The organism is Dolichospermum sp. UHCC 0259, assembly GCF_009711935.1.
In the GTDB taxonomy this organism is placed as follows: Bacteria; Cyanobacteriota; Cyanobacteriia; order Cyanobacteriales; family Nostocaceae; genus Dolichospermum.
On sequence record NZ_VIKX01000223.1, the window covers coordinates 1 to 44,560 of the forward strand.

Sequence of the window (44,560 nt, forward strand, 5' to 3'; positions counted from 1 at the left end):
CCTACTTCTACCTACCCTATAAACTCTCGAAAGTGGGGGGAGAGTGAAAAACTACCATGGGGAGTTAGATGAGAATGAACAACTTCACCATCACGAAACCAAACAATCCGTTTAGTTTGTCGCGCAACTTCTGATTCATGGGTGACGATAACAACAGTAATACCACTGCTATTAAGTTCACTAAACAAGTCTAATACTTCTTGGGTGGTATGAGAATCAAGTGCGCCGGTGGGTTCGTCTGCGAGGAGAACAACGGGATTGTTGACAATAGCACGAGCGATCGCTACTCTTTGTTGTTGTCCCCCTGATAATTGGGTAGGTTTGTTATTGAGGCGTTTTTCTAAGCCAACTTTGATTAATGCGGATGTCGCCCGATCTTTTCTTTCCCCAGGTTTAACACCAGCATACACCATTGGCAGCATGACATTTTCTAAAGCTGTTAATTGATTTAATAAATGGAATTGTTGAAAGACAAAACCGAGTTTTTTATTGCGAATATGCGCCAATTCGGTATCATTCATTTGCGCGACATTCAAATTATCTAAATAATAATTTCCGCTACTGGGACGATCTAAACAACCGATAATATTCATGGCTGTAGATTTACCCGAACCTGAAGGTCCCATAATTGAACAATATTCACCCTGTTTAATCACCAAATTCACATTATTCAGTGCCTTAACTTCTATTTCCCCAATTCCATAAACTTTGAAAATATCCTCTAATCGAATAATTGCTAATTCTGGTGCAGCATCGGGAATATTCGCATCATTAAAAGTTAAAGTATTAGCCATAAAAATTTATCCTGTTGTGTGATTAAGATCCCCGACTTCTTATTGTATCTTAGAGGTTGTTTGAAAAGTTTTAAATTGTGATTTTAGGCACTTACAGATCCCCCCTAACCCCCCTTAACAAGGGGGGAACTAGAGTCAAAGTCCCCTTTCTCAAGGGGGATTTAGGGGGATCTAAATGGAAATTACCAATTATGCCGTTCTCAGCGCTACCATTGGATCAAGTTGAGCCGCACGACGGGCAGGAACGACACCAAAAAATAAACCAATCCCACCAGAAACACTAGCAGCTAAGATGACTGCACTTGGTGAAATTGCCGCTTCTAAAGGGGTAAGGATACTTACTAAAATGATGCTACCACCACCTAAAGCAATGCCGATTAAACCGCCGACTACAGATAAAATCACGGCCTCAATAATGAATTGTAAAAGGATGTCTTGTTGAGTTGCACCAATAGCTTTACGCAGTCCAATTTCTTGGGTACGTTCGCTGACAGAAACTAGCATTATATTCATAATACCAATACCACCCACAAATAAGGAAATACTAGCGATCGCAGCTAACATTAGTGTCAATCCGCTGGTAATTGTATTGATAATTTCCAAGATATTTTTTTGGCTTTGAATAGTAAAATCATCTTCACGGACAATTTTGTGCCGACGACGGAGTAAGTTTGTTATTTGAAATTCTGCGGCGGAGATGCTATTTTCATCTTGAGCCGATACAGAAATTAAAGAAACATTAATACCAAAGGGGGATGTTCTGCCCACCAACCGACTAAACATGGTATTAATAGGAATAAAAACCGCATCATCACTGTTACTTCCAAAGGAAGAACCTTTAGCTACTGTTAAACCAATCACCTCAAAAGTAGTATTTTGAATGCGGATTTTTTGACCAATAGGATTTTGATTATCAAAGAGTTTGTTGGCTAAATCTGGAGCTAATACTGCTACTCTTTTATTCCGTTTAAGATCAAAGTCATTAAAAAACCTACCTTCTTTAATTTCAAAACTACGAACTGTTGTATAATTAGCAGTAGTACCTATTACTGTACTAGTTGTACTTTTACTTCTATAGGTGATTGTGCTTCTGTTATTAATTTCTGGGGCAACTTCTTTAACGGCACGGACTTGTTTAGCGATCGCATTCGCATCTTGTAAAACTAAAGTTCTGGGCATTGTTGTCACCCTTCCCCGACTTCCTGGACTCCCAGGCACAATAAATAGAGTATTTGGGCCTAATGATGCAAATTGATTATTCGCCAATGTTTGTGCGCCTTCACCAATCCCAATCATGGCAATTACTGAAGCATTACCAATAATAATTCCTAACATGGTTAAACTACTTCGCAACTTATTAGCTAATAAGGTAGTAGTTGCCATTTTCACACTTTCTAGAATGTCCATATTTTGTGTTTATTTGTGATTTTATTCTTCCGGTTCTTTATTTCCTTTACCCTTGGTTTTAGGTAGATCAATAAATATGCGATCGCCTGCTTTAAGCCCTTCTAAAACCTGAACTTGGTTATCAATATTTGCGCCAATTGTGACTAACTTAAACTGGGGTTTATTTTTATCACCCAATAACCACACACCAGTTTTTCCCTTTTGAGTAACTATTAACTCTTGGGGTATTAACAGCGCATTTTGGATATTATTACCAATAAATGTAACTTCACTGACATTCATTCCCGAACGCAGTTTATCTGCTCCCGTATCAATAGCCACCCGCACTTGAAAAGATGTCACATTTTGATCAACTACCGCTTCAGGTGCAATCAATCTAACTCGTCCCTGAAAAACTTCATCAGGATAGGCATCAATGGCAATTTCCACTTTTTGTCCCTGTTTAATTTGGGGAATATCCACTTCAGGAACTTTAGCCAGCACTTCTAAACCTCTAGCTACAGCAACTATAGAAGTAGATGTCGCCGAAGCATCACTAGAAGCAGAAATGGCCGGACTCACATAAGCTCCTACTGTCGCATATCTTTGAGTCACAATTCCCGAAAAAGGAGCGCGAATAATGGTATCTTCTTGTTGAACTTGTTGTTGTTTTAATTGAGCCTCAGCACTAGCGACTGCTGCTTTTAATCTGGCAATTTCTTGGGGACGATCACCATTTTCTAATTTTCGTAATCCTTCTTTTTCCTGATTAACTATTGCTTCTTGCTTTTGAATATCTTGGTTGCGATTGCCCACTTTTAGTAAAGATAATCGGCGTTGTGCTTCTTCTAAATTAGCCTTAGCTTTACTATTTTCACTGATATATTGTTCTAAACTATCTTGGGAAATAGCCCCATCTTTAGCTAAATTTTGATAACGTTTGACTCTCGATTGGGTAAGTACCACAGAAGCTTTTGCCGAGTCCACTTGAGCCTGTGCTTGTTGAATTTCCTGTAAACGATTCCCATCTCTAATAATTGCTAATTGAGCCTGTGCTTGCTCTACACGGGCTTTGGCTTGGGCAATTTCTTCGGGACGACTTCCAGCTTGGCTTTCTGCTAATTGTGCTTTTACTTGTTCTAAATTAGCTTTGTATTGGAGAATCCGCATTTTAATTTCCGAATTATCCATACGAGCAATTATTTGTCCTTGTTTGACAGTATCTCCCTGTTCAACATTTAAAGCTGCCAACAATCCTGGACTTTTAGGACTAATATTCACACTTTGAATCGGTTGAACTTTGCCACTAGCTGCAATGCGGACAGTTACGCTTTTTGCTTCTACAGGAACAGTTAATTTACTAACATCTGGTGGTTTATTTCTTTGCTGGATGGTTTTGATTGTAGCTGTTGTTCCCACAATTAAGACACCACTAGCGATTAAACCTATTAACCACCGCAATGGATATTTAACTTTTTTGCCGATTAAGGGAAGTTCTATGTAAAAAATCATGATGAAAAAAGGTTAGGAATAGGAGTAAGTTACAAAAAATCTTGTATAGTTGAAAATCTATGATAATTATTTAATTTATTTAATTCATCATCTGATTAGGTGAATTTTCAATTTGTGTAATTTTCTATCTCCTGCCTAGCTATACTAACATATTCCTCTTTGATTCGTGATCATGACTTATTTCCTATTTTTGAATTTAGATCCCCGATTTCTCAAAGAAGTCGGGGATCTGGTATTTTATGATTAACGTTTTTTTAATTCATTAAGTTTATAAACTAATAAACTTTGTTGTTTACTATCTTCCAATTTCTGGGCTATGGAAATAGCTTGTGTATATAAATCCTTAGCTTTGGTAAAGTTACCCATTTTTTCATAAATCTCCCCAGAGACCAGTAAATATTTTAGATCTTCTGCGGGATTGTTGATAGAATTGGTTAATGTCACCCGGTTTTCTAATAGTTTCAAAGCTAAATCATAACGACCTAATGCCGCATTGGCTGTGACTAAACCATCAATGGCTCGTAATTGATTGGGACGCTCAAAACTTTTTTTAGCTAACCGCATTGCTAAACCGTAATTACCAATAGTTTTTTGATAATCGCCCATAGCTAAATAAGCATCACCAAGATTATTTAGGGTATTAACTTCACCAATAGTATCACCAATTCGGCGGCGGAAAGTTAAGGCATATTCGCCAATTTTGACGGCTTTATTATAATCACCTGTGCGGATAGCAACTAAACTCAAATTACTTAAAGATAGCCCTTGTCCTTCCAGGTTAATTACATTACGAGCCACTACTAAAGCATCTTCCAGAGTTTCTTGGGCGGCGATATTTTCGCCTTTTTGTAAAAATAAAGTAGCTAAATTATTTAGAGCAAAAATTTGATTCTGAAAATCTTGATTATCGCGGGAAATTGCTAACTGTCGGCGAATAGCATCTTCAGCATTATTGAGATCATTTAATTGCAAATAGGCCTTAGCTAATAAATCATAAGTTAAACCTTGGGCTTTTAAATCACCTAATGAGTGATAAATTTCCAAAGCTGCTAGGGATAATTTTAGAGTTTTTTGGGGAAATCCTTGAAATAATTGCTGTCTACCTTGTCTGAGTAATTTATCAGCTACATTTCGTGATGATTTATTTGCAGGATTATTTAAAGGACGGTGAATTTGTTGGGTAATATCAATTGCTTTTACACCTGTGGTAGTTAATAAACAGGTGATTAGTACCATATAAAAAGTCAAAGATGGCAACTTTGCGAAATTGCTGATATTAATCGGATTTCCTGATAGTAAATGCCGCTGTTTCATAATATCTAACCGGGAAATTCCGGCTGTAAATAAATGGTATAAGACAAGTTTTATTTGAGCAAGCAAAGAACTAAGGAGAGGGATTTTTGCTGTGGTTCTGTGCAGTAAATGGGCGACTGTGATTATTATAGCTAAAGTTAGGACGAAATCCCATCTTCACCTAAGTAAATAGCCCGAATATCAGCCGGTAATTTATCTTCAAGCATCTGATAACCTTCTTGGAGAGAAATTGCGACTTCAGCCGGGGAAATTTGTTCTCCTTCAGCTTGCAAATAGGCAGCAATTCTGGTTTCACTCCAGTGGAAGGTTTGCGCCATTAAGACGATTAATCGTAATATTGCTGGTAGTTGATCTAATGCCTGTTCTACATAACACCATAACGGTGGGGATGTATCCTTGAGTGAATAATGAATAGCTTCTGTGGGTGGAAGCTTAATCTCGTTAATATGGAATGCGGTGATGTTAATTAACCAATTTTGTAAGGTTAAGGATTCCGTTTCTGTAGCTGCTTGATTTAAGTCCAGTCCCCCTAATTCATAATAGATATTTCGCCAGATGAGAGCAAATAAATAATCAGCTTGCACAGGCGATCGCGCCGAATGCCGAATTAAGGTGTAAACTATGGGACTATAACGGCAAAAAATCACCGTAAAATACTTGCCATAATCTGGATATCGCTGAAATAAACTCAGTAGTTCTTGATCACTGTGATGAAATAGCGACTTCACCAATGGGTGATTAGCTTCGGGAAAGTGGGGAATTTGCACAATCTCTGAACTAGATAACTGTTAAAATATACTAGGGAATGGTGATGCGATCGCTAATAATATCGGAAAGTTAGTAAGTTTGTAAAGTCAGACCATAAGACTCTTGATAAACTAGAAACAATGTTAGTCTTAATTGACAATACTCAAAGCGTCTCCTTTATTGTGATTCTGTTTGTTCATGGTTATAGAAGCTAGTTTCATAATGTTCCTGCTGAGTCCACTCACTTTCGGCTCTTTCTTACCTTCCCTGCCCTTGGATAGCCTGTTCTCCACCCAAGGGATTATGATTATGCTATTGGCAGCTTACGCTGGTGCTATGTGGATGTTCCTCAGCAGCGCACCTAAAGTTTATACTGTCATGGTATCGGATTTAGAAGTTGCCCGACAGTTATATGCAGGATTGCTAGATTTGCCAGTAGCGGAAGTCCCTTTGCACTATTATTACAACTACGAGCAAACCATTGGTGCAACAGGTATTGACCCGCTGTATATGTCCGCTAGTCCGAGTTGGTCTAATAACACCATGAATAATGGTAGTGACGGGCTGTGGTATCAACTCAAGAAAAATACTCAATTACATATTATCACTGGTGCAAGTTTAGGCAAAAAAGATCAGCATCGTCATGTTTGCTTTGATCATGATTGTCTAGAATTAATTTTAATGCGAGTAGAAGTCAGAGGCTTAAAGTTCAAAATTCGCAACCAAAAGCCTTTGAATTTTTTAGTTAAGGATTATGAAGGGCGTGTCATTGAAATGGCTGAAGTTGCTAATTAGTCATTATGGGTGTGTTGGGTTTTCCTAATGCACCCTAAATATTTTTTATTTATAAATCCTGTTTGATGTGAGTTTGATAATTACTGAATGTAAACGAACACATTAAAACTACTAAATATTACTCAGAAGATGATATTTTCTCAGAAAAAAGTCAGCGATCGCTCACAGTTGTGCAAGAGTAGAGAACAGTAATATGCTAAAAACACTGATTTAACTCAATATCTAATAATTATGCTAGGTGCGATCGCTGGTGATATCATTGGCTCTATCTACAAGTTTAACAATATCAAAACTAAGGATTTTCCTCTGTTTGATGAAAAATGTACTTTCACAGACGACACAGTGCTAACAATCGCTGTCGCCGAATTCATTCTTAATGCTGACACATTTCCCGATAATACTAAGTATATTGACCAATTTCAATATATTAGAAACTTCAAACTATACTACTCTGAATATCCAGAAGTAGGTTATGGCAATAAATTTCGAGCCTGGGCAAAATCCAACAGCACTGAACCATACAACAGTTGGGGAAACGGTTCAGCCATGCGAGTTAGTCCCATAGCATCTACATTTGATGACTTAAACACCGTATTGCAAGAAGCTCAAAGTTGTGCAGGAGTTACTCACAATCATCCCGAAGGAATTAAGGGCGCAGAAGCAACCGCAGCAGCCATATTTTTGGCGCGTACAGGCTCTAACAAAGGTAGCATTAAGTCCTATATCCAAAACTCCTTTGGTTATGATTTAAAACCCACCTTGTCCGAAATCAGACCGACTTACGAATTTAACGATTCCTGTCCAGGGTCTGTTCCCCAAGCCATTATCGCTTTTTTAGAATCTACGGATTTTGAAGATGCAATTCGCAATGCCATTTCCATTGGTGGTGATAGTGATACCATAGCTTGCATTACAGGTAGTATTGCTGAAGCCTTTTATGGTGGTGTCCCCCAAGAAATCGCCGAATGGGCATTATCAAAGTTAGATGAGCAACTTTGGCGTGTAACTGATAAGTTTATGTCACTGTATTATTCTTAAAAGGGAATAGGTAATAGGTAATAGGTAATGGGTAATAAATTTATTTTCTTGCTCCTGAGTTCTGCTGTAACTGCGCTCTTGTGACAAATCTATGGTAAAAATAAATATGCAATATAATAGTGTCATCGTCACCATAGCCACAGTTAATTTTGATAATATAGTCAGCTTCTATACTCAATTACTAGAACAAAAACCACAGAAACTCATTCCTAATGTCTATGCTGAGTTTCACATTATTGGGTTAAAGTTAGGTATTTTTAAACCCAAATCAGTAAACGAGCCAGAATTTGCTGTTAATTCCCAAAGTCCGCTCAGTTTATGTTTGGAAGTAAATAATTTAGAAACTGCCATATCTCACCTAATATCTTTAGGCTGTACCTCACAAAAAGAAATTTCTACAGCTTCTCACGGACAAGAAATTTATGCCTACGACCCCGACGGCAACCGTTTAATTTTACATCAATCTTATTAAGAGGGAACAGGTGACAGGTGACAGGTGACAGGGAACAGGGAACAGGGAACAGACAAGAGAGAGAATTAATGACCAATGACCAATGACAACTGACCAATGACAACTGACAACTGACAACTAACAAACAATAAATGTCAATCACACAAAATTACAAATTAAATCTGATTCAATGGTATCCCGGACACATTGCCAAAGCTGAGAAGAATCTCAAAGAGCAGCTAAAACGGGTTGATGTGGTTTTAGAAGTGAGAGATGCCCGTATTCCTATAACTACAAATCACCCACAAATGAATGAATGGGTGGGGACAAAAGCCAGGATATTGGTACTCAATCGGGTAGATATGATTTTGCCACAAGTGCGATCGCGCTGGATAGAGTGGTTTAAAAATCACGACGAAGTTCCCTATTTTACCAACGCCCAACATGGTCAAGGTGTCACCGCCATAGCCAAAGCCGCCCAAGCAGCAGGTATTGAACTTAACCAACGTCGCACTGATAGAGGAATGTTACCCCGTCCCGTCCGGGCTGTCGTCATTGGTTTTCCCAATGTCGGTAAATCAGCCTTAATTAACAGGTTGATAGGAAAACGAGTCGTAGAAAGTGCCGCCCGTCCCGGTGTCACCAGACAACTACGGTGGGTGAGAATTTCTGATCAATTACAATTACTAGATGCCCCTGGTGTCATTCCCGCCAGACTGGACAGCCAAGCCGCAGCCGTCAAATTAGCTATTTGTGATGATATTGGTGAAGCAGCTTATGACAATCAACTCATAGCCGCAGCATTCGTAGATATACTTAACGAACTTCAGGAAACACATTCTCATTCATTGCCACCACATCCATTACTAACCCGGTATGAGATAGATTCCATCATCTACACAGGAGAAGACTATTTACAAGTCTTAGCAGAACATCGTTATAAAGGTGATGTAGAACGCGCCGCTAGACAAATGATCACCGATTTTCGCAAAGGACTTCTAGGTAATATCTCTCTAGAATTACCACCATTTTAACTACTAATTTGTATCCGTACAATTGATATTTTCAAAATTAGCATTATTCTTCTAGTCAAAATCACTGCTTAAATGACATAATAAATCCTTGTGTGTTCGGGCGCTGGGTTAGACGAAATTGTAACGCATTTGTTGGGTTTTATGATTCAACTCAACAAAGCAAAAAATAGCGGAAGTATTGTCAATAAGATGATTTTCTTAACTCCTTATGCTTTTTTTAGTAAAAACGACTACAAATTTGTTATTTTCCTACAGCGAGTAGTATCATAAATATAATGTTAGAACTTACACAATAAATTATGGTATATCTCAGCCAATTTTTGTTGAACAACAGCAACACAAATAGCAAATAAACATCTGGTATCTACTACGTGCTGATAAATATAAACTCTATATTTATTTAATTACACTGATACTTGCGCCCTTAGCTTCGAGCCTGATATAACAGTGATGAATCAACTCACCCTCATCTTCCAGCAAGAAGGACATACCGAAACATTAGTTCCAGTAGATAAAGATGTATTTATTATCGGACGGTTGCCAGAATGTGACATGGTATTACCCTTTGGAGGAATTTCTCGCAATCATGCGCGAATCGTCAAAAGTTCTGATCATGTGTGGACTATTCAGGATTTAGGTAGTAAAAATGGTACGCAAGTTAACCAATATTTGATTACGGGTATCCAAGAATTAGCTAATAATGATGTAATTTCTTTGGGCAACATTAAATTATTAGTAAAATTCAAAAATATAAGTACAAATGGTATTACTAATAGATTTTTAAGAAAGGTTAATACTCAACCACAAAAAATTATTTTTCGGAATGTTGAGCAACTCCAACAACAATGGATAAGTGCGAATACTATTAATGGCAATAACAATAATCAAAATGAAACTATTGCTCGCCTGAAAGATTTGGTAGATATAGCTAAAAATCTTTGTGCTGCTGCATCTATTGAGGAAATTTTTTTCCAAGTACAACAAGTAGTTTTTCGTTATCTTGATAGTATTGACCGATTAGCTTTATTAGTAAAAATTGACGATTTTGGTAATTTAGAGTTAATAAATTCTGCCACTAGAAATATTTCTGAACAAGAACATTTAGCAACAGATGGTAGTTGGATTAGCCGCAGTATTTGTCAAAAAGTATTTGCAGAAAAAATTGCTGTTCAAAGTGCCGATACTCAATCAGATCAACGTTTTTCTAGCGAGAAAAGTATTTTAGTTAAAGGAATTCGTAGTGCTATGGCTGTCCCATTATGGGATGAACACAAAGTAATTGGAGTTCTCTATGCTGATGCTAGTTTGTCTTCATCTCATTGGGAAAGTGAAGGGGAAGAAGAACTCAGCTTTTTTTCAGCTTTGGCTAATATTGTAGCTTCTAGTGTGCAACGTTCGTTGTTAGTAGACAAACTCAAAAATGAAGAAGTAATTCGTCATCGTTTAGAACGATACCATTCTCCTGCTGTTGTCCAACAATTAATAGCTGTTGGTGGTTCTCCAGATGGACGTTTAGCGCCTAGAGAAAATGAAATTAGTATTTTATTTGCGGATTTGGTCGGTTTTACGGCAATTTCTGAACGATTGACACCTACAGAAATTGCTCAATTATTAAATAATTTATTTGAAGAAATGTTGAAAGAAGTGTTTTTGTATAGTGGCACGCTAGATAAATACATTGGTGACTGTATTATGGCATTTTTTGGCGCTCCTGACCCAGATCCAGGTCATGCAGATAGGGCAGTTGCATCGGCGAGGGGAATGCTAACTCGGTTAAAACATCTCAATGCTAATAATTTTTGGCAAGAACCTTTACAATTACGCATTGCTATTAACAGTGGTAAGGCTGTGGTTGGTGATGTTGGTAGTTCTCAAAGGGTAGATTATACTGCTTTAGGAACGACAATTAATTTGGCAGCTAGGATGGAAACCATTTGTTCTCCTGGTGAATGTGTAATTAGTGAAGTTACTTATAATATGCTGTCAGAAAAATCAGATTTTTTTGATATCGGGGCTTATCGTTTTAAAGGAATTGATCGTTCAATTAATCTATATCAAACTAAAATGTGTGAACTATAGGTGCTAGTACCGCAGAGCGGAAGTCAAAAGTTACTCGATTTTGGGGTTATTGATTTAATGAAAAATTATTTTTATGATTTTCTCTCTAACTCAATTTTCGTGTTAGCTTCTGTAATGAATGTGTGTAAAACTGGTAAACTACCTCAAACTATTTTTTAATGGGAGGTCAGGTTATGGCTATAGCTACCATTAATCCCACCACTGGGGAAACGCTCAAAACTTTTGAGCCACTAAAAGATCCAGAAATTCTTGCTAAGTTGGATTTAGCAGGAAAGGCTTTTGAAGGATATCGTCAGACGAGTTTTATAGAGCGATCGCACTGGTTAGAACAAGCAGCAGTCATTTTAGAGCAAGAAAAGGCAGATTTAGGGAAATTGATGACGCTGGAAATGGGTAAACCATTAAAAGCAGCGATCGCAGAAGTGGAAAAATGCGCCCTGGTTTGTCGTTATTACGCCGAAAATGCCCCCAATTTTCTGGCTGATGTCACTATTAAAACTGATGCTAGTCATAGTTTTATAAAATATCAACCTTTAGGGGTAATTCTCGCCGTCATGCCTTGGAATTTTCCATTTTGGCAGGTTTTTAGGTTTGCTGCACCGGCACTCATGGCGGGCAATGTGGGGCTACTCAAACACGCTTCCAATGTGCCACAGTGCGCCCTAGCAATAGAAAATATTATTAACCGTGCTGGCTTTCCTACAGGTGTATTTCAAACATTATTAATTGGTGCTTCCCAAGTTGCCAATTTGATGGCTGATGATCGCGTCAAAGCCGCTACTCTCACAGGTAGTGAACCAGCAGGTATATCCCTTGCGGTTGCTTCTGGAAAACAAATCAAAAAAACTGTTTTAGAATTGGGGGGCAGTGACCCATTTATTGTTTTAGAAAGTGCTGATTTAGAAACAGCAGTTAGCACCGCAGTCACAGCAAGAATGTTAAATAATGGACAGTCTTGTATTGCTGCGAAACGCTTTATTATTGCTGAATCTGTGGCTGATCAATTTGAAAAACTGTTGTTAGAAAAATTTCAAGCTTTGAAAGTTGGGAATCCAATGGCAGCAGATACAGATTTGGGACCATTGGCAACTCCTGATATTCTCCAAGAATTAGACGAACAAGTTAAAAATGCCGTAAAAAGTGGTGGTAAAGTCCTCACAGGTGGACATCCTTTAACAGAAATGCAGGGGAACTTTTATCCGCCCACAATTATCATAGATATTCCTGTAGATACACCAATTGCCCAAGCAGAATTTTTTGGACCTGTGGCATTATTATTTCGAGTTCCTGATATCAATGCGGCTATTAAATTAGCTAATGATAGTCCCTTTGGTTTGGGTGCAAGTGCATGGACAACAAATACAGAAGAACAACATCGCCTAATTCAAGAAATTGAAGCTGGTGCAGTATTTATTAACAGCATGGTTAAGTCTGATCCCCGTTTACCGTTTGGTGGCATTAAGCGTTCTGGCTACGGTAGGGAGTTAAGTATTCAAGGTTTACATGAATTTGTGAATATTAAGACTGTCTGGGTGAAATGATTGTTTTTTTGAAACGCAGATGGACGCAGATAAACGCAGATGATTTGCCGATTAAGATCCCCGACTTCTTCTTTGATCATGTTAATAAATTGTGAGGTGATGTCAGAAGTCGGGGATCTGGGTTCAACTAATTACCAATTACCAATTACCAATTACCAATTACAAAATTTATGAATACCGCAGAATTGTTAGTACAGTGTTTAGAAAACGAAGGAGTTCAATATGTTTTTGGACTTCCTGGTGAAGAAAATTTGCACGTTTTAGAAGCCTTAAAAAACTCATCCATTCAATTTATTACTACCCGTCATGAACAGGGTGCAGCCTTCATGGCTGATGTTTATGGCAGATTAACAGGAAAAGCTGGAGTATGTCTTTCTACCCTTGGACCAGGGGCAACTAATTTAATGACAGGGGTAGCAGATGCTAACTTAGATGGTGCGCCATTAGTAGCAATTACTGGACAGGTGGGAACAGATAGAATGCACATTGAATCCCATCAATATTTAGATTTAGTGGCAATGTTTGCCCCAGTTACTAAGTGGAATAAACAGATTGTCAGACCAAGTATTACACCAGAAGTTGTGAGAAAAGCCTTCAAGCGATCGCAAACCGAAAAACCCGGTGCTGTTCACATTGACTTACCAGAAAATATTGCTGCTATGCCCGTCGAAGGCAAACCTCTAAATAAAGATAATAGCGAAAAAACCTATGCTTCCTTTGCCAGCATTCGCGCTGCCGCTGGGGCAATTTCCCAAGCCGTTAATCCCATCATTTTAGTCGGAAATGGCGCAATTCGCGCTCATGCTAGTGATGCAGTCACGCAATTTGCCACCCAAATGAATATTCCCGTTGTCAATACTTTTATGGGTAAAGGAGTAATTCCCTATACTCATCCCTTAGCACTTTGGTCTGTGGGATTACAACAACGAGATTTCATTACCTGCGGCTTTGATAATACAGATTTAGTTATCGCAATTGGTTATGATTTAATTGAATTTTCTCCTAAAAAATGGAATCCTGATGGGACAATTCCTATTATTCATGTGGCAGCAACTTCTTCGGAAATTGACAGTAGTTATATTCCCAAAGTAGAAATAGTTGGCGATATTTCTGACTCCCTGAATGAGATATTAAAATTAGCAGACAGACACAATAAACCCAATCCCTATTCTATTAGCTTGCGTTCTAATATTCGGGCTGATTACGAAGAATATGCCCAAGATGATGAATTTCCCATTAAACCGCAAAAATTAATTTATGACTTGCGGCAAGTTATGGGACCAGATGATATTGTCATTTCTGATGTGGGCGCACATAAAATGTGGATTGCTAGACATTATCATTGTCATAGTCCCAATACCTGCATTATTTCTAATGGTTTCGCAGCAATGGGTATTGCTATTCCCGGTGCATTAGCCGCAAAATTAGTTTATCCAGATCGTAAAGTTGTTGCTGCCACTGGTGACGGTGGTTTTATGATGAATTGTCAAGAATTAGAAACAGCTTTGCGAGTCGGAACACCATTTGTGACTTTGATTTTTAATGATGGTGGCTATGGTTTAATTGAGTGGAAACAAGAAAATCAATTTGGTCCAGGTAACTCATCTTTTGTCCATTTTGGTAATCCTGATTTTGTCAAATTTGCTGAAAGTATGGGATTAAAAGGTTATCGAGTTGAATCCGTTGCCGATTTTATTCCCTTACTCAAAGAAGCGCTCGCGCAAGATGTCCCAGCCGTGATAGATTGTCGGGTAGATTATCGAGAAAATCGTCGTTTTACCCAAAAAGCCGGCGAATTAAATTGTCAAGTTTAAATATTGTAGGGGTGGGGTTTCCCCACCCTGAATGACTAATTTATTGATGCTGCACCTGTGCTAATCAAACGCTTTAATAAAGCGGATGACCAACCAGTTTCTTTTAACACAGCAGAAGTCGAAACATCTACATAAGACTGTTCGATAAAAGCTAAATCAATCATACAAATTCGTCCTAAAGCATCTTTCAATTCTTCTGATTTGCCCTCAGCTTTTAGCTTTTTTGCAACTTCATGAATGACTGTAGACATGGCTGGAACAATGTGCTGGGGTTGAATTCCTACCTTCACATGAACAACCCCAATTTGCCACCGTCGGTGGGCATAAACAGCACCCCAATCATCAATTCCTGTAAACATTTCCGCAAACCATTTGATGAATGTATCTGTAAGTCGCTGTATTCTGCCTTCACTAGCATTAATAATGGCATTCATTTCTGTATCACACCCCAGATAGCCATAGAAATGTTCCGCCATTTCTGCGGCAATTTCCGCACCCCAGGCAGCATTTGCTTGCAAAATAGATTTGTCTTCAGCGCTGAAACTAAATCTATTTTCCATTGTGGTCATAAATGCTAGAGTATCCATAGTCATAAGTCATCCTTAATATCAGTATTTTTTGATGTGCCTGTCTTGTAAATAGTTTTATACTATCTACCTTTAGCGTAAGTCAAAAATTTGAGAAAGTTGTGAGAATAATCATAAAATGATACATATTCTTGAGTAATTAGATCGTAGATACTCAGTACAGAAGCAATAAAGAAGGGGAAAGCTAGAATCTATGCAACAAATAGTACAGTTTTTTTATGCTGAAAGTGTTATTCATAAATAACAAGAATAACAAAATTTCTACTTCTGAAAGAAGAGAGAAACCCAAAATATTTTTGAATAATTGCTTGACAAATTTAGCAATTAATTCTATTATTAATAGAATGGGAATCTGTGCGCGCATATAGAGTCAGCTTTGGAATTAATTAAACTTTCAATGCTTAAATTTTTTCACTTTCCCCACACAAAGTAATTTATAGTTTGACTGATTTTTTCGTAACAGCAATAAATATCGTTTTGACAACTTAATAAGATTGGGGATGAATTTGGACAAGATGCTATTTTCTCAACATTCATGCAAATTTGCCAAAATCCCAATTGTTCCAACCCCTTCAACCCGAAAACCTCTAAATCTTGCCTGAGTTGTCAAGAAAGTAACTTTGGGGAAATGCTGCGAAACCGTTACCGGGTTTTGAGGTTATTAGGTGAAGGTGGATTTAGCAGAACCTACGCTGCTGAAGATGTAGATAGACTGAATGCACCTTGCGTCATTAAGCAATTTTTCCCCCAAGTTCAAGGAACTGGACAACGTGCTAAAGCAGCAGAATTTTTCAAAGAAGAAGCTTTCCGACTATACGATTTGGGAGAAAACCATGCCCAAATTCCCCGACTTTTAGCTTACTTTGAACAAGGTTCTAGTTTGTATTTAGTCCAGGAATTTATTATTGGGAAAACTCTTCTCGAAGAACTACAAAATCAAGCTTATGATGAAACCGAAGTTCGGCAACTTTTAGCTGACTTATTACCAGTTTTGGATTTTGTTCACAAACATAATGTAATTCACCGTGATATTAAACCAGAAAACATTGTGCGTCGAGATAGTGATAAAAAACCCGTATTAATTGATTTTGGAGGTGCGAAACAAGTTACCCAAACCAGTATCGCTAGACAAGCGACAGCTATTTATACCCTGGGTTATGCCCCAACAGAACAAATGGCTGGGTTTGCTTGTCAAGCAAGTGATTTATATGCTTTAGGTGTCACTTGTGTGCGGTTATTAACTCAAGATTTACCATTACAAAATGATTATGGACAACTTCAAGATCATCTTTATGATGCCATGAATGCTAAATGGTTATGGGAAGAAAGGTTACGACTCAAAGACATTACTATTAGTGATGAATTAAAGCAAATATTAAATAAATTACTCCAACATTTTGCTAGTGATAGATATCAATCAGCACTAGATGTTTTAGATGATTTGAACTTTCCTAAATCTCCCGTAGCTATCAAATTTTCTTCCTTTCCTAAACCACCATTAGCACCACCACTTCCTCAAAAAGTTTCTGTCCCCTTACCTCCCTTATACAACTTTGATTTTTATGTTATTACCGTAGATACTTCTGGCAGAGAAGTTAACCGTGATAGACGGAATACTAAATATTTCAAAGAAGAATTAGGCAGGAATACAACCTTAGAAATGGTATCAATTCCCAATGGAAATTTTATCATGGGTTCTCTAAGTTGTGAAGGTGATGATGATGAACGTCCCCAACATCAAGTTACAGTTCCACCCTTTTTCATGGGAAAATATCCTATTACTCAATTACAGTGGAGAACCATAGCCGCTTTACCGCCAATTAAACAAGAATTGCACCCTAATCCATCAAAATTTAAAGGTGCAAATTTGCCTGTTGAAAATGTTTCTTGGTATGAAGCTGTAGAATTTTGTGACAGATTGGCAATTAAAACTGGGAGAGAATATCGTTTACCTAGTGAAGCCGAATGGGAGTATGCTTGTCGGGCAGGAACTACCACATCGTTTCATTTTGGAGAAACAATTACTTCTGATTTAATTAACTGTAGTGGTAGCGATACCTATTCTATAGAACCCAAAAGTAGATTTCGGAAAGAAACAACTAATGTTGGTTATTTTGAAGTTGCGAATGCTTTTGGTTTGTATGATATGCACGGATTAGTCTGGGAATGGTGTGCAGATCCTTGGCATAATAACTATCATGGCGCACCTACAAATGGTAATATCTGGGAAGATGGAGGTGATAAACATCGTCGCGTTTTAAGAGGTGGTGCATGGAATTTTAGTGCCGAACTTTGTCGTAGCGCTAGTAGAAGTTGGAATGAAGCAGACGGTGGTTTAAGAATGTGTGGTTTTCGAGTAGTATTTTCTGTTTAAATTTAGTTAGTAGTGAGGACTTTAGTCCTCAAAATTAACAACAACTAATCCAAATTAAATTCTATAAATTCCGGTAATCCTGGATATACCATATTCCGATCTATGGCTGAGAAAATCTTATTATTAGTATCAGGAGAATTTAAACAGCGACAAACTAATTGTGCAACATCAGCCCGATGAATAGTACCTACAATCTGGGAATTTTCAGTGATAATTCCGTTGTTGGTTGCTGGTTCTGATTTTAAACCACCAGGACGGATAATTGTATAGTTAAGTCCGCTGGCAATTAAATATTGTTCTGCTTTTTCTTTTTCAATTAAAACTGGTTTGAGTGCTGATAAAGCTTGGGGAGGTAAAGCCACTACACTATCACCACTACCAATAGAAGTCTCGAGAATAAACTTTTGGACTCCCGCTTTAACTGCGGCATCAATGAGGTTTTTATTGCCAATATAATCAGGTTTGATATTATCTGTAGGTAAACCACCTAATGTACTGATAACGGCTTGAATAGGTTCATTTCCTAAAATCGCCTGTTCAACATCAGCCACATTTAGCGCATCTCCTAAAACTGGATGAATACCCATTGCTTTTGCTTCCAGTGCGGCTGATTCTGTTCTCAAAAGGGCTTTAACTTGAATTTGTTGTGCCGTCAAATATTTAGCGATTTCTTGGCCAACACCGCGACTAGCACCAGCTAGAAAAATGGAAGATGTGATTGACATAATTAGTCTATAAAAAAGATGCTATATTTACATTTAGCACAAAATCGTCGTTTTAGAATGGGACTATTTCAAAGGCAAAAGTACCAATTAAACGTTCATCAATATAGACTTCTATTTGATGTTGACCCAAAGGATCTCCAGGAGAAATAGTCCAAAAATTTTCAATTACACCATTAACAGGTGTTACTGTACGGGTGGAAGTTGCTGTTTTTCCATCTTTGGATATGGAGAAATTTTTATTATTTTCTGTTGTCCAAGTTTCGGGAGCTTGTGGTAAAATTAAAACTTCGCGCCATTTGACTTTACCTTGATAATTGTCAAGTGTAATTCTCCAACCATAAGCATCACCTTCTTTTAACGGAACTGTAGTTGTTGGAAAAAAATTAACTTTCCCTTCTGAGTTAACTATCTTCACACCAAATTCACTCTTATTAACAACTATTTGCTGATTAATAATTGGTTGATCATAATTTTTTGTACTTGTCGCTAAAGCCATCTCAGACTTATGGAAAGCCGGAGTTATCAGCGGCAATATCAAAGAAGCTGAAACTAATAAAAAATGGAAATTTATAATTTTCATAAACTCTATTTTCTAGTAAATAAGTAGGATACAAAATGTATATATCCTACTTGAAAAAAGTATTTTTGGCAATAGTTAATCTTCATCAAGTGCAGGTAAAAATTCTTCAAATTGCCACAATTGATCTTTCTTTTCTAGAAACCAAATGCGAGTTTCTGTGGTTAATTTACCCCAAATGACATCAACAGGAACATGGGGAGAAGCATATTGAAACTCTTCACCAATAATTCTGAGATTATCCTCTATATTTCGAGGAATACCAAAATCTTCCCAATCAATTTTGACATTTCTGCCGGTAACTCCCGCAGTCGGATCAAAAACTAATTGTGCGGTTCTGATTAAATCAGCAAAGTGTTGTGCTTTTAGTCCAATTATTTCTTGGATTTGAGGTGATTGTTGAGGATCTTGAGACATTTTCGCTGGAGTTGTGTAGATGTTTAATTTAGAAAAATTACTGCCAGAGATGATCCCAGTATTCCTATTTTAGCTCAAAAAATCCACAAGAAATCAATATTTTCAAGTTAATTATGCAATTTCTACAAAAACTGTAACTGCGGCTACAGCTATCAACATTTCATCATTTTTATCGTTGAGAGAAGCAATTGCTAAACCATCAACTACCATTCCTCCTGCTTCTAAGATGAGGGTTTTTTGACCAAAGGGAAGAACAGCTAATACTTCTGCTTCTCGTACCTGTTCGGGATACGGAACTGCAACTTTGACTTCAATAATCATTTCATGAGGATCTTTTAACCCCGCTACTTCCATAATACCAAGAAGAGCATTATGGGCAATGGCATTCCTAACTGCTCTTGCTGCTGCTACCGTTGGTTCTTGTCCGTGCTGGTCTACACCCATTCCCATTTCAATAATAAACCGTTTTAGTGGCATAAGTTTTTTTGTAAATTTTATACTTTTTACTTTATTGTTTTATATTATACATTTTAAACCAATAGAAATTTAGAAATTAGTTCTATTAGTTGTTATATTGCCGACAAATTGACAATTCCTGTGAGTGTAGCAGCAAAAATAAATACTGATTACAGAAAAACTAGGATATTGGAAGCTGCTGTTATTTAACAGCTTATTAGCTTGTGTAAGTGTCAAGAAATTTTTACTCCAGTTCAAATATAATTATGGCAACGCTGACATCTTTATACAGGAATACTGCGATATTTACTATTTAGCCGTGTTTGATCAAATACTATTTACTAGGATTCATTTTTAACTAGTGTCAGTTAAGAAAGTGTCACTTCCTACACTAGCCATTTGATTTTAAAAGAGATATCCTTAGTAAATGCAAGGAGTGATACCACTTCATCTGATATTTGTTACAGTTTTCCTGGCGCTGCTTATACTTTCTGTTATTTGAGTCGCAGGTTTCAAATGTTACAATAGTAGTGAATTGGTAGAAAGTTATACGGGGAACGCTTGGGTTAAAAACTCAGGCGTTTTTTATGTGTCAAATAGCTGCACTTCCAAAAATAGTATTAATTTATTTAGTGCCTAATAATACTATTTAGATTTTGTATGGGCAAAAATTTTTGTGCGGAGAAAACACCAACAAATAATTTAAGCAGTATTCTGAGGATAGAGGTTTTGTTACTCAAGTAGGTTAGATATGGAAACTGAGGAACTAAAACGGCGTTATCTTGCAGGTGAAACATATTTTGTTTCTGCTCAACTAATCAAGGCTAAACTAATTAATGCTTATTTACCAGGGATTAATTTATGGGGAGCAGATTTAAGTGAAGCTAACTTAGCTAAAGCTAAACTTTGGGGAGCAGATTTGAGTAGAGCAAATTTAGCCAAGGCAAATTTGACAAGAGCAAATTTATCCGGTGTTAATCTTACTGAAGCAAATCTTAGAGGTGCTAAACTGCATTATACCAAGTTGTATGGTGCCAATTTAAATCGCGCATATTATGATGAAAGCACCAAATTTCCGAAGAATTTTGATCCTCTTATTCACAATATGCAAAAGTTGTAATTACAGCAGGAGTCAGGGGTAAAACTGGCTTACTGTCTAGCTTTGAATTCTGTACCTCATTAATCTGCAATTTGCTGCAATTCTGTAATTGTCAATTAGTCTTCTGCTGGTGCTGGTATGGGGAATATTTCTCCAGCTAAATATGAGGAAAAATGCTTTTGAAAATAAAGCCAAGATGTCATATCTTCTCCCTCAATATAACTTTTTGGGGCTGCTTTATATAATGGAACGCGAGTGTTAATTTCCTGTTGTAAAATTGGATGTAATTCTGTTAATCCACTAACTTTTTTACCTGTAGCACTATAGATTAAATAACCAGGACGTTCACCCATTTTCATCCAAGGCAACCATTGACCCATTCTATCCCAAGATATGCTTAATTGTGTAACTGAATTTAATTGTGAATTTTCTAAATCTGCTGTAGGAACAGAGATTTTAAATAATTCTGCTGCTTGATAAATTACTCCTGGACAATAATCAGCAAATTCGGGTTTTTCGGCTAAAGGGTTGGGATAATTAGGAAAGATATCAAATACAAAATTAGTTTTTTCTCCGTCTAATTGCACAGGTATTTGACCTTTAAATTTACCCTGAACAGGACTATTGGCAACGTGCATAATGGTGACTGTTTCCTGTGTCCAAGGATTCTCCCATTTATGTAAAATCTCTTTGGTTTCTGGGTTGAGGTAATAGGTTAATTCTCTAGAAGTAAAATCCCAACTACCTTCACCTATGGGTATACACCGACTCACACTCATTCCCACAATTTTAAATAATAATTGTCGTTTTTCTCCAGGAATAAAACTATAAATATTTCCTGTCCAACTTAAAAAAATCGACTCGTTGGTATCTAGAGAAGCACGGGTTTTAATCCACTGCTGAACATCTACTAATTTAGTTTGGTCTATCATTATATATCTCCTTAAATGCTAAAACAATTGTATTCAATGTTCTTTTTTGACTAATGTTGTGTTTACTGGTAGGTTGGGTTGTGGAACGTAAACGTATCCCTGCGGGACACTGCGTGAACGCGGAGCAATCGGAACAAAACCCAACAAAATCCTTGATAATGTTGGGTTTCGCTATCGCTCAACCCAACCTACATTTCCTTAACCGACAAGTATTGAAATACTATCTTATTGAAACATGATCTTCTTCTTGCATTTCTAAATGGGGAGAATGATGAACTGGTTGCAAATGTTGGCGAATTGTCCCAATGATAATATACAGGATTGGCACAATAAATAAACTTAAAAAAGTCGCTACAAACATTCCCCCAAATACAGCAGTACCAAGAGATTGACGACTTGCTGCACCTGCACCTGTAGCAGTTACTAGGGGAAAAATTCCTAACAAAGTGGAAAAAGCCGTCATAAGAATGGGACGTAAACGACCTTGTGCTGCTTCTACGGCTGCTTTGGTGATTGATAAACCTTGACTTTCTTGTAATTGATTAGCAAATTCGACAATTAAAATTGCGTTTTTACTTGCTAAACCAATTAACATGACTAACCCAACTTGACAAAATACATCATTATTTAAACCCCGTAATGATTGTGATGCTAAAGCTCCCATAATCGCTAAAGGAACTGACAACATAATAATTAAAGGGTCAACATAATTTTCATATTGAGCAGCTAAGACTAAAAAGACGAAAAGTAATCCCAAACTAAAAATGATCGGTGCTTGTCCACCGGATTCTTTTTCCTCAGCCGCAATACCTGACCATTCATATCCCATGCTTGTTGGTAATATCTTTTTAGCCAGTTGTTCCATAGCTAAAGTTGCTTGTCCAGAACTAGTACCAGGAGCAGGAGAACCATTAATTTCAATGGAACGAAATAAGTTGTAATGATTAATAGTTTGCGCTCCTGTTGTGGGAGTTAATTTCACCAAACTACTCAGAGGAATCATCTGATTAGTTGCAGAACGCACATTTAATAAACCAATATCATCAGGATTGGAACGAAACTGAGCATCTGCTTGAATATATACCCGATATGTGCGAGACAGAAAATTAAAATCGTTGACATATCTTGAACCCAAATAAGTTTGCAGGGTTGTAAAAATATCGTCAATGGAAACTTGTAGAGATTTGGCTTTGTTGCGGTCAACTTCAATTAGAATTTGCGGTGTATTGGCGGTAAAGGTGCTAAATACAGCTTGTAGTCCGGGGGTTTGATTTCCCTGCATCATGAACTGACCAACGGTTTGCAGCATTGAATTTAAGCTGTTAGTGCCGGCTATATCTTGTAATTGAAATTGGAAACCACTAAAACTACCTAAACCGCGAATTGCGGGGGGATTAACTGGGAAAACTCTAGCTTCGGTAATTCCTGAAAAGCTTTGTCTTAAATTACCAATAATGGCTTGTACTGATTGATTTGGTTGTTTTCGTTCGTCCCAGGATTTGAGAGTTGTGAAAATTATGCCACTGTTAGCAGTATTACCACTAAAACTAAAACCACCGATCGCAAATGTTCCTGTAACTTCGGGTAATTTCAATATTTCTGTTTCTACCTCACTCATGACTTTACTGGTGTATTTGAGTGAAGAACCTTCTGGACCTTGGATAATGGTAATGAAATAACCTTGGTCTTCGTCGGGGAGAAATGCGGTGGGTACGGTCATGTACAGCCAAGCTGTGAAACCTAATGAACCGATAAATAACAGAAGAATAATCCCCTTAATTTTTGTCAAAAACCTTAAAGAGCGCTCATATCCCCAACGCATGGCTTCTAAAAACCAGTTAATTCGACCGAATACCCAACCAAAAATCCCTCTAGGTGCGGGTCTTTGCCGTAATAATAAAGCCGAAAGAGCAGGTGTGAGGGTGAGAGCCAAAAATGTAGAAATAGTGATGGAAAAGGCAATTGTCAGGGCAAATTGTTTATAAATTTGTCCAGTTGAACCGGGGAAAAAGGCGACAGGGACAAATACCGCCATTAATACTAGGGAAGTAGCAATTACAGCCCCTGTCAATTGGGACATAGCCAAAGAAGCGGCCTTGCGGGGTGGTATTCCTTCTTCTTGAATTAAGCGGGAGATATCTTCAACTACGATAATTGCGTCATCAACTACCATCCCAGTTGCGAGAGTTAAACCGAACATGGTTAAAGTGTTGATGGAAAAGTCAAAGGCTTTGACGAAAGCAAAAGTCCCAATTAAAGCCAGGGGAATAGTGATAACGGGAATTAAAGTAATGCGCCAATCTTGTAAGAAAATGAAGATGACAAGAACAACTAGAGCGATCGCTTCTAATAATGTTTTTATCACTTCTGCCAGAGACTCTTCTATAATCGTAGTGGTATCAAATGCCACCTGATATTTCATCCCAGGTGGAAAGCTTTGGGACAATCGCGCCATTTCTTTTTTGACAGAATTAGCAACGGTTAAAACATTACTTCCCGGTGTCGGAAAAATCCCAATTCCTACACCTTCATTCCCCTTAAAGCGGAGAAAGGAACTATAGTTTTGAGCGCCCAATTCCGCTCTTCCCACATCTTTCAACTTAATCAAACTACCGTCAGCCGCAGTTTTAATGACTACATTGTCAAATTCCTCAACTTCCGTTAGCCTACTAACTGCCCTCAAGTCAATTTGATACATTTGACCATCAACGGCTGGCTGTTGTCCAATTTGTCCCGCACCTACCTGTAAATTTTGTTCATTCAGGGCATTAATCACATCGTCTGTGGTTAAATTCCGACTAGCCAGTTTATTTGGGTCAAGCCATAGACGCATTGCATAGCGACGTTCTCCAAAAATCCGCGCCTCACTGACACCTTTAATCCGCTTCAGGGCATCTACTAAATATAAATCTGCATAATTACTTAAAAAGACATTATTTAAGGCTTTATTATCACTAAACAAACCCATCGCCAACAGAATATTATTGGACTGTTTGCTCACAGTCACTCCTGTTTGCTTCACACTATCTGGTAACTGGGGTTCAGCGGAGGTGACACGGTTTTGCACATCAACGGCGGCAATATCCTTGTCCCGTGAAGCATCAAATGTGATAGTAATCGTACTACTGCCATCATTACTACTACTCGAAGTCATGTATTTAACGCCTTCGACACCGTTAATTTGCCGCTCTAAAATCGTCGTCACTGTACTTTCGACAATTTCCGCACTAGCACCAACATAATTAGAACTGACGATAATCTGCGTGGGACTAATCTCTGGATACTGGGCTGTAGGCAATGTAGGAATACTGATTGCACCAACAAGTAAAATGATAATAGCGCAAACGCTGGTAAATACAGGTCGTTTAATGAAGAAATCAACAAACATAAATTAGTAATTAGTAATTGGTGATTAAAAAGATCCCCGACTTCTTGAAGAAGTCGGGGATCTCGCCATTGTCAATTTTCAGGAATTATTGGCAGTCCGTCTCGGAGATTTTGTACTCCTGAAACTATCAGTTTTTCATCTCGTTGTAATCCCTCAATTACTTGGTAATCATTACCTTTAATATTTCCTAACTTCACCTGTTTTTGTTTGGCGATTAATTGAGAACCACCTTCAGGAGATTTTCCTGTTTCGGCTACAAATACAAAAGTTTCCCCAGCAATTCGAGATATTGCTGTTGTGGGAACTAGCACCCCAGAACGTTGATTCCAAATTACCTTAGCCCGAATTAATTGATCGGCTCGTAGTTGTCCATTATCATTTTCATAAAGTGCTTTAACTAATATTGATTGAGAGTTATTTGTAATATTGGGAGAAATAAAGAATATACTACTATTGCCAATAATTTTACCTTGGGCGTTAATTAATTCCACTGGTAATCCTGGGCGCAACTGTGTACCTTTTTCCAATGGCACAGGAATTTTAACTTCTAAAGGTCGGTTTTGGGTAATTGTAGCCAATGGTGTGGAAGTATTCACAAAATCCCCTACTTTAACGGGAACATCACCCACAGTTCCCGCAAAAGGAGCAGTTATTTTATAATATTGCAGTTGAATTTGTTGTTGTTTAATATTGGCATCAGCTTGTTGTAAAGATTTTTCTACCTGGGATATGGTAGCTATTTGAGCTTGAATGCGAGAATCTATCACCCCTAGTTGGGCTTTTGCTGTTGCCAGTTTGTTAGCATATAAATCTTGAGTCTGACGAGATACAGCCCCTTGTGCAGCTAATTCAGAATAACGCTTATACTCTTGTTGGTTTAAGCGAAAATCAGCAATATTGGCTAACCGTTCTGCTTGCAAAGATTTAAGAGTAGCGCGAACATTTTCTAGTTGCGCTTGCGAACCTTGACCAGCAGCAGATAAACTACTAACTGCGGCTTGTTGTTGTCGAGAATCTATTTGCAAAATTGCAGTCCCAGAGGAAACTGAATCTCCTGATTTCACGAATATCTGCGAAACTTGACCTTGAATTCTCGGTTGGAGATTGACAGAACGCCGCGATTCTAAGCTGGCTATATATTCTGTACTATCTTCGACTGTACCTGTTTGTACTGGTAATAGTTTAACTTTTACCCCTGGAGGTGCAGCATTAGCCACTCCTGGACTTGGTTTTTCAGGATTTAGCAATTTCCATGCTATCCCGCTGACACCCCCAATTAATAAGAGTGCGGCTAATAGCAACCGCGGCCACCGATTGGATTTAGTGGGGGAAGGGGGAATTTCTTTAATATCAGTTTGAGGTTCAGGTAATGTCATGGTTGATAACAAGTTGAAGGAACAATAGTTAAAACTCTATGTGTAGGATATTAATTTTGAAACTTCTAATTTATGATGGACTGGCAAAAATATGTATTATCTAATCTAAATATACAGGCTTTACATTTTTTCACAATCTATTGGCAAAATAATTATCGTGATGATCAATTTCTGAATTTAGTCATAGAGAAAACATTATCTACTTTGGCTCACCTCGAATATAGAAACAGCCTGATTTCCTTGTCACTGTCTTGAACTCAGGATTTATGCCATTTAACGGCTAGTAAATTTGTTCTATCAAATAAGCGCTGATTAATGTTTATTTCTCTTTGGCAGGTTGCACCCAGAAATAGGAAAATTATCTAGGCTATTCTTTCCCTAACTAAAATTTGACTTAAGCGGTTATTAACATCAAAATCAACATGATTAATAAATTAACACAACGGTTATTGACTTTGGCTCTTATTTTCGCCATTACCTTTTTCTCCTGGGAAGTTCCTTTTGCTTATGCTAGTCACTTCTTCACTAACTCTGGAGAAATTAGCGATAATATCAAATTATCTGAATATGATTTTACTCCCCAAGAAAATCAAGCACTGCAAGCTATTCGTCAGCGTCGAAATAAAGAAATTGCGGCAATTTTAGATTTATCTCAACGTGATTTGCTTGCTCATAAATTACATAATGGTAATGATATTGATCAAGCTTTAGCAGCATTAAATTTAAGTTCAGAACAACGAGAGTTAGTAAGTTCTATAAATGTCTTCACTAATTTGAAATTGAAGGGCATTTTTTCTCGGCATAGTTTACTTGATAGTCGTAGATAAGAGGGTGAATGAACAAGTCCCTTTTTGTGTATCAAATATTTTTAGATCCCCCTAAATCCCCCTTTTAAGGGGGACTTGGACTTTATTTCTCCCCTTAACAAGGGGGGATCTGTAAGTGCCTAAAATCACAACCTAAAACTTTTCAAACAACCTCTTATTTGCTAAGGTGTGTTAGGAGTGCGAAAATATTAGGAAATATACATTGAATTTTATGGATTCCTATTCCCCACTGTGTCAAGCTATAGCCCGTCGGATTATCACCAATCCTCAAAAAAGAATTACCTTTGCAGAATATATGGATATGGTGTTATATCATCCAGAACATGGTTATTATTCTAGTGATGCTATCAAAATTGGCTTTCGTGGTAGTGATTTTTTCACATCTGCCAGTTTAGGCTCTGATTTTGGGGAATTACTAACAAAGCAATTTTACCAAATGTGGGAGATTTTAGATAAACCTATACATTTTGATTTGGTGGAAATGGGAGCAGGGCAAGGTATATTAGCATCTCATATTCTCAATTATATAAAGCAAGAATACCCAGATTTTTTTACCGCAGTTAAATATATTATTGTTGAAAAATCACAAAGTTTAAAACAAGAACAACAACAACGGTTACAAGATTTTGCTGTGGATTGGTGTAACTTGGAAGAAATTCCCTCTAAATCTATTAACGGCTGCTTTTTTTCCAATGAATTAGTAGATGCTTTTCCCGTCCACCAATTTATTTTAGCAGCAGGGGAATTGAGGGAAATTTATGTCACCCTTGCCGAGTTAAACAGTGAAATCAGCGAAATCCAGATCATCCGTGAGCCTCTATTTATTGAAGTAATAGGAGAACCATCAACACCGCAATTAGGAGAATATTTTAAGTTAGTAGGAATTGATTTAAGCCAAAATACTTATGAAAATGCCTATCGTAGTGAAATTAATTTAGCAGCTTTGAACTGGTTGGGTATAGTGGCAGACTGCTTGGAACGGGGGTATGTGCTAACAATTGATTATGGCTACCCTGCTCATCGTTATTATAACCCCAGGCGATCGCAGGGAACTCTCCAGTGCTACTACCAGCATCGTCATCATGATAATCCCTATATCAATATTGGGCAACAAGATATCACTGCCCATGTTGACTTTACAGCCTTATCATCTTGGGGTGAACGGTGCGGACTCAAAAACATGGGTTGGACACAGCAAGGGTTATTTTTAATGGCCTTGGGAATAGGTGAAAGAATAGCTGCACTTTCCTCTCAACAGCAACCAATATCACAGTTGCTACAACGCCGGGAAGGATTACACCAACTAATTAACCCAGGGGGACTAGGCAATTTTGGCGTTTTAGTCCAAAGCCAGGGACTAACGGAAAAACAAGCATCACAACCACTCCAGGGATTAATCGTACCAGAGTAGAGATCAAAGAGAAAGCTTAAAAATCTCTTTAACAATCCTGTATTAGCCTTGTTTGCACTAGCATAGCAGTGATGATATAGCAGGAGTCAGGAGTCAGGAGTCAGGAGTCAGAAGGAAGAAACACTAATCCCTTTTGTCGTCTGATTTTTATTATCAATTGATATCCTAACCACCTTGTCTGTTGTTATATTCAAGTCAAAAATCTGCGAAGAGGAATAATTATGACTGCTCATGATCTGTTAGTGCTAGTAACTCTACTGTCCCCCGGACTCTTACTTTCCGTAATTATTATGGTGACTTTTGCCGCAGGAGGCTAGTACCGCAGGGCAGGGAGCAGGGGAGCAGAGGGGCAGGGGGGCAGGGGAGAATATTTTTACTCTTGCCTATTCCCTCTTATCTAACAACTGACAACTAACAACTGACCATTGACCACTGACAAAGGAACATAAAACATGAAGGTGGCATTTCTGGGAACTGGATTGATGGGACTACCGATGGCTCAAAGGTTATTAGCTGCCGATATAGAGCTAATTGCCTATAATCGCACCCCAGAAAAATTAGAACCGTTACGGGCAGCAGGGGCGCAAATTGTAACAAAACCCCGTGAAGCCATCCGGGCTGCTGACTGTATCGTGCTAATGCTTTCTAACGCCGCAGCTATTTATCATGTCCTACTCACGGATACTTCTTGGCATACTTTATCAGGACGCAGCATCATTCAAATGGGGACGATTAACCCATTAGAAAGCCAAGAAATCAGAGATACAGTAGTTGCGGCTGGGGGTGAATATATAGAAGCACCTGTCCTGGGTAGTATTCCCGAAGCTAAAACTGGCAAATTAATTGTCATGGTAGGTGGAGAGGAAGAACAGTATCAACGGCATTTAAAGTTACTCCAACATTTTGGAGAAAATCCTGTATATATAGGCGGTGTGGGTTCTGCCTCCAACCTCACCTTGGCACTCAATCAACTGATTGCTTCTTTGACAACTAGCTTTGCTCTGAGTTTGGCATATATCCAGTTGCAAGGCATTGATGTTGATTTGTTTATGCAGGTTCTGCGCGAAAGTAAACTTTATGCGCCTACTTTTGATCAAAATTTGCGGCGGATGTTAGATGGTAATTACAATAACGCCAATTTGCCGACAAAACAACTGATCAAAGAAATAGATTTATTTATCTCGGAAGCGAAATCCTTGGGTTTGAATCTCAACAGTATTGAGGGTGTAAGGCAAATCTTATACGCAACTATGAAAATGTCCTATCCAGAAGATGATTATTCATCGGTATTTCCAGCAATTCGGGAATGGGGTGAAGTCAGTGGAGGTTGAACAAGTAGAGACGCTCAATGTAACGCCTCTACAAAGGTGATTACTAAAACGGGATGTCATCTGGATCGGGTTCTGGCGTAACTCCTACAGGGGATGGAGACTGCACAGGGGCGGGTTGGTATGTCGGCTGAGGGGCTGTTACCTGGGGCATGGGCGCTGATGTCGGATAGTTTGATTCATAATTAGTAGGGCTGTAGGTTGGTGGCGCTACAGGGGTTTCATAGACTGGTGTGGTTCTCGTGGCTGCTGGTTGTGAATTGGTATAAGTACCTTGTCCGATGGCGTGAATCTTTTGGACTGTTAATTCTGCGCGTTTTTCCTTAAATCCTTCGGGGCGATCAATTGTATTCATACCTAAGCGCCCTTCAATAATAACGCGATCGCCCTGATGATAACTTTGGTGAATCTCTTTTGCTAAATTTCCCCAACCTACGACTTTTAAAGGATGCGTTGGATCATCTGGTTTTGCTCCCGCTACATGAACGATCATTTCTGTAACTTCTAACCCATCTGGTGTGTGACGCAGTTGGGGATTATCGTAAATTTCCGCCATCAAAATACAACTGTTCATCGTCTGCTCCTGATTTTTAATACTTTTTCTCGCGGTGAATTTAAGTTCACGAGAAAAGTCAACCATAATTAGTTAAAACAATGATGATACTGTTCGCATAGCGTACCGTAGGCAATCATTGTTTTTCTATCTTACACTTGACTAGAATGAGTATTATGTTTTGTCTGTATAGAACAATTGTACTATACTATGGTCTTGACTGTGATTTATATGATTAATTTGATTTATGTGATTGATAGTTCTGTTTGTTGCAGGTATCGCAATTAGCTTTGATTTAAATATCTCATTCGCTCAAGCCTGCTCTTTTGAGGATGAGATATAGACACAACAAAATTGTTGTGCTATGATTAGTGATAGAAGAATCAACTACAAAATTACAGGCCGTTGCTGAATAATGGAATGATTTTATTGACTGCGGAACAAAATTTTAATGTTTCCAGCCCCTATCAGCCCACAAATATGCAACGCCAATTACGCCTTTACGTGAGTTGAAAAATCTTGTTGTTTTATAAGTTTTTCCAGGGTTTTCCAACACTATAATTTTGGAATTATTAACGAAATTACAAGAGTTTTAATACTAACTCACATAAGCCGTAAATTCTTCTATTAACACCGATAAATTAATCTAGAAATAAGTATCGAAGCTTTGTAAATCACAAGCTGATGTCTAATTCTATTTAAGTTTAATCGGTTAATTTAGTGAATTTATCGGAGGAATAAATTTATGGCAGGATAAAAACATAGTATGAGTTTGATATTCGATCAAAATGGCAATTTGCTACCAGGTATTCATTTGGCTACTTGGGATGAAATTGAAGAGCATCTAGCTCACAACACACGCCGAAGAAATCTTTTATCTGGACTCAAACAAGGGTGCGAGATATTAAAGCAGTGTGGTTGTCAGAGAATTTATATTGGTGGAAGTTTTGTAACTACTAAAAGACTTCCTAATGATTTTGATGTTTGCTGGGAAGACGATCAAGTAGATTTTAAACTCTTGCAAAAACTAGATTCAGTTTTACATCCTAGTAGCAGAAGGTCGGCACAAAAAAATAAATATGGTGGCGAGTTTTTAATTGCTAACATAAATATTGAAGATCCATTTACCACTTGTTTAGAATTTTTCCAGCAAGACCGTAATGGTAATATCAAAGGTCTAGTAGCAGTTGATCTCTAAGGATAGGATGCGAAATACTTTTTGCTGATATTGATTCTTAAAGATTCAAAATTAGCAATATGAAACAGTAAAATAAATTGGCATTATCTAATTAATTTTTATTATTAGGTAATGCCATCATTAAAGAAATGAGTTGTAGGCTAAACATTATGATTTTCAATGAATGGCAGTACAATATTACTAAGGCGCAGATGAAAAAATTTGAGTTAGCAGTAGCTCAATATTCTAGTAAACCAGTTCCAGAAGATGAAAACCAAAAGCTACGCCATGAGGCTCGTATTGCCTCACTACAAAGCCAAATTGGGGAGTTTATTCAAGAGATAGAAGAGTACGAAAATCTCAAAAACAATCAAGATAAAATTGAGCGATTGCAATATGATAGTTTAGAGAAATTACCAGAAGCACTAATTAAAGCGCGGATTATTCGTGGACACACTCAAGAGAGTTTTGCCAAACTTTTAGGAGTTAAACCTCAACAGGTGCAACGTGATGAAGCAAATGGATATGCTAGTGCTAGTTTGACTAAACTTTTGAAAATTCAACACACTCTGAATTTAGAAATTCGGGAGGAAATTATCTTTAAATAAAGGCGTGTCAATTTACTTTGACTTCCATATCTATTCCATCACTTTTCAATTGTCCATCTTCCATGTAAATAATCCGATCAGCTATATCGAGAATGCGGTTATCATGGGTGACTAATAAGATAGTACAGTTTTGTTCTTTTGCTAACATTTGCATTAATTCCACCACATCACGTCCCGATTGTTTATCTAATGAAGCTGTCGGTTCATCTGCTAAGACTATTTTCGGATGACTAACTAAAGCGCGGGCTATAGCTACCCGTTGTTTTTGTCCACCGGATAAATTCTCTGGATAGTAATTAACCCGTTCTCCTAAACCGACGTGTTCTAACATTGCTGTAGCTTTAGCATTAATATCGCCTTTGAGATGATGTTCATGCAACTCCAAAGACATTCGGACATTTTCTTTGGCTGTGAGAAAACTCATCAAATTATGTGCTTGAAAAATATAACCAATTTGGCGACGCAATTTAGTTAATTGTGCCTTTTTTGCACCGGACATTTCCTGTCCTAATATTTTTAAACTGCCATTTTGGGCAGAACGTAAACCCCCCATTAATGATAACAGGGTAGTTTTGCCTGAACCCGAAGGACCAGTCATAATCACAATTTCTCCCGCCTTAATCTCTAAATTAATATCAACTAAGACTTGTTTTTGTAGCGCACCTTTACCAAAATAATGATTGAGATTACTAACAGAAATAACTGTTTCTGAACTAGAAATAACTTCAGAAGCAATAGTTGTAACTTCTAATGACATTTTTCTTTACCTTTGGGTGAGATATAAAAACTGTAATTTTAAAAAATATCTGCTGGATCAGCAGAACGGAGTTTTCGCATGGCAATTGCGCCAGAAACAGTACACATAATTACTGTTAGAAAAAAAACATTAATTGCCCTCTCTGTCTTCATCGCTATAGGTAAAAGAGTCGCCGCAAAAGTGACTTGATATAACCCAAAAGATAGAAAAAATGCAGGTAAATAACCCAATGCTGCTAAGAACAATGCCTCTTGTAATAAAACTCGCAATAGATAATTATCAGTATAACCCATTGCTTTAAGAGTAGCGTATTCTGGTAAGTGATCAGAAACGTCGGAATAAAGAACTTGATAAACAATGACAATACCAACAATAAAACCGACTATTACACCCAAACTAAAAATAAACCCAATCCCTGTTCCAGTCGCCCAATAAGTTTTTTCTTTTTGGGCAAATGTTTCGGGAGTACCAACTTCAACAAAGGGATTTTTAGGATCTGGATTTAGTCCTATTTGTAGTTGTGCTTTGACTTTTTCAATATCAGCACCAGGTTGAAGAGTAATTAAACCAACTTCAATTTGATCAGGTTTGCGAGTAGGAAATAACTGTAAAAAAGTAGAATCACTAGTAACAACATTCCCATCAGCAGCAAAGGAAGCACCATTTTGAAATAAGCCCTTAACACTGACATTTTTGCCGCTTAATTCGGCGTTAAACTTGCCAGTTTCTCGGAAAATCTTGCCAATTTCTCCATATTCTGGACGACTGGCTTCATCAAATATAACTTGATTCAATTGTTTAAGATTATCTTTTTTGGCTTGAAGTTCAGGAAACTTTAAACCAGGTGTAGATGGATCTACACCCCAAACTAGAATAGATCGATCTATTTTAGTTTCAGGATTGCGCCATTGTCCTGTACTAATATAAATAGAACTGACTGATTTTACACCGTTGTAACTCAATGCTTGATAAAGTCTTTCTCTAGAAAAGCTTTTGACTGAAAATAGGGTTTGAAATTGAGGATTAATTAATAATAAATCTGCTTGTAAATTGCGATGAGGTTGAATAGCTGCATCAAATAATGCACTTTCAAAACCCATCTGAATAAATATCAGCATATCCGCGAAGGTAATTCCGGCTACTGCAACCAATAGCCGCGTTTTTTCCTTCATTAACTGTCGCCAAGCTAGGGGCGTTTTCCGAAACATTTTATTAATCATTACTTTTATTTTGAGTGTCTTGATGTAAGAAAATTACAATTTAATTGCTGTTTGTACTTGTAAGTTAGTTAAGCTAGAAACTTTTTTACTATCTTCAGGAGTCAGGCGAATTTTTACTTCGACAATGCGACTATCTAAATTTTCTCCTGGTTGATCACTAAAAACATTTTGACGGTTGACTTGTAAGCCAATTTGCTGTACTGTACCTTGTAATTTTCCTGGAAATCCTTGACTGGTAATAATGGCTTTTTGTCCTAATTTGACTTTACTAATATCGGTTTGGTAAACTTCTGCCACTGCCATCATTTTGTTAGTTTGGGCAAAATCAGCAATTCCCTGATCACCAATTTTTTCACCGACGCGGGTATGAATTTTGATAATTTGTCCCGCCATAGGGGCGCGAATATAAGCTGCTTCTAGTTCGGTTTTTGCTCGGTTAAGATTAGCGATCGCACTCTCAATTTCTGTTTGCGCTAACTGCACATCTACAGGACGAACTTCGGCAATACTATTTAGTTTCGCTTGAGTTTCCCTAATTTGTTTATTGCTAGTATTATTAATGCGATTGAGGGCAACTTTGGCTTCGGCTAATTGTTTATTAGCTGTAGTATTAATCCGATTGAGAATAGCTTGGGACTCACTTAATGTCTGTTTAGCAGTTTCTACATTTAAACGTTTACTATCAATTACAGAATTAGAAACTGCCCCTTCCGAAAATAACTTTTCATAGCGTTTATATTCTGATTCAGCATTTTTTAGTTCTGCGGTGAGTTTATTAATAGTTGCTGTTTGGGCAATTCTATCACCTTCCCATTGGGCTGATATGCGAGCAATATTTTCCTCTTGGGCTTGTCTGTCTCCTGTATATTGGGCTTTAATTCGTTCAACAATTGCCGACTGTTCTTGAATTTCTCCTAATTTAGCCCCAGCTTTAATTTGTGCAAGTTTAGCTTTAGCAACTTCGACTTGTTTCGTGCTTTGAATAACAGAATTTTTTAAGAGATCACGGGTTTGTAAAATAGCAATTACCTGTCCTACTTTCAGGTTATCACCTTCTTTGACTAAGACTGCGGCAATGCGATCGCCATCCAAGGCTAAAGGTGCAGATAACTTAATTATTTCCGTTTCTGGTTCTAATCTTCCTAAAGCGGTGACTGCTTGAGGACTAGGCACAATTGGTTTTGATTCTGTCACCGAAGTTTTACCCAATTGTCCAAAATGAGAAACTCCATAAATGACAATTCCTAATGGAATCGCAGTAGCCGCAAGCATTAAACCAATCAAACCTGGACTTGGGGATTTAAACAACAGGTTGTAACTCATTTTCACTACCTCATCACAAAATAAATTTATCGGTATTTATGGCTGTTAATCATTAATTTAACTCTGGGCTTTTTGCTGTAAATATGCTGTAATCATTTCTCCTAATAGCTTACACTGTTCAGGGAAATTAATGTTCTCATTACCCCACAATTTCTCTAAAACAACACCATTCACAAAACTCAAAACAAAAGATGCTAATACCACATCTTTAACACCTAACAAATCACAAGCTACCTGTTGACATCGTTGATTAGCACGTTTGAAAACAGTGCTATTATTTAGCATTATTTTTGAGTCTTGATGTTGACAAAAATCAACCCATAAATAAGTCCATTTAATTAAATAATCCTCATTTTTAACAAGGTATTGACCCAAAGTTTCCATCAATTCTGATAAGGTTTTTTTTCCTCCAAATTCTGTTAAAGCTGTAATGATATCCTGCTGACTAATTTCTTCCACCAATTGCTCAAACAAAGCTTGTTTGTTAGGAAAATAATGATACAGCGTACCTGTGGAAACCTTTAAACCCGCAGAAATCTGCCGCATAGTAATAGCTGCATAGCCTTTTGCAGCGAACAAATCAAAACATTTACCGAGTAATTCTTTGCGATATTGTTCGTGATCAACAATTTTTGGCATAGCATAGCTTGTTCCTCACTAAGGGGAATATGGATTTTATATCGAACGCTTGTTATATTAAAATAATAAAATAAATCTAAAGTATTTGTCAATATCTTTTTACAAATTATATTTCCTAATTAAAACGGTGTTTTTACCTGTAAATGCAGAATTTTATTGACATGAGGATGCTGAAACTTCAACTCCCTTGCGTGCAGATATAATCTCCCAGTATTCTGATGATAACCATAGAGTTTATCCCCCAAAATACTCATTCCTAGTCCTCTCTTATCCGCAGCATGAACCCGTAATTGATGGGTACGTCCAGTAATGGGTATAAATTCCACACGAGTATAATTTCCTTCTCTACCTATCACGCGAAAGCGCGTTAAACTAGGTTTACCCTGTGCTAAATTTACTTCTTGATAAGGGCGATTGTCAGGATTTCCCCACAAAGGTAAATTTATTTCACCTTCCTGAATATTTAGAGAACCTGCAAGCAAAGCTTCATAAACCTTATATACTTGTCTTTTTTGGAATTGTTTACTTATTTGAGAATAAGTAACTGCATCTTTAGCAATTAATAAAATTCCCGAAGTATCTTGATCTAAACGATGTCCCGCAATTATTTCTTGATTATATAAATAACGTAAACGACTAATTACACTATCTTGATTATGAAAATAACGACCAGGAACAGATAATAGTCCTGATGATTTATTTACCGCAATTAACCATTCATCTTCATAAATTATTTCTACATGATTTGGTTTTAATCCTGATAATAAAAATCCCATTAAAGGCTGACATCTTTCCAAGCAAGCACCATAAAATTCTCCTGAAACTTTATTTTCGACCGGAGAATTACCCCACCAAAATTCAGCCATTGCTAAAGGTTTTAGTTGATGAGTAGCTGCATAATGTAATAATTTAGGAGCGCAACATTCTCCTGTTCCCGTTGGTGTTCCTTCGGGTAATAATTGCTGTAAAGATAAAGATTGTCCTTGAAAATTAGTTAATCTATAAGCAGCGTGCATTTCTGTTTGTAACTGTCGGGATAATTGTTTACGCTGCTGTTTTAGTTCGGCAATTGTCTGATCTGCTGATGTTACGATTTTCTGTAAAGGCTGTAAAATTTCATTTTGACGACGTTTAAGATGGCGACGTTCAATGCCTTGTAGACGACTTTCTGTTTCCAATTGTTCCAGCGCAATTTTCAGAGATTCATCTGTGAGAGTTTGCAAAAATTCTTGACGTTGTGCCTGTCGTTGTAGTTTGCTATGATAATGATGTAAACTAAGAGCCTGTAACTGTTCAATATATTCAGCAGACAGAGTTTTATATTCTTCTCTTTCTGAAAGTTTCTCAAGGCTAATAATTTCTTGTTTAATGGCTTCTAACTTGGCTAAAGTCTGAGTTTCTAATAAAGCCACTTCTTCTCTGCCAGGAATTGGTGAAACCCAACCTTTAACCATCCTATTACCATTTAATAAACCGGAAAATGCTTTAATAACTCTTTGTTCACCATTGGACAATTCAACCAACAAAATACCATACATTTTTCCCTCATGGGAATAAAGATGATTTTGCTGAAGTTGTTGCATAAGGCTATTAGCTATAGCTTCCGCTAAAGGGGTACGGGGTAATCTGAGTATTTCTCCAGTTTGGGGGCATTTTCCTTCATAGTAATAGTTAGGCTGTGCCGAAGCAATGATCAAATTAGATGAGATAAAGTCTGAAAGCGGATGTAGATAAATCATAAAATATATAGAATATGATTAAATATTTGATATTTAACAAATTTTTGTTTAAGTTGCTTGTTTTAATTTGCAAGCTTTTTTTGGTATGGACATTGGTATATTTTACAATACCCCTAATTATTCTCACACCAGAAATCATCAATAATCCCGTCGGAAATTTTATCATCACTTTGGTATTTTTGTGTTTACCATTTTTCCTCATATATTTCTTTGTAGATGAGGATATGAAACAAATTTCCCATTTGCTGGCTATATTAACAAATAATCAACCCTATTACCAAAAGATTCATAAATTTATTGCTTCTATAACTAGATATTCGATATTAATTATAATATGCTTCATTCCCTTTTTATCTTTTTTTTCATCTTATCAAATTCAAGATTGGATTTATTGGCATCCTCAGCATAGACAAGAGAATTATACTCAATTGAGTCAATATTTACAAGCTAAAAATTGGGAAGATGCTGCAAAAGAAACACAATCAGTAATGTTGAAAATCACTAATAGAGAAAATCATAATTGGTTAAGTACCAGAGCCATTGAAACTTTTCCTTGTGAAGCTTTACAGAATATAGACAATTTGTGGTTAAATGCTAGTGAAAATAGATTTGGTTTTAGTGTCCAAACTAAAATTTGGAAACAAGAAAATAATGGTCAAATTAATTTTGATTATAAAATAGATGAAAAATTTCGTCAAAAAGTAGGATGGAAACCAGAAAATATAACCCATATAGAATCTCATTTCCAATTATCCACAGATACCCCCATAGGATATTTACCCAAACCTGTAGGAACGTCTTTGGGAAAAGCCTGTGTGGGAAATTTAGATAGGCTTTGGTTTGGACAAGCAGTAGGCTGTTATCACAAGATATTTATTCGCATGAATGATTGTAAATAAAATAAATGCTATATTTGGGGTAGGGAACAAACCAAGAATACAGATATCTTTGTTTGTTCTCAAAATTTTGAATTAATTTTGCTCAGATAATTATTGAATTCAGATTGTGTTAAAATAATTATTTTTCGGAACTTCACTAAATGCGTAATCCACAAAAGAACCACATTAAAATTGATCCAGCTACCCTAGTTTTAATTGGGTCTGCTTTGATACTATTACCACTATTACTCGCTGGCTTTTTGGGGTAATTATCTACCCACAAAATTAAAAGTTGGTTATTTCCATTAACTGAAAATAACCATCCACTAGGAGTAATTTTTTTTTCGTAAAATTTAAATATCAACATTGATATTTTCTATCTGTCTAGCTGCTTTATCCCACAGTTTTGCAGATTCTTCATCGTCCCAGTGAGTTCTCAGATTTTCCGCTTTTTTATGGCATATTCGCTCTAGCATCTCTAAAATTGCCGCTAGTGTCAACTGATCAACTAATCCCTCTAAAATACTCATGTATTCTTTCATAACAGATACCCCCTTTAATTTCTACTGAAAACTGAAAGAACCCTCCCTACATTCTGTGTTAAAAAACGGACACAAGAAGTAGAAATTTACGTCAATTAGTTCTGACTTTTATATTATCAACCCAATGATTTATAGAGGATGCAACTCTTCTTAATTCTCTACATTTGTGGTTACGTAGGGTGTGTTAAGCATTTCCTCAACACCTTGACGAATAGCATCTTCCATATCTTCCTGTGTTGCATTTTATCAATCATAATGATATTTACAAGACAGAATAATCAATAAATCTTCTTCTATCTTGTAAACTAATCTATGTTCATTTGTAATTCGTCTCGACCAGTAACCTTGCAATTCATATTTTAGTGGTTCTGGTTTACCTATCCCAGAAAATGGTTCTCTTCGGATATCTTTAATTAATTCCAAGATTTTTTTAAAGACTTTTTTATCTTCCTTTCCCCACTCACCCAATTGTTCAAAAGCTTCTGGTTCAAATGCTACTTTTTTCATGTTCATCTAAATCAACATAAATTAGGTTGCCTTTGTCTACATTTTCCATAGCTTTGAGTAGATGTTGTTTGTTAGCTTCTGATTTGAGAAGATAGGTAGTTTCATCTTCTTCAATAGGTGATTCAACTAGGATAATAACTTCTACAACTGTCCCTGCTGGTAATTCAGTGGTAGATAGTTCGATTTTGCCATCTTTACCGACAATAGCCTTTTGTTTAATTCCACTGAGCATAATTTTTAATTACTCTGATAAAGTCAGATATATTTATTCTATTCTAACTCTATTAAGTGAATAAGTTAAGCCACTTATTCACCTAAAACTCGCCCTTCCACGCGCTCATATTCATCCTCAAGTAGCCAAAGTTTTGCTTCTTCATAACTGGAACAAGCAAAAATAATTTTGTAGGTATTAGTATACTAAAACAATTCCCCCTGTTCTCCTATATCCCGATTTTCCCTTTGCGCTTTCTTAAATGTCAATTCTCCCTGTTTCATATCAAAAAATTCTGGTCGCTTCTGTCCTGTTAATAATTCTTCAATAGTTAAAATTTGTACTTTTGCATAACTTCTTCCGTTTCCTGCTTTATAAAAACCGGAAGAAGCTGCTTCTTTAATCATTGGTTGAGTGGGAGGAGTGAGAGTAACAAATAACCCAATATCAGATTTATTTGTCTCCATTGTTCCTCGTAAATCTCTAATCATAGAGGCGTTGATATTTTTACCTCCTTTAACGCTAACAATAATTCTCTTAACGGCTGTTTTATTTGATTTTTTGATATCTATTACATCTTCAAAAAATATCAAACCATCTATCCCTCCATCTGCACCTTTCTTTTTATCTTTGTAAGGCTGTGCATTAACAAGAGAACAAGCCCACCATTGAAATTGATAGGGATCTCTGGTAAATAAATCCTCTGCTGCTGCTAAATCTTTAGGTGTACCTTCCACTTCAAATTCAATACCAGGAACTAACTTTTGATTCTTATTTTCATCTTCAATAAATTTGTTAGGAAAAGCATCTCTTAATCGGTTTTCTATTAAAGCAATTGCTAAATGAGTAATATCAATACCGATCCAATTTCTCCCTAAATTTTCTGCTGCGTGAATTGCTGTACCACATCCACAAAATGGATCAAGAATAATATCATCTTTATTACTACTAGCTTGAATAATTCTTTCTAATAAAGACAAGGGTTTTTGTGTAGGATATCCCAGACGTTCTTTAGCGTGGGCGCTAATGGGTAAAATATCAGTCCAAATATTTGTAACAATAGTACCATTTTGTTCTTTTAAATATCTTTTTAGCCGAGGACGTTTACTAACATCAAAACTACCATCAGGTTTTATCGGATAATAAATACGTCCTTCATCATGTAACTTTTGCATTGTATCTTGTTGATAACGCCACCCTTTGACGGGATATGGAAAACCCATCCATTCATACATCATTCTAGGGCGAGGATTAGGACTTGCCAAATCAGCTAATTGATATAATCCCCGACCATCATTATCATCATGTCTATAAAATTTAGCTATGTATTCAGGATCATTTTCTCCATATTGAGGCTGAAATAGGGCATTTTTTGACTTGACATAAAATAAGATAATATCGGCTACATCTGAAAATTTATATTTAGCGTCATTATGTGCTGTTTGACGTTTCCAGATAATTTCATTTCTAAATTTATCTGCTCCAAAAATCAAATCTAAAATCATTTTTAAATAATGACTTGCTGTAGGATCGCAATGTAAATATAAACTACCTGTAGATTTGAGAACTCGATGTAATTCTATTAATCTAATCGCCATCATTACCAAATAAGCTGATAAAGAATTTTTACCTAATGTTCTCACCAATAAATCTAATAATTGATACAATTCACCTTTTTTATCCTTAATTTCATCTAAAAATCGTTCTGATTCAATTTCCCAAGTCCAAGTATCTTCAAAAGCTGTAATTTGCGCTTCTGAACTTTCCCCAGAGGCATTTCTAAACAGAATATTATAATTAGCATTAGAATTGAAAGGCGGATCAAGATAGATGAAATCAATAGATTCATCAGGAATATTTTCTCTGAGAACTTGTAAGTTATCACCGTAGTAAAGACGTTTCATGGATTTTGAAATGGCTAATTTATAAAAATTGTAAACGTTTAATATTATAACATATCTCCATAAAAATCTTCATCTAATAACTGATCTAAAGTAAAAAGCATATCAATAGGATATTCAGATTCATCTGGTCTTCTCGCTCCCAACTTAGCATTTTTACTTTCTTTAATTGCTAGTTTTCTAGCATCAGCATAAGCTATAAAAATTACTTCATGCAGATAATTCTTAAAAGAAGGATTTTCTTGTAAATCTTTTTTAATTCTAAACCGATGTTCAGTAATAGAACTGTACCAACTTCCTTTCATAATTTCAGGAGCATCAGCTTGAACAGTTAACTTGAGTAAGTGAGCAATTAAAATTGTTAAATTACTCAAGAAAGACCGTTTTTCCGATTTACCCATATCATCCAGTTCTAATAGTAAATGTTCCCAATCAATATCATTAAAATGCTTTTCTTTGATTTGTGTAATGAGAGTTTCTCTCCAAAGATTAAAATCTTGTTCATATAGTTGATGATCCATATATAATTCTGCCATACTTATTTTAAGTCTATCTAATCTTTTGGAGGATGCCAACCAGCAAGTACCCAATAACTGCGAACTTCTAAAGCATCTGCATCATCACTTAAATGTAAAGCTTTAACAGTAGCTCTACCAGTCGGCGTTTTACCTACAATTTGTATGCCATCTTCTGTCCAGTAAAAATGCTCAGACCAGACTTGAGTACGTGGGTTAAATAATTTGACTGTTTCTCCTGTTTCTGGATCAATTCTTGTGGTTTTATCACTTTTATATCTATTACAAATAGGACAAGCTAACCATAAATTTGATTCATCATTACTACCACCTTTGGCTATAGGAATAATATGTTCAATTTCCAAACGTGCCATTACTAAATGTTGAGGACTCAAACAATAGCCACAACGATTTTGAGCATCTTTTCTAACGCGGCGTTCTATTTCGACAGGAATGTAAAATCTAGCCATGACTGTTAATTAATTGCAGGTATTAAACCACGTTCAACAGCCACTTTTAAAGCTTTAGCTTTGCGTACTAAACCATGTCGGTAAACTTGCATAAGTTCATCTAGTTGGGTATTTTCTGTTTCATTTAACTGTCCTTCTCTCTGACGCGCTAAAAGGTCACTAAAAACTTCTTGCTGTTGAATTTCCATTTGGAAATTACACAAGGACAAAACCTGCTCATCTGGTAGTGATTCTACAGGTAATTCACTACTAGCGCGGTCTATCCATTCTAGTAATACATCTTCAATTCGGCGATGGGTGAAAGCGGCGATTTCTTTAGCTTTTTGCACCAGGGTTTCTGGTAGTTGGAGGGTGATAATTTCTGACATTTTTCAAAGCAAAGTTTTGATTATTTTATTGTAACGCTATTACCTGAATAAATTAAGCTACCTGTTCCGCTAAAACTCGACCTTCCACACGCTCATATTCATCCTCAAGTAGCCAAAGTTTTGCTTCTTCATAACTGGAACAAGCAAAAACTATTTTGTATTTTTCCGTAGGATCTAAAATGCAAAAATTATTTTTATCATCACCAAGCAACATCAAAATATAGGGTGGTACAGAGGTAGGGTCAACCCATATTTCTGTAAACTGCCAGTTATTGGCTAGGTCGGGTGCGGGGAATGACATGATATTTATCTCCAGTGAGTTTTATTTCACCATAATGCAGAGGAATTTGACTGCCATTAATATCTATTCTATAGCCAATTGCGCTGGCAAAATAGAGTCCATATCGTTCATGATTACGAATGATACCCGTGAACTCGCCATTTTCTATTATGGCTTGTGCTACCCTAAGCATTGTTGCTTCATCGTTAAAAACATGAACAAACCCTTCTCGCTGCAATAATCTTTGCATTTGAGGTGTGTCTGGGAGATGCTTGGCAATATGTCTAGTGTCTAGAGTTAGTTCCTTCTCTATTCCACTCATTTAATTAGTTACAGTTCTTAATCCTTAATTATATAACTAAATTGCGATCGCTACTTAGAGCTTCGCTAACACTCTTACTTGGGATGAAACCCATATATAGCAATGGTTTTTTTGGACATCTAAAATGGATATTTAATCACAAAGGGAGCGGTAGAACCAATTATTTTATTATTCCTTTGCAGAATTGTAGGTTGGGTTGCGCTGCCACTTAACCCAACAGCAGTATATAATTAATTGTTGGGTTGAGGAACGAAACCCGACCTACATCTACAATTTTTGAGTTCTGCCAGTTTCAAATATATAAATTTACTCAACCGAAACTTGTGAAACTCAGACCCAACTTACCACCATTATGATGCCTATACTATCTTCCGTAAGTGCTAGAACCGCTCTCCATGAAAAATTTAAATCAAAGATTACTCATAACCCTTATTTAGATAGAAATTTGGTTAGTTATCAAGGTAATAAACAAGCTAGATTTTCATCTTGGTTCAAATATAGAGAAGGATTCTCAGAAGGTCTAGTACACTGCGGCGTAAATGAGATAA

The 44,560-nt window shown here is 36.9% G+C and carries 44 protein-coding genes and 1 pseudogene; 16 read left to right on the forward strand and 29 right to left on the reverse strand.

The features are described from left to right. Nucleotides 1-11: 11 nt before the first annotated feature. The 5 genes from FJR05_RS18790 to FJR05_RS18810 all read right to left on the reverse strand — a co-directional run bounded on the left by FJR05_RS18790 (nucleotide 12) and on the right by FJR05_RS18810 (nucleotide 5,773). Nucleotides 12-794 carry an ABC transporter ATP-binding protein gene (locus FJR05_RS18790; protein WP_168645531.1) on the reverse strand — a complete coding sequence of 261 codons (783 nt, stop codon included), beginning with the start codon at nucleotides 792-794 and terminating at the stop codon, nucleotides 12-14. A 189-nt stretch (nucleotides 795-983) separates the two neighbouring features. Next, a complete protein-coding gene (locus FJR05_RS18795; protein ID WP_168645532.1) occupies nucleotides 984-2,201 on the reverse strand; it encodes an ABC transporter permease in 1,218 nt (405 codons plus the stop codon). A 21-nt stretch (nucleotides 2,202-2,222) separates the two neighbouring features. After that, a complete protein-coding gene (locus FJR05_RS18800) occupies nucleotides 2,223-3,692 on the reverse strand; it encodes an efflux RND transporter periplasmic adaptor subunit (protein ID WP_168645533.1) in 1,470 nt (489 codons plus the stop codon). A 243-nt stretch (nucleotides 3,693-3,935) separates the two neighbouring features. Then, nucleotides 3,936-5,006, reverse strand: a complete 1,071-nt coding sequence (locus tag FJR05_RS18805; RefSeq protein WP_168645534.1) for a lipopolysaccharide assembly protein LapB — start codon at nucleotides 5,004-5,006, stop codon at nucleotides 3,936-3,938. A gap of 137 nt (nucleotides 5,007-5,143) precedes the next feature. Beyond that, nucleotides 5,144-5,773 (reverse strand): sigma-70 family RNA polymerase sigma factor, encoded by a 630-nt coding sequence (locus FJR05_RS18810; RefSeq protein WP_168645535.1) that lies wholly within the window; start codon nucleotides 5,771-5,773, stop codon nucleotides 5,144-5,146. Between the two features lie 178 nt (nucleotides 5,774-5,951). Here FJR05_RS18810 and FJR05_RS18815 point away from each other — a divergent pair, with 178 nt between their 5' ends. The 7 genes from FJR05_RS18815 to FJR05_RS18845 all read left to right on the forward strand — a co-directional run bounded on the left by FJR05_RS18815 (nucleotide 5,952) and on the right by FJR05_RS18845 (nucleotide 14,505). Next, complete coding sequence (locus FJR05_RS18815; RefSeq protein WP_168645536.1) at nucleotides 5,952-6,548, forward strand: glyoxalase-like domain protein; 597 nt, start codon at nucleotides 5,952-5,954, stop codon at nucleotides 6,546-6,548. A 231-nt stretch (nucleotides 6,549-6,779) separates the two neighbouring features. Then, the gene (locus FJR05_RS18820) at nucleotides 6,780-7,586 is read left to right on the forward strand and encodes an ADP-ribosylglycohydrolase family protein (protein WP_168645537.1); all 807 of its coding nucleotides are present in this window, start codon (nucleotides 6,780-6,782) and stop codon (nucleotides 7,584-7,586) included. 106 nt (nucleotides 7,587-7,692) lie between these two features. Continuing rightward, nucleotides 7,693-8,058, forward strand: coding sequence for a VOC family protein (locus FJR05_RS18825; RefSeq protein WP_168645538.1), 366 nt, complete (start codon nucleotides 7,693-7,695; stop codon nucleotides 8,056-8,058). Between the two features lie 131 nt (nucleotides 8,059-8,189). Continuing rightward, a complete protein-coding gene (gene ylqF, locus FJR05_RS18830; protein ID WP_168645539.1) occupies nucleotides 8,190-9,071 on the forward strand; it encodes a ribosome biogenesis GTPase YlqF in 882 nt (293 codons plus the stop codon). 450 nt (nucleotides 9,072-9,521) lie between these two features. Then, nucleotides 9,522-11,150, forward strand: a complete 1,629-nt coding sequence (locus FJR05_RS18835; protein ID WP_168645571.1) for an adenylate/guanylate cyclase domain-containing protein — start codon at nucleotides 9,522-9,524, stop codon at nucleotides 11,148-11,150. 173 nt (nucleotides 11,151-11,323) lie between these two features. Next, nucleotides 11,324-12,691 carry an NAD-dependent succinate-semialdehyde dehydrogenase gene (locus FJR05_RS18840; protein ID WP_168645540.1) on the forward strand — a complete coding sequence of 456 codons (1,368 nt, stop codon included), beginning with the start codon at nucleotides 11,324-11,326 and terminating at the stop codon, nucleotides 12,689-12,691. Between the two features lie 170 nt (nucleotides 12,692-12,861). Continuing rightward, nucleotides 12,862-14,505, forward strand: coding sequence for an acetolactate synthase large subunit (locus tag FJR05_RS18845; protein WP_168645541.1), 1,644 nt, complete (start codon nucleotides 12,862-12,864; stop codon nucleotides 14,503-14,505). Between the two features lie 35 nt (nucleotides 14,506-14,540). Here FJR05_RS18845 and FJR05_RS18850 read toward each other — a convergent pair whose 3' ends face one another. Next, nucleotides 14,541-15,098, reverse strand: a complete 558-nt coding sequence (locus FJR05_RS18850) for a protoglobin domain-containing protein (RefSeq protein WP_168645542.1) — start codon at nucleotides 15,096-15,098, stop codon at nucleotides 14,541-14,543. Nucleotides 15,099-15,627: 529 nt separating this feature from the next. On the opposite strand from FJR05_RS18850, the gene FJR05_RS18855 reads away from it, so the two are divergent. Continuing rightward, on the forward strand, nucleotides 15,628-17,466 hold the full coding sequence (locus FJR05_RS18855) for a bifunctional serine/threonine-protein kinase/formylglycine-generating enzyme family protein (protein ID WP_168645543.1): 1,839 nt from the start codon (nucleotides 15,628-15,630) through the stop codon (nucleotides 17,464-17,466). Between the two features lie 44 nt (nucleotides 17,467-17,510). Here FJR05_RS18855 and FJR05_RS18860 read toward each other — a convergent pair whose 3' ends face one another. The 4 genes from FJR05_RS18860 to FJR05_RS18875 all read right to left on the reverse strand — a co-directional run bounded on the left by FJR05_RS18860 (nucleotide 17,511) and on the right by FJR05_RS18875 (nucleotide 19,662). After that, nucleotides 17,511-18,191, reverse strand: a complete 681-nt coding sequence (locus FJR05_RS18860; protein ID WP_168645544.1) for an SDR family oxidoreductase — start codon at nucleotides 18,189-18,191, stop codon at nucleotides 17,511-17,513. A 52-nt stretch (nucleotides 18,192-18,243) separates the two neighbouring features. Then, on the reverse strand, nucleotides 18,244-18,771 hold the full coding sequence (locus tag FJR05_RS18865) for a hypothetical protein (RefSeq protein WP_168645545.1): 528 nt from the start codon (nucleotides 18,769-18,771) through the stop codon (nucleotides 18,244-18,246). 75 nt (nucleotides 18,772-18,846) lie between these two features. After that, nucleotides 18,847-19,185 carry a hypothetical protein gene (locus FJR05_RS18870; protein ID WP_168645546.1) on the reverse strand — a complete coding sequence of 113 codons (339 nt, stop codon included), beginning with the start codon at nucleotides 19,183-19,185 and terminating at the stop codon, nucleotides 18,847-18,849. Nucleotides 19,186-19,296: 111 nt separating this feature from the next. After that, on the reverse strand, nucleotides 19,297-19,662 hold the full coding sequence (locus FJR05_RS18875; protein ID WP_174783778.1) for a Lin0512 family protein: 366 nt from the start codon (nucleotides 19,660-19,662) through the stop codon (nucleotides 19,297-19,299). Between the two features lie 730 nt (nucleotides 19,663-20,392). On the opposite strand from FJR05_RS18875, the gene FJR05_RS18880 reads away from it, so the two are divergent. Then, nucleotides 20,393-20,761 carry a pentapeptide repeat-containing protein gene (locus FJR05_RS18880; RefSeq protein ID WP_168645547.1) on the forward strand — a complete coding sequence of 123 codons (369 nt, stop codon included), beginning with the start codon at nucleotides 20,393-20,395 and terminating at the stop codon, nucleotides 20,759-20,761. Nucleotides 20,762-20,856: 95 nt separating this feature from the next. Here the strand turns inward: FJR05_RS18880 and FJR05_RS18885 are convergent, their stop codons facing one another. From FJR05_RS18885 to FJR05_RS18895, 3 genes are all read right to left on the reverse strand, one after another. Beyond that, nucleotides 20,857-21,672, reverse strand: a complete 816-nt coding sequence (locus FJR05_RS18885; RefSeq protein WP_168645548.1) for a DUF1838 domain-containing protein — start codon at nucleotides 21,670-21,672, stop codon at nucleotides 20,857-20,859. A gap of 220 nt (nucleotides 21,673-21,892) precedes the next feature. Beyond that, nucleotides 21,893-25,060: an efflux RND transporter permease subunit gene (locus FJR05_RS18890; RefSeq protein ID WP_168645549.1), complete on the reverse strand. Its 3,168-nt coding sequence runs from the start codon at nucleotides 25,058-25,060 to the stop codon at nucleotides 21,893-21,895. A gap of 71 nt (nucleotides 25,061-25,131) precedes the next feature. Beyond that, the gene (locus FJR05_RS18895) at nucleotides 25,132-26,436 is read right to left on the reverse strand and encodes an efflux RND transporter periplasmic adaptor subunit (RefSeq protein ID WP_168645550.1); all 1,305 of its coding nucleotides are present in this window, start codon (nucleotides 26,434-26,436) and stop codon (nucleotides 25,132-25,134) included. A gap of 422 nt (nucleotides 26,437-26,858) precedes the next feature. Between FJR05_RS18895 and FJR05_RS18900 the strand changes: the two genes are divergently transcribed. From FJR05_RS18900 to FJR05_RS18910, 3 genes are all read left to right on the forward strand, one after another. After that, nucleotides 26,859-27,263: a hypothetical protein gene (locus tag FJR05_RS18900; protein WP_168645551.1), complete on the forward strand. Its 405-nt coding sequence runs from the start codon at nucleotides 26,859-26,861 to the stop codon at nucleotides 27,261-27,263. A 211-nt stretch (nucleotides 27,264-27,474) separates the two neighbouring features. Beyond that, complete coding sequence (locus FJR05_RS18905; protein ID WP_168645552.1) at nucleotides 27,475-28,674, forward strand: class I SAM-dependent methyltransferase; 1,200 nt, start codon at nucleotides 27,475-27,477, stop codon at nucleotides 28,672-28,674. A 452-nt stretch (nucleotides 28,675-29,126) separates the two neighbouring features. Beyond that, on the forward strand, nucleotides 29,127-30,005 hold the full coding sequence (locus FJR05_RS18910; protein ID WP_168645553.1) for an NAD(P)-dependent oxidoreductase: 879 nt from the start codon (nucleotides 29,127-29,129) through the stop codon (nucleotides 30,003-30,005). A gap of 43 nt (nucleotides 30,006-30,048) precedes the next feature. Here FJR05_RS18910 and FJR05_RS18915 read toward each other — a convergent pair whose 3' ends face one another. Continuing rightward, a complete protein-coding gene (locus tag FJR05_RS18915) occupies nucleotides 30,049-30,576 on the reverse strand; it encodes a single-stranded DNA-binding protein (RefSeq protein ID WP_168645554.1) in 528 nt (175 codons plus the stop codon). 745 nt (nucleotides 30,577-31,321) lie between these two features. Here FJR05_RS18915 and FJR05_RS18920 point away from each other — a divergent pair. Then, entirely contained in the window at nucleotides 31,322-31,753 is a 432-nt protein-coding gene (locus tag FJR05_RS18920) for a hypothetical protein (RefSeq protein ID WP_168645555.1), read from the forward strand. Between the two features lie 149 nt (nucleotides 31,754-31,902). Beyond that, nucleotides 31,903-32,340 (forward strand): helix-turn-helix transcriptional regulator, encoded by a 438-nt coding sequence (locus FJR05_RS18925; protein WP_168645556.1) that lies wholly within the window; start codon nucleotides 31,903-31,905, stop codon nucleotides 32,338-32,340. A gap of 7 nt (nucleotides 32,341-32,347) precedes the next feature. Here the strand turns inward: FJR05_RS18925 and FJR05_RS18930 are convergent, their stop codons facing one another. The 5 genes from FJR05_RS18930 to FJR05_RS18950 all read right to left on the reverse strand — a co-directional run bounded on the left by FJR05_RS18930 (nucleotide 32,348) and on the right by FJR05_RS18950 (nucleotide 38,018). Then, on the reverse strand, nucleotides 32,348-33,097 hold the full coding sequence (locus tag FJR05_RS18930; protein WP_168645557.1) for a DevA family ABC transporter ATP-binding protein: 750 nt from the start codon (nucleotides 33,095-33,097) through the stop codon (nucleotides 32,348-32,350). Between the two features lie 38 nt (nucleotides 33,098-33,135). Next, nucleotides 33,136-34,317 carry an ABC transporter permease DevC gene (devC, locus tag FJR05_RS18935; RefSeq protein ID WP_168645558.1) on the reverse strand — a complete coding sequence of 394 codons (1,182 nt, stop codon included), beginning with the start codon at nucleotides 34,315-34,317 and terminating at the stop codon, nucleotides 33,136-33,138. 33 nt (nucleotides 34,318-34,350) lie between these two features. Continuing rightward, a complete protein-coding gene (locus FJR05_RS18940) occupies nucleotides 34,351-35,640 on the reverse strand; it encodes an ABC exporter membrane fusion protein (protein WP_168645559.1) in 1,290 nt (429 codons plus the stop codon). A 57-nt stretch (nucleotides 35,641-35,697) separates the two neighbouring features. Continuing rightward, nucleotides 35,698-36,279: a TetR/AcrR family transcriptional regulator gene (locus FJR05_RS18945; RefSeq protein WP_168645560.1), complete on the reverse strand. Its 582-nt coding sequence runs from the start codon at nucleotides 36,277-36,279 to the stop codon at nucleotides 35,698-35,700. A gap of 119 nt (nucleotides 36,280-36,398) precedes the next feature. Next, on the reverse strand, nucleotides 36,399-38,018 hold the full coding sequence (locus FJR05_RS18950; RefSeq protein ID WP_168645561.1) for an RluA family pseudouridine synthase: 1,620 nt from the start codon (nucleotides 38,016-38,018) through the stop codon (nucleotides 36,399-36,401). Between the two features lie 92 nt (nucleotides 38,019-38,110). Between FJR05_RS18950 and FJR05_RS18955 the strand changes: the two genes are divergently transcribed. After that, entirely contained in the window at nucleotides 38,111-38,917 is an 807-nt protein-coding gene (locus tag FJR05_RS18955) for a GUN4 domain-containing protein (RefSeq protein ID WP_168645562.1), read from the forward strand. A gap of 136 nt (nucleotides 38,918-39,053) precedes the next feature. On the opposite strand, the gene FJR05_RS18960 is transcribed toward FJR05_RS18955, so the two are convergent. The 10 genes from FJR05_RS18960 to FJR05_RS19005 form a co-directional block, all read right to left on the reverse strand. After that, entirely contained in the window at nucleotides 39,054-39,263 is a 210-nt protein-coding gene (locus tag FJR05_RS18960; protein WP_168645530.1) for a hypothetical protein, read from the reverse strand. Next, on the reverse strand, nucleotides 39,250-39,438 hold the full coding sequence (locus tag FJR05_RS18965) for a hypothetical protein (RefSeq protein WP_168645563.1): 189 nt from the start codon (nucleotides 39,436-39,438) through the stop codon (nucleotides 39,250-39,252). Before FJR05_RS18965 ends, FJR05_RS18960 begins: the two co-directional genes overlap by 14 nt. A 246-nt stretch (nucleotides 39,439-39,684) precedes the next feature. Beyond that, nucleotides 39,685-39,945: a Txe/YoeB family addiction module toxin gene (locus FJR05_RS18970; protein ID WP_168645564.1), complete on the reverse strand. Its 261-nt coding sequence runs from the start codon at nucleotides 39,943-39,945 to the stop codon at nucleotides 39,685-39,687. After that, nucleotides 39,926-40,177: a hypothetical protein gene (locus FJR05_RS18975; protein ID WP_168645565.1), complete on the reverse strand. Its 252-nt coding sequence runs from the start codon at nucleotides 40,175-40,177 to the stop codon at nucleotides 39,926-39,928. Before FJR05_RS18975 ends, FJR05_RS18970 begins: the two co-directional genes overlap by 20 nt. Before the next feature lie 185 nt (nucleotides 40,178-40,362). Beyond that, nucleotides 40,363-42,060 carry a DNA methyltransferase gene (locus FJR05_RS18980; RefSeq protein ID WP_168645566.1) on the reverse strand — a complete coding sequence of 566 codons (1,698 nt, stop codon included), beginning with the start codon at nucleotides 42,058-42,060 and terminating at the stop codon, nucleotides 40,363-40,365. Between the two features lie 44 nt (nucleotides 42,061-42,104). Next, complete coding sequence (locus FJR05_RS18985; RefSeq protein WP_168645573.1) at nucleotides 42,105-42,578, reverse strand: DUF29 domain-containing protein; 474 nt, start codon at nucleotides 42,576-42,578, stop codon at nucleotides 42,105-42,107. A 32-nt stretch (nucleotides 42,579-42,610) separates the two neighbouring features. Next, on the reverse strand, nucleotides 42,611-43,042 hold the full coding sequence (locus FJR05_RS18990; RefSeq protein ID WP_168645567.1) for an HNH endonuclease: 432 nt from the start codon (nucleotides 43,040-43,042) through the stop codon (nucleotides 42,611-42,613). Nucleotides 43,043-43,047: 5 nt separating this feature from the next. After that, complete coding sequence (locus FJR05_RS18995) at nucleotides 43,048-43,410, reverse strand: hypothetical protein (RefSeq protein ID WP_168645568.1); 363 nt, start codon at nucleotides 43,408-43,410, stop codon at nucleotides 43,048-43,050. 52 nt (nucleotides 43,411-43,462) lie between these two features. After that, nucleotides 43,463-43,711, reverse strand: a complete 249-nt coding sequence (locus tag FJR05_RS19000) for a hypothetical protein (RefSeq protein ID WP_168645569.1) — start codon at nucleotides 43,709-43,711, stop codon at nucleotides 43,463-43,465. Continuing rightward, entirely contained in the window at nucleotides 43,680-44,012 is a 333-nt protein-coding gene (locus FJR05_RS19005; protein ID WP_168645570.1) for a hypothetical protein, read from the reverse strand. Before FJR05_RS19005 ends, FJR05_RS19000 begins: the two co-directional genes overlap by 32 nt. A gap of 352 nt (nucleotides 44,013-44,364) precedes the next feature. Here FJR05_RS19005 and FJR05_RS27025 point away from each other — a divergent pair. Beyond that, nucleotides 44,365-44,560 (forward strand): annotated as a pseudogene (locus tag FJR05_RS27025) (hypothetical protein); the annotation flags it as partial.

What these genes read in the sequence shown, in the direction of transcription:
- FJR05_RS18870 (WP_168645546.1), bottom strand. Translation starts at nt 19,185, where the DNA reads ATGTCTCAAGATCCTCAACAATCACCTCAAATCCAAGAAATAATTGGA.
- FJR05_RS18895 (WP_168645550.1), bottom strand. Translation starts at nt 26,436, where the DNA reads ATGACATTACCTGAACCTCAAACTGATATTAAAGAAATTCCCCCTTCC.
- FJR05_RS18965 (WP_168645563.1), bottom strand. Translation starts at nt 39,438, where the DNA reads ATGAAAGAATACATGAGTATTTTAGAGGGATTAGTTGATCAGTTGACA.
- FJR05_RS18885 (WP_168645548.1), bottom strand. Translation starts at nt 21,672, where the DNA reads ATGATAGACCAAACTAAATTAGTAGATGTTCAGCAGTGGATTAAAACC.
- FJR05_RS18835 (WP_168645571.1), top strand. Translation starts at nt 9,522, where the DNA reads ATGAATCAACTCACCCTCATCTTCCAGCAAGAAGGACATACCGAAACA.
- FJR05_RS18900 (WP_168645551.1), top strand. Translation starts at nt 26,859, where the DNA reads ATGATTAATAAATTAACACAACGGTTATTGACTTTGGCTCTTATTTTC.
- FJR05_RS18840 (WP_168645540.1), top strand. Translation starts at nt 11,324, where the DNA reads ATGGCTATAGCTACCATTAATCCCACCACTGGGGAAACGCTCAAAACT.
- FJR05_RS18945 (WP_168645560.1), bottom strand. Translation starts at nt 36,279, where the DNA reads ATGCCAAAAATTGTTGATCACGAACAATATCGCAAAGAATTACTCGGT.
- FJR05_RS18960 (WP_168645530.1), bottom strand. Translation starts at nt 39,263, where the DNA reads ATGTTGATATTTAAATTTTACGAAAAAAAAATTACTCCTAGTGGATGG.
- FJR05_RS18985 (WP_168645573.1), bottom strand. Translation starts at nt 42,578, where the DNA reads ATGGATCATCAACTATATGAACAAGATTTTAATCTTTGGAGAGAAACT.
- FJR05_RS18980 (WP_168645566.1), bottom strand. Translation starts at nt 42,060, where the DNA reads ATGAAACGTCTTTACTACGGTGATAACTTACAAGTTCTCAGAGAAAAT.
- FJR05_RS18800 (WP_168645533.1), bottom strand. Translation starts at nt 3,692, where the DNA reads ATGATTTTTTACATAGAACTTCCCTTAATCGGCAAAAAAGTTAAATAT.
- FJR05_RS19005 (WP_168645570.1), bottom strand. Translation starts at nt 44,012, where the DNA reads ATGAGTGGAATAGAGAAGGAACTAACTCTAGACACTAGACATATTGCC.
- FJR05_RS18915 (WP_168645554.1), bottom strand. Translation starts at nt 30,576, where the DNA reads ATGAACAGTTGTATTTTGATGGCGGAAATTTACGATAATCCCCAACTG.
- FJR05_RS18825 (WP_168645538.1), top strand. Translation starts at nt 7,693, where the DNA reads ATGCAATATAATAGTGTCATCGTCACCATAGCCACAGTTAATTTTGAT.
- FJR05_RS18950 (WP_168645561.1), bottom strand. Translation starts at nt 38,018, where the DNA reads ATGATTTATCTACATCCGCTTTCAGACTTTATCTCATCTAATTTGATC.
- FJR05_RS18940 (WP_168645559.1), bottom strand. Translation starts at nt 35,640, where the DNA reads ATGAGTTACAACCTGTTGTTTAAATCCCCAAGTCCAGGTTTGATTGGT.
- FJR05_RS18865 (WP_168645545.1), bottom strand. Translation starts at nt 18,771, where the DNA reads ATGAAAATTATAAATTTCCATTTTTTATTAGTTTCAGCTTCTTTGATA.
- ylqF (WP_168645539.1), top strand. Translation starts at nt 8,190, where the DNA reads ATGTCAATCACACAAAATTACAAATTAAATCTGATTCAATGGTATCCC.
- FJR05_RS18925 (WP_168645556.1), top strand. Translation starts at nt 31,903, where the DNA reads ATGATTTTCAATGAATGGCAGTACAATATTACTAAGGCGCAGATGAAA.
- FJR05_RS18860 (WP_168645544.1), bottom strand. Translation starts at nt 18,191, where the DNA reads ATGTCAATCACATCTTCCATTTTTCTAGCTGGTGCTAGTCGCGGTGTT.
- FJR05_RS18875 (WP_174783778.1), bottom strand. Translation starts at nt 19,662, where the DNA reads ATGCCACTAAAACGGTTTATTATTGAAATGGGAATGGGTGTAGACCAG.
- FJR05_RS18910 (WP_168645553.1), top strand. Translation starts at nt 29,127, where the DNA reads ATGAAGGTGGCATTTCTGGGAACTGGATTGATGGGACTACCGATGGCT.
- FJR05_RS18970 (WP_168645564.1), bottom strand. Translation starts at nt 39,945, where the DNA reads ATGAAAAAAGTAGCATTTGAACCAGAAGCTTTTGAACAATTGGGTGAG.
- FJR05_RS18850 (WP_168645542.1), bottom strand. Translation starts at nt 15,098, where the DNA reads ATGACTATGGATACTCTAGCATTTATGACCACAATGGAAAATAGATTT.
- FJR05_RS18815 (WP_168645536.1), top strand. Translation starts at nt 5,952, where the DNA reads ATGGTTATAGAAGCTAGTTTCATAATGTTCCTGCTGAGTCCACTCACT.
- FJR05_RS18845 (WP_168645541.1), top strand. Translation starts at nt 12,862, where the DNA reads ATGAATACCGCAGAATTGTTAGTACAGTGTTTAGAAAACGAAGGAGTT.
- FJR05_RS18820 (WP_168645537.1), top strand. Translation starts at nt 6,780, where the DNA reads ATGCTAGGTGCGATCGCTGGTGATATCATTGGCTCTATCTACAAGTTT.
- FJR05_RS18855 (WP_168645543.1), top strand. Translation starts at nt 15,628, where the DNA reads ATGCAAATTTGCCAAAATCCCAATTGTTCCAACCCCTTCAACCCGAAA.
- FJR05_RS18990 (WP_168645567.1), bottom strand. Translation starts at nt 43,042, where the DNA reads ATGGCTAGATTTTACATTCCTGTCGAAATAGAACGCCGCGTTAGAAAA.
- FJR05_RS18905 (WP_168645552.1), top strand. Translation starts at nt 27,475, where the DNA reads ATGGATTCCTATTCCCCACTGTGTCAAGCTATAGCCCGTCGGATTATC.
- FJR05_RS18890 (WP_168645549.1), bottom strand. Translation starts at nt 25,060, where the DNA reads ATGTTTGTTGATTTCTTCATTAAACGACCTGTATTTACCAGCGTTTGC.
- FJR05_RS18995 (WP_168645568.1), bottom strand. Translation starts at nt 43,410, where the DNA reads ATGTCAGAAATTATCACCCTCCAACTACCAGAAACCCTGGTGCAAAAA.
- FJR05_RS18975 (WP_168645565.1), bottom strand. Translation starts at nt 40,177, where the DNA reads ATGCTCAGTGGAATTAAACAAAAGGCTATTGTCGGTAAAGATGGCAAA.
- FJR05_RS18920 (WP_168645555.1), top strand. Translation starts at nt 31,322, where the DNA reads ATGAGTTTGATATTCGATCAAAATGGCAATTTGCTACCAGGTATTCAT.
- FJR05_RS18790 (WP_168645531.1), bottom strand. Translation starts at nt 794, where the DNA reads ATGGCTAATACTTTAACTTTTAATGATGCGAATATTCCCGATGCTGCA.
- FJR05_RS18805 (WP_168645534.1), bottom strand. Translation starts at nt 5,006, where the DNA reads ATGAAACAGCGGCATTTACTATCAGGAAATCCGATTAATATCAGCAAT.
- FJR05_RS18795 (WP_168645532.1), bottom strand. Translation starts at nt 2,201, where the DNA reads ATGGACATTCTAGAAAGTGTGAAAATGGCAACTACTACCTTATTAGCT.
- FJR05_RS18880 (WP_168645547.1), top strand. Translation starts at nt 20,393, where the DNA reads ATGGAAACTGAGGAACTAAAACGGCGTTATCTTGCAGGTGAAACATAT.
- FJR05_RS19000 (WP_168645569.1), bottom strand. Translation starts at nt 43,711, where the DNA reads ATGTCATTCCCCGCACCCGACCTAGCCAATAACTGGCAGTTTACAGAA.
- devC (WP_168645558.1), bottom strand. Translation starts at nt 34,317, where the DNA reads ATGATTAATAAAATGTTTCGGAAAACGCCCCTAGCTTGGCGACAGTTA.
- FJR05_RS18930 (WP_168645557.1), bottom strand. Translation starts at nt 33,097, where the DNA reads ATGTCATTAGAAGTTACAACTATTGCTTCTGAAGTTATTTCTAGTTCA.